The sequence below is a fragment of the Pseudomonas sp. NY15374 genome, assembly GCF_048068255.1.
GTDB lineage: Bacteria > Pseudomonadota > Gammaproteobacteria > Pseudomonadales > Pseudomonadaceae > Aquipseudomonas > Aquipseudomonas machongensis.
On record NZ_JBLUPZ010000004.1, the window covers coordinates 227,940 to 284,795 of the forward strand.

Genomic DNA, 56,856 nt, shown 5'->3' on the forward strand with positions numbered 1-56,856 from the left:
GGACGGCGCGCGCTATGTGGCGCGGGTCAGCGAAGTGCGCGACGACAACGCGCCGTTCGAGAATCGCGCACCCCTGGCCCTGGGAGGCCGCGCGCTGCGCCTGCTGCGTGAGGAAGATGGCCTGGGCGATTTTGCCGCGCTGGGTGTGGTGCGCATCCGGGAAAAGCGTGCCGACCGGGCCCTGGTACTGGACGACAGCTACATCCCGCCGCTGCTGGATGTGGCGGCCAGCAACCCGCTGTCGAATTTTCGCAGTGAGCTGCTGGGGCTGCTGCACCAGCGTGGCGAGGCACTGGCCGGGCGGGTGGTGGCCTCGGCCAATGGCGGCGCCTCGGAAATTGCCGACTTCATGCTGCTGCAATTGGTCAACCGCGCACAGCCGTTGATCGAGCACCTCGGCCAGCTCAGCCCGCTGCACCCCGAGCGGCTGTACAGCGAACTGGTGGCGCTGGCAGGCGAGTTCGCCACCTTCACCCGCGAGGGGCGTCGCCCCGAGAGCTTCCCGGTGTACCAGCACGATGACCTTGCGGCGACCTTCCAGCCGCTGATGGCATCGCTGCGTGAAGCACTGTCGATGCTGATCGACAGCAAGGCGGTGGCCATTCCGATCGTCGAGAAAGCCTACGGCGTGCACGTGGCCATGCTCGCCGATCGCAGCCTGCTGGACAGCGCCAGTTTCATCCTCGTGGTGCGCGCCGATGTGCCGGGCGAGACCTTGCGCAGCCGCTTCGGCCAGCAGAGCAAGATCGGTTCGGTGGAGCACATCCGCGACCTGGTCAATCTGCAGTTGCCAGGCATCGGCCTGCTGCCGTTGCCGGTGGCGCCGCGGCAGATTCCGTTCCATGCAGGTTCCACCTATTTCGAACTCGACCGCGGCAGCGAGCACTGGAAGCAGTTGCAACATTCGGGAGGCTTCGCCTTCTACGTCGCTGGCGAGTTCCCTGGCCTGAACCTGGCCTTCTGGGCCATTCGAGGATAAGCCGCGATGCAGCACGACGATCCGCAGGCCAACGACCGCACCCAGTTCATGCCTCGCCCGGGCGGACGAGGCCCGCAGCCGACGGCGGCACCCCAGGCCGCACCACCGCCGCTGAGCGTACCGGCCGAGCCGCTGGCGCCGGGCCAGGGCAAGGGCCTCAATCCGCTGGAGCAGGCGGCCGGTCCGCTGCTGGCAATGCTTACACGACTGCGCAATACCATCGCCCATCCAGCCCCGGCGAGCCTGCGCGCGCAGCTGCTCGCCTACCTGCGCCAGTTCGAGGAGCGCGCCGAGGCTGGCGGTGTACCGCGCAACGAAGTGCTGCTGGCGCGCTATGCCCTGTGCACCGCCCTCGATGAAGCCGTGCTCAGCACCCCCTGGGGCAGCAGCAGCGACTGGGGCAAGCAGAGCCTCTTGATCACCGTGCACAACGAAGCCTGGGGCGGTGAAAAGGTCTTCCAGTTGCTCGAGCATTGCCTGCAGAGCCCGCGCGAGCGTCTGAACCTGCTGGAGTTGCTGTACCTGTGCATCAGCCTCGGTTTCGAGGGCCGCTACCGGGTGATGAACGGGGGGCGTGCACAGCTCGAGGCGCTGCGTGAGCGTACCGCTGCGACCCTGCGCAGCGCGCGCGGAGAGATCGAGCGCGAATTATCCCCGCACTGGCGCGGCGTCTCGGTCAGCCGCGATCGTCTGACCCAGTTCGTGCCGCCCTGGGTAGGGCTCGCGGTGGCCCTGGCCTTGCTGCTGCTGTTGCTGTTCGGTCTGCGCCTGAAGCTGGCCTCCGATGCAGAACCCGTATTTCGCGGCATCCATGCCCTGGGTGAAATCCCGGTACAGGCCATGGACCGCCCGGTGGTGCAGCCCAAGCCGGTCGAGCGCCCGCGCCTGGCAGGTTTCCTTGCCGATGACATCAAGGCCGGTCGGGTCTCGGTGGAAGATGCGGTCGACCGCTCTGTTGTGACCATTCGTGGCGACGAGCTGTTCGCGTCTGCCAGCGCCAGTATCAAAGGCGATTTCGAGCCGCTGATGCTGCGTATCGCCGAGGCGGTTTCCAAGGTGAAGGGCAACGTGCGCGTCACTGGCCACAGCGATAACCAGCGCATCGCCACGATCCGCTTCCCCTCCAACTGGGCGCTGTCCCAGGCTCGTGCCGAAGAGGTCAAGGCAATGCTTGCCGCGCGCACCGGGCAGCCGCAGCGCTTCAGCGCGCAAGGCCTGAGCGACACCGAGCCGCTGGCCTCCAACGACACCGCACAGGGCCGGGCGAAGAATCGGCGGGTCGAAATCACCGTACTGGCGGAGGGCGTCGAGTGAAGGCGTTTTTCAGTTTTGTCATTCGCTGGGTGATCCCGGTGCTGGGGCTGATCGCCCTCAGCCTGATCATCTGGTTCATCGGGCCGCTGCTGGACGTGCTGGCGCCGCCCGCGCCGCGCTGGATTCTGATCGTCCTGCTGTTCGCGGTGTGGATTGCCTACCGTACCTGGCGCATCGTCCAGGCGCGTCGCCAGGCCGCCAAGGTGATGGAGAGCCTGGCCGCCGAAACCGCGCCGGATCCTGCGAGCCTGGCCACCGCCGAAGAGCTGGCGACCCTGCGCCAACGCATGGACGAGGCCCTGGTGCTGCTGAAGAAAGCGCGCCTGGGCGGTGACGAGCGCCGCAACCTCTACGAGCTGCCGTGGTACGTGATCATCGGCCCGCCGGGCTCCGGCAAGACCACCGCGCTGGTCAACTCGGGGCTGCATTTCCCGCTGGCGGCACAATTGGGCGAGGGCGCCATCCGTGGTGTCGGTGGCACGCGCAACTGCGACTGGTGGTTCACCGACCAGGCGGTGCTGCTCGACACCGCTGGGCGCTATACCACCCAGGACAGCCATGCGCAGGTAGACAAGGCCGCCTGGCTCGGCTTTCTCGACCTGCTCAAGACCCAGCGCTCGCGTCGCCCGATCGACGGGGCGTTCATCGCGATCAGCCTGTCCGATCTGCTGCTGGGCAGCGACGCCGAACGCGCCGCCCATGCCGCGGCGATCCGCACCCGAATCCAGGAGTTGTACAGCCAGCTCGGTGTGCGTTTCCCGATCTACCTGATGCTCACCAAGCTCGACCTGGTGCCGGGCTTCATGGAGTACTTCGACAACCTGAGCAAGGACGAGCGCGCCCAGGTGTGGGGCATGACCTTCGCGCTGGATGACGGGCAGCAGGGCGACGGCCCACTGGCCGGCTTCGACCAGGAGTTCGGTCTGCTCGAACAACGCCTCAACCAGCGTCTGGTCGAGCGCCTGCAGCAGGAGCGCGACCCGGCGCGGCGCGACCTGATCTATGGCTTCGTCCAGCAGTTCGCGGCACTGCGCGGCAATCTCAAGACCTTCCTCGACGGCGTGTTCAAACCCAACGCCTTCGAGGCGCGGGCGCTGCTGCGCGGTGTGTACTTCACCAGCGGCACCCAGGAAGGCAGCCCCATCGATCGCCTGATCGGCAGCATGGCGCAGAGCATGGGCCTGGACCGCGCGCACCTGGCGCGCCAGACCGGCACCGGACGCAGCTACTTCATCGAGAAGCTGTTCAGCGCCGTGGCCTTCGCCGAGCGTGGGCTGGTGGGCAGCAACCCCAAGGTCGAGCAGCGCCGCAAGTGGATCACCCGAGGTGCCCTGGCGCTGAGCGTGGCTCTGGTGCTGGTGGTCGGCACCCTGTGGACCCTGAGCTACCGCGCCAACCAGCAGTACATCGCCGAAGTCGACAGCCGCCTCAAGCCACTGGGCAAGAGCGTGCAGGAACTGAGCCCGGCGCAGCGCGAGGTGATCGAAGTGCTGCCGCTGCTCAACGCCGTGCGCCGCTTGGCGGACGATCCGCCGGCCTGGGCCGAGGGGCTCGGGTTGTACCAGGGCGACATGCTGGAGACCGAGTCCACCAGCGTCTATCGCAAGCTGTTGATCGCGATCTTCGCCCCGCGGCTGGTCACCCGCATCGAGGAGCAACTGTACGCCGGCGGTCCTTCCGACTATCTGTACGAGGGCCTGAAGGCCTATCTGATGCTGGCCGACGGCGAGCATTACGACGCTGACTTCCTCAAGGCCTGGATCAGTCTCGACTGGGAGCGCCATCTGCCGCGCGATCTGGCTCCCGAGCAGCGCCAGGCACTTGAACAGCACCTGGCGGCGCTGTTCGACAAGCGCCCGCCGAATGCGCGCCTCGACCAACGCCTGATCGACGACACCCGCCGCCAGTTGCAGCAGTTGCCGGTGGCGCAACGTGTGTATGACCGGGTCAAGCGACAGAAGCTGCCGGCCGGCGTCAGCGATTTTCGCATCAGCGACGCCGCTGGACGCGATGCCGCGCTGGTATTCCAGCGCAAGAGTGGCAAGCCGCTGACCGAGCCGCTGCCGGGGATCTTCACTGTCGAGGGTTATCGCAAGGCGTTTCTCGCTGCCAGCGTCGCCCACAGCGAAACCCTCGCCGAAGAGCGCTGGGTGCTTGGTCGCGAGCTGAGCGAGGCCAGCGATGCCAAGCGCCTGGCCGACGATGTGCGCCAGCTCTACTACCAGGACTACATCCGCCACTGGGACGCGCTGTTGGCCGACCTGGACTTCGTCCCGATCACCAGTGTCGGGCAGGCCGCCGACGTGCTGCGGGTATTGTCCGGCCCTACCTCGCCGATGAAGAAACTGTTGCAGGCGGTGGCCAAGGAAACCGACCTGCAGCAGCCCACCACCCTCGACAAGGCCCAGGCCAAGGTCGAACAGGCCGGTGTCGATCAACTGCGCCAGCGCCTGGGCGGTCTGCTCGGCGACACGCCGATCCCGGGCACTGAGCAAGGTGCGCGTGAGGTGGACCCTGTGACCGCACACTTCGCCGAACTGGCCGAGCTGGTCGAAGGTGGCGAAGGCCAGCCAAGCTCGATCGACGGTCTGCTCGCCGATCTCAACGCCCTGTACGTACAGGTCAGTGCGATGGTCGGCGCCAGTGGCGAAGCCCTGCTGGGCGAGGCCAAGAACCAGGCTCAGGCTGCCTCGCAGAGGGTTTCGCTTGGCGCCGCGCGGCAGCCGAAAGTGGTGCAGAACCTGGTCGGCTCGGTGGTTGGCTCGACCAACGCCATCGTCATGGGTGGCGTACGCAACCAGCTCAATGCCGCCTGGACCAGCGAGGTGGTCAATGTCTACCGCCAGTCCCTCAGCGGTCGCTACCCGCTGACGGCCGGCAGCCCGCGTGATGCGACCCTGGAAGACTTCGGCCAGTTCTTCGGTGTTGGCGGGGTGATGGACAACTACTTCCGCAAATACCTGCAGCCTTACGTCAACACCTCCACGTCGCCGTGGAGCTGGCAGCCAGGAGCGGCGCAGAAGCTGGGGATCAATGCCGGTGTGCTCAACACCTTCCAGCGCGCAGCGACCATCCGCGATGCCTTCTTCCGTAACAGCAGCGGCCTGACGCCAGGCGTGCGTTTCGAGCTCAAACCGGTGGCGATGGATGCGTCGATCACCCAGTTCATGCTCGACCTCGATGGCCAACAGGTCAGCTATGACCACGGCCCGAGCCGTCCGGTGTCGTTGCAGTGGCCGAACCCGAACAGCATCGGCGTGGTGCGCCTGTCGATCTCGCCTCCTTCGGCCAGTGGCCGCTCGGGGCTCACGCTGGAAGGCCCGTGGGCGTGGTTCCGCCTGCTCGACCAGTCCGACCTGATCGCCGGCACCTCGCCCGAGCGCTTCAGCCTGCGCCTGCGGGTCGACGGTGCCAGCGTGTCCTATGAGCTGCGTGCCAGCAGCGCCTTCAACCCGTTCCGCAGCCGAGTGGTCAGCGGTTTCAGCCTGCCGGAGCGCCTGTGAACGACGTCGGTTTCTACGGAAAGATGGCCTGCCGCGGCGACTTCGTCAGCCGCGACCTGCCACAGAGTTTCATCCAGCCCTGGGACCAGTGGCTGGCCGCAGGTATCCAGGCCAGCCAGCGACAACTGGGCGAGCAGTGGCTGCAGGCGTACCTGGTCAGCCCGCTGTGGCGCTTTGCCCTGGCCGCGGGCGTGTGCGGGCCGCAGGCGATGATCGGGGTGGTGATGCCGAGCATCGATCGCGTCGGGCGGTATTTTCCGCTGACCGTGGCGCAGGCGCTGGAGCCGCAGGTTTCGGTGGCGGTTGCGGTGGTGGGGGCGGATGAGTGGTTCGAGCAGGTCGAAGCGGCTTTGCTCGGCACGCTGGAGGAAGGTGCGCAGCTCGAGGCATTCGAGGATGCGGTGCGGCCCTATCGCGGCACCACCCCGCTGCCACAGGGGATAGCGAGCGCGCCTGCGGTGGGTGGGTTGCAACGTCTGGCCGCGACCACGCCTGAAGGGCGGGAGCGAGCACTGGCCGAGTGCGCCTGCGAAGGCATGAGCCTGTGGTGGGGCAGGGGGTCGGAGCGGATTGCGCCGGGCCTGATGCGCTATCCGGGCCTGCCGCGCAGTGAGGATTTCGCCGGGTTTCTTCTGGGTAGCGAGGCGGCACGCGCATGACCGACCTGCAGTACACCGCGGCCAGCTACAGCCATGTCGGCATGGTACGCAAGATCAACGAGGACGCTTGCCTGGACCTGACCTGGGCGGGCCTGTGGGCGGTGGCCGACGGCATGGGTGGCCATGCGGCGGGCGACTATGTCAGCAGCCTGGCAGTGGACAGCCTGCGCCGCCTGCCGAAGCTCGACTCGCTGGCGGAATTCGCCGACGAAGTGCGTGACGGCCTGGCGTGGGTCAACCTCACGGTCCGCGAGGAAACCGCGCGCCGTGGCGTGGCGATGATGGGCAGTACCGTGGTGGTGCTGGCCGCACGCGGCGACCAGGCCATCGGCCTGTGGGCCGGTGACAGCCGTCTGTACCGCCTGCGCGGCGGGCGCATCGAGCGCCTGTCCCACGATCACAGCTACGTCCAGGAACTGCAGGACAGCGGCCTGCTCAGCGAAGCCGAGGCCCGGGTGCATCCGCGCGGCAACATCGTGACCCGTGCCATCGGTGTCGAGGACCATCTGGAACTGCAGGCCGTGGCCTTGCAGGTGCGCCCTGGCGACACCTACCTGCTGTGCAGCGATGGCTTGACCAAGACCGCCGAAGACCTCGAGATCGGCGAGGTGCTCAACCATGCCGACCCCTATCAAATAGTACGCAGCCTGGTCCACCTGGGCCTGACCCGAGGCGCGCCCGACAACATCACCGCCGTGGTGGTGAAGGCCAATTGAAGAACATCATGGACATGCAGATCCCCGGATTCGACATCGACGGCGAGATTGGCCAAGGCGCCATGGCCAGCGTCTATCTGGCCACCCAGCGCTCATTGCAGCGCAAGGTCGCGCTCAAGGTGATGGCCGCGAGCCTGGCGGCCGATCCGACCTTCTGCGAGCGGTTCCTGCGCGAAGGCCGCACCCTTGCGCGCCTAGCCCATCCGCACATCGCCACCATCCACGATATCGGCAATGTCGGCGAGCTGTACTACATGGCCATGGAGTACCTGCCCAGCGGCACGCTCAAGGAGCGCATCGCCGCCGGGCTGACGCCGGAGCAAGGGTTGGTCTATGTGCGCCAGATGGCCCAGGCGCTGGGTTATGCCCATGCCCAGGGCCTGGTGCACCGCGACGTGAAACCGGCCAACATCCTGTTCCGTGCCGATGGCAACGCCGTGCTGTCGGACTTCGGCATCGCCAAGTCCCTGGACGATCACACCCAGTTCACCCAGGCCGGTTTCGCGGTGGGGACGCCCAGCTACATGAGCCCGGAGCAGGCGCGCGGGCTTGAGATCGACGGGCGCGCCGACCTGTATGCGCTGGGGGTGGTGCTCTACGAAATCCTCGTCGGCAAGCTGCCCTACAGCGGCACCGATGCACTGTCCACGGCGCTGGCGCACCTGACCGAGCCGCTGCCGGAGTTGCCCATCGAGCATGGGCGCTACCAGGAAATCCTGCGCGGCTTGCTGGCCAAGGACCCCAACGAACGCTTCGCCGATGCCGCTGCCTTGTTGGCGGCACTGGATCGCCTGCCGGCCGACGACAACCAGAGCACGGTGATCCGGCCACTGGTCGTGCCCCCGGCGGCCCCCGAGCTCGCAGGGTTGACGCCAGTGTCCATCGAGATTCCCCAGGCACATGCGCAACCCGAGCCCGTCCAGCGTGAGCCAGAGCAAAGCCGCCCGGCGCCTGTCGTTGCGCCGAAGAAAAAGCCCGCGGTGGCGCTGCTCGCGGTGGCCATCGCAGCGGCACTGGGCCTGGCGGCGGGTGGCTACTGGTTGTTCGCCGGTCACGACGAACCCGCCGTCGCCACACCTGTGGTACAGACACCGGCCCCACCCAGCGCGCCACCTCCTGTCGCCAGCACCTCGCAGGACGATCAGCGCCCGCTGCTCATGGCGGGCAAGAAGACCCTGTTCCAGCGCGTGCTGACCAAGCCCGGCGCACGCCTGGCCGACACCCCCGGTGGCGCTGCCGGTGACAGCCTGCCGGCCTTCTCGGTGCTCTACGTTTATCAGCGCAAGGATATCGACGGCAAAGCCTGGGTCCAGGTCGGTGCTGCCAGCGATGGTGCGCGCGAGGGCTGGCTGCCTGCAGAGCAGACCAGCGACTGGAAGCAGAGCCTGGTACTCAAGTTCACCGAACGCTCTGGTCGTGCGCCGGTGATGTTCATGCGTCAGCCCGACGATGTGCAGCAGTTGCTCGACGACAGTTCCCAGGCCCGCGCGCAATTGCTCAAGGCACAGAACGACCCAGCACAGGTACCGCGTGTGCTGGCGCTGGAGCCTGCGGCCAACGCGGTGCCGCAGGACCAGTTCTACCTGATGCCGATCTTCGATTACCGCGAGAGCTTCGACGCCGACGGCCAGCCGGTGCAACTGCTCAACATCGCATCGATCGATCCCGGCAGCAGTGCGGCCGGCAGCACGCCGCAGGCCGCAGGTGTTGCCGGCGCCGGCGACAACAGCTTCCGCACCGGTATCGTGCTGGTGGTGGACACCTCGGTGTCGATGCAACCCTACATCGACCGGGTGCGCCAGGTGGTCAGCGAGTTGCAGCAGCAACTGGCGGCACGCGGTGAGCTGGACAGCGTCAGCTTTGGCCTGGTGGGCTTTCGCAACAGCGTCAAGCGCACGCCGGGCCTGGACTACCTGAGCAAGACCCTGGTCACCCTCGATGAAGGCCGCGACCCTGCGCGCTTTCTCAAGGCCGCGTCGCAGGTCAAGGCCACCACCGTGTCCAGCCATTCGTTCAACGAGGATGCCTTCGCCGGGGTCATGCAGGCGGTCGAGGGCATGGACTGGTCCGGCTACGGCGGGCGCATCGTGTTGCTGGTCAGCGATGCTGGCGCCTTGCGCAAGAGCGATCCCGAGAGCAGTACGCGGATGAACGAAGCCGAGGTGCGTCAGGCGGCGTTGAGCAAACAGATCAAGATCTACGCCCTGCACCTGCGCACCCCCGCCGGGGTAAAGAACCACGGCTCGGCCGAGCAGCAGTACCGCGTGCTCACCGCCGACAGCAACCCGCGTATCGGCGACCTCTACGTGGGGGTGCCGGGCGGCGATGTGAACGCCTTTGGCGCGCGCGTGCAGGAGATCGGTTCGACCTTCGCCGAGCTGGTTCACCAGGTGCGCAACCAGCAGCCGCAGGCCGTGCCGCTGCTCGCTAGTGGCTCCAGCCTCGCCGCCAAGACCCAGGCCGTGGGCTATGCCATGCACATGGACTTCCTCGGCCGCCGCAGCGCCAGCCAGGCGCCGCAACTGGTGAGTGCCTGGACCGCCGACCGTGACCTGACCAACCCGGCGCTGCCGACCTTGCAGGTGTGCGTGATGCTGACCAAGCTGCAGCTCAATGACCTGCAGCAGTCGCTCAAACTGATCGTCGATGCGGCGCGCAAGACACGCAGCTCGCCGGGCGACTTCTTCAATGAAATCGCCAGCGCCAGTGCCTACATGAGCCGCGACCCGGGCGCGCTGAGCAAGGGCGCCAACCTTGCCCAGGGCGGCGTGCTCGGTGAGTACCTCGAAGGCCTGCCGTATCGCAGCAAGTCGCTGAGCATGACCCAGGACCTGTGGTTGTCGCTGTCGGTCGCCGAGCAGGAGGACTTCATCGACGAGCTCGACTCGAAGATTCGCCTCTACGAAACCTTCCACAACGACATGGCCAACTGGGTGCGCTTCGGCAACGCCGAACCGGGCGACGCCCTGTACCGTGTCCCGCTGTCGACGCTGCCGTGATGATCAGCCTGCAGGGGGTGCACAAGACGCGTGGGCGCTACCGCCTGGAGATCGGTGATCTGCGTCTGGGCGCCGGTGAGCGGGTGGCGTTGGTCGGGCCCAGCGGCTGCGGCAAGAGCACGCTGCTCGACCTGTTGGCATTGGTGCTGGCGCCGGATGCGGCGGACGCCTTCACCCTGGAACTTGAGGGCAGCGTGCAGGATGTCGCCGGGCTGTGGCGTGGTCGTCGGCTCGACCGGCTGGCCGCCTTGCGCAGCCGGCACCTGGGCTATGTGCTGCAAGCGGGCGGGCTGCTGGGTTTTCTCGATGTGCGCGGCAATATCCGCCTGCCGCGCCAGTTGCTGGGGCTGGCCGACGACGGTGGCGTCGAGCGCCTGGCGGCCGCGCTGGATGTGAGCGACCAGTTGGACAAGCGTCCGGCGGCGCTTTCGCTGGGCCAGCGCCAGCGGGTCAGTTGTGCCCGCGCCCTGGCCCATGCGCCTTCGCTGTTGCTGGCGGACGAGCCGACCGCAGCGCTCGATCCGATCAATGCCGAGCGGGTGATGCAGCTGCTGCTGCGCCAGGCCGAGGCGCATCGGGTGACCTGCATCATCGCCACCCACGACGAGACCCTGGCCCGCGACGCCGGGCTGCGGGTGCTGCGCATGCACTGTCGACGCGATGCCGAAGGCGGTGTCATCGCGACCCTGGGGCAGGCTGCCTGATGCGCCCGTTGCTGATCGCCGGGTTGGCCTGGCAGGACTACCGCACCGACGCGCGGCTGTCGGCCTGCGCGGTGCTGGCACTGGTGGCGGTGATTGCGCCACTGCTGGTGCTGTTCGGCCTGAAGTTCGGCCTGATCGGCAGCCTGACCGAGCGTCTGCAGCGCGACCCGAGTGTGCGTGAGGTCATTCCCTTGGGTGGGGGACGTTTCACTGCCGATTTCATCGCCGGGCTCGCGGCGCGTCCGGATGTCGCCTTCGCCATCCCGCGCACCCGCCAGATCGCCGCCACCGCCGAGCTGTTGCTACCTGCACAAGGGCGTGGGGTGACGGTCGAGATGTTGCCGACCGCGCCTGGCGATCCGTTGCTCGACGGCGCCGTGGCCCCCGATGCAGCCGACCTGCGCGACGTGGTGCTGAGTTTCACCGCGGCGGAAAAGCTCGGGGCCCGTCCTGGCGATCACTTGCAGGCCAGTTTCAATCGCCAGCGTGCGGGCGAGGTGCAGTGGCGCCAGACCTCGTTGCACGTGCGTGCCGTGCTGCCGCTGGCAGCGTTCGAGCGCGACGCCTTGTTTGCACCGTTGGCCTTGCTGGAGGCCGCCGAGGACTACCGCGACGGGCGTGCGGTACCGGCGCTGGAGTGGGCGGGCGAGCTGCAGGCCGGCAGCGCGGCGCGGGTCTACCCGGCGTTTCGCCTGTATGCCCGCACGCTCGAGGACGTCGAGCCGCTGCGCCAGTTCTTTGCCGAACGTCAGCTGCTGGTGTCGACCCAGGCGGCGCAGATCGCTCAGGTACAGTCGCTCGGGCGCAACCTCGACCTGGTGTTCTGGATCATCGCCGCGTTGGCCGTGGCCGGGGCGGTTGCGGCGGTTGCCGCAGGTGCGGTGGCGGCGGTCGAGCGCAAGCAGCGCGAGCTGGCGGTGTTGCGCCTGCTGGGCTTCGGCACTGCCGCGCTGCTGTTGTTCGTGGTGTTGCAGGCGCTGTACAGCGGCCTGCTCGCCGCCGGGCTGGCGGCCCTGTTGTATGCCCTGGCCGAGCACGGCCTGAACCGACTATTCATGCAGGTGCCCGGCGAATACGCCGCTCACCTGCTGCCCATGCACTATCTCGTCGCGCTGCTCGCCGTGTTGTCGGCCAGCACCGCTGCCGCCGCCCTGGGTGGCTGGCGGGTGGCGCGGATCGACGCCTCGCAAGGAATTCGTGATGTCTGAACTTCGCCTCAAGGTAGCGGCCTTGATCGTCACCACACTGGGCCTTGTGGCCTGCTCTCCCGCCGACGGCGAGGACAAGCCTCAGGCCTCCGCGGTCAACACCGCCACGCCCGACCCCGCCGCCACCAGCAAGCTGGACAACCCCAAGCCCCTGGCCGACGACGTCAGCTTGCCGCTGCCCTGTGGCGGCGAGATTGTCTTCCGGCATGTCTACGTGCTGGCGCAAGGCAGCCTCGATGACCGCGAGGTCAACCTGGGTTACCCCTTCAGCGAAGGCGAGGCGGGTTACAAGCAGTCGTTCATTTCCGGATATCGCCGCGACTTCATCAATGGCCAGTTCAGCCTGCAGGACCTGTCTCCCGCCTGGCAGAAGCAGGTCGGCGCCAGCCTGCCGAAGGTCGAGACGGGAAGCCCGCTCAAACCGATGATGTACTTCATCGGCAAGTACGAGGTGACTGCGCGCCAGTATGCCCAGGTCATGGCCCAGGCTCAGTCGCTGGCCAGCGGCGAGGCCGGGCCTGCCTGCGAACCGGTCACCGAGGCCGCCGGTCGCCTGCCCAAGGTCAAGCTGTCGCGCTTCGAGGCCGAGCGCTTCGCTGCGGTGTACAGCGCCTGGTTGATGAAGCACCACCGCGAGTTGCTGCCGGTCAGTGGCCGGGGCAGCAAGGCCGAAGATGGCGGGACCGGTTTCGTGCGCCTGCCCACCGAAGTGGAATGGGAGTTCGCCGCCCGCGGCGGTTCGGCGGTCAGCCGCCAGGAGCTCGATGGCCGGCTGTTCCCGCGCAAGGTCGAAGGCAGCGACGGTGACGGGCCGTTGGCCGACTGGGCGGTGTTCAACCAGGTTGCTGGTGGCACCGGACAGGCTGCGCGACTGATGCCGATCGGAACCAAGCAACCCAACCCGCTCGGGTTGTTCGATGTGATCGGCAATGCCGCCGAAATGGTCCAGGAGTCGTTCCAGCTGGTGCACGCTGGTCGCCGTCAGGGCGCCTACGGCGGCTTCGTGGTCAAGGGTGGCAATTACCTGGAAGGCGAGACCACGCTGTTCACCGGCATGCGCCGCGAGTATCCGCTGTTCGGTGCCGACGGCACTGAGCAGCGTAACGAGACCACCGGTTTCCGCGTCGCCATCGGTGCCTTGTCGGCGCCGCGTTCGCGCTACCAGGAGCTGTTCGAGCAGTGGCAGAAAGAGGGGCGCCTGGCTGGCCTCACCGACGACATCAATGCCGCCGATGACCCGACCACGCGCCTGGACGGCATCATCGCCGGCGCCAGCGACCCGCGCCTGCAGGCCGAGCTGGGTCTGGTCAACGAAGAGCTCAAGCGCAATGTTTCGCTGATCGCCCGCCAGCGCGAGGAAGCGGCTGGCAACCTGATCCAGTCGGCGGCCCTCGTGGCCGAGACCATCAACAACTACAACATCCGCCTGACCAACCTGCAGAACACCCAGGCCAAGGCCCAGGCCTCGGGCGACCAGGCCAGCGCCAGCATGTATGGCGCCGCCATCGCCAACGGCCGCAGCGCGCTGGACGGCGCGCTGGCGATCTACATCGACAACCTGGCCAGCGGCACGCGCTACACCGACGCGGTGATCCAGGCGCAGTTCCAGCGGGTCAAGCAAGAGCTCGAGCGCAAGCCGGTGCTGGGCAAGAGCCTGGAGACCCGCGCCACCCTGTTCGTCCGCCACGTCGGGGAGTACCGCCAGAACCGGCGGGCCGACCCGGCGACGATCCTCAAGGAGCTGCTGGCATCGGCTGCTCCGCGACCTTGAAGAAACCCTGAAAAAAGACCCCGGCCCGCATGAAGCAGGCCGGATCAGCACAACCCGAGAGAGAACCCGACCATGCGCTTGAATCGCACCTCCCTGATCACCGCTTCCAAGGCCCGTGCCGCCCTGCTGCTGGCTGCCGGTTTCAGCAGCGTCCTGCTGACCGGCTGCGCCGGCTCGCCGGTTTCCAAGATCGGTGCAACGACCAAGGTGGAGTACTACCCCAACTGCTACGAGCCGGTGCAGCACCTGCGCTCCACCGACGGCGACATGACTCGCTCGGTCGCCACCGGCGCACTGCTCGGTGCGGTAGGCGGTGCACTGACCGGCGCCCTGGTGGACGGTGACAACCGTGGTCGCAACGCTGCCATCGGCGCCGCCGGTGGTGCCCTGGTCGGTGGTGCGGCGGGCTACTACACCGAGCGCCAGAAGCAGATCAGCGACGACAAGCAGCGCATCGCTTCCTACGCCGCCGACATCGACAAGAGCGCCGCCGACCTGGACCGCACCACCCAGTACGCCAAGGCGTCCCAGGCCTGCTACCAGCGCGAATTCGCCAGCCTGATCCAGAACCGCAAGGCCAACCGCATCAACGATACCGAAGGCCGCAAGCGCCTGGCCGAGATCGTTGCCGGCCTGAACGAGTCGAACCAGCTGCTCGGCACCGTCAACGGTCGTCTGGGTGAGAACCTGAACAACTACACCCAGGCCTACGAGCAGGACCTCAAGCAGGTGGGTGTGCAACGTTCGGAAGTGGTGGCCGTGGTCCAGCCACCGAAAGCGACCAGCAAGTCTGGCACCAAGAAGGGCCAGGCTGCGGGCAAGACCAACACCAAAGTGCCGACCGAAGCAGTCGCCACCGAGAAGACCCTGCAGAACGCCACCGGCAAGAAAGCCGAAGCCCAGCAGGTGGCCAAGGCGGGCGTGGATCAGGTCAACAGCATGTGCCGCAACCCGGACATGGGTGACTGGGCACCGGTGCCTTGCCCGAACGTTTGATGGGATTGCAGGGGTGCATCGCGCCCCTTTCGCGACGCAAGGCCGCTTCTGCAAAGAGCGGCTTTGCGCTGTGGACAGGCCAGCCTGTAGCTGAGTAAGGACACGTATTCATGAAAGACCTTCTGGTCAACGAATTGGCCAACACCTCGCAGTTTCTGGCGCAGCAGCGCCTGCAGGGGCGTATCGACCAGCAGAAGCTGTTCAAGGCGATCGATGCCGACCCTGGCATCGTCGGTGCGGGTGTCGTGTATATCGATGCCGACTACAACGTGATCGTGCTGCGCGAGTTTCAGCCGATCTGCAGTATCAAGCCCAAGCGCATCATCCTGCGCGAGGCGCCTCGCTACATTGCGCCCCAGCAATTCATGAACCAGTTGCAGACCAACCCGCGTGAGTCGCGCGTGGTCAAGGAGGCGGTAGGCACCACGCTCTCCTGCGCTGGTGCGATCCTGGGTTGGGTCGTCATGTTCAGCGGCACTATCGCCGTCCCCTTCTCCGGCGGTGTGAGCCTCGCGCTTACCGCTGCCGGATACGCAGCAGCAACCGCCAGTACCGCACAGTGCGTTATCGGTGTTGTCAGAACGATCAACGAGGTCAACGACCCGTCAGCCAATGATGCGATGGATCAGGAGGCCTGGTACAGGGCGGCCACACCGTTGCTCGACGGTATATCGCTGCTCGGCGTCGGTAGCTCGGCCCTCACGACTGTACGCTTCCTGCAGGTGCGCAAGGCGGCCACGGGCGCCAACTGGCTCGACCTGACCCGTTCATTGAGCCGTCAGCAGCGTAGCGCTCTCACCCGCGAGTTGCTGTCGATCAAGCATCCTTCGCTCACCGCGAAGCAACTCAAGCTGCAACAGAGCACGGGCGAGCTGATCAAGCGTCACACGCCCACGCAGATCAAGCACGCCACTCAAACACTGATCAAGGATTCGCTTGGCGCTTCCATCGGTTTTGTCGGCAGCGGGACGGTGCAGGACAAGACCAAGAGCATCGCTCTGGGGCTCTATGAGGAGTTCGAGTAATGAGTCGGCACCCTGACCTTCAGAAGTTTCTCGATCGCTACTTCATGGTGTTCCTGGCGGGGTATTTTCTCTCGCTGTACGCCATGGCCGGGACGTTCTCTTTGGTGTGGAGTACCTATTGCCGTGACTGCAGCCGGGAGATCAACTATCCGCTCAGCCTTGGTGTGCTGGTGGTGACGCTGGTCACGGCGCATGCCGCCGTAGTGCGAGGTCGTGACTGGGGGGTATGGGTGGTCGCCGCCCTTTGTATCGGCTCCGTGGTTTTCCTGTTGCCGACCTATGGGTTCAGGCCGCACATGGGGATCTTCCTGAGCATCATAGTCGTCGCGCTGCTGGCATTGCTGGTACTCAACAGCAAGCGCTATCGGGAAATGCGCGTACTGCTGGCAGGGTATCGAGAGAAGAGAAGGCTGGAGCGGCTGAATCGTAATCCCAAGGGGCGTTCGGCCAAGTGAGGGATGCCGAACCCGGCGCTAAAGCGCCGGGCCCGTAAACGCCAAACTCCAGCCTCAACGCTCCGGTCGCAGCACCTTCACATCCCCAGGCTCCGCCGTTTCCCGCAGGTACTCTTCCAGCGAATCGTCCAGCGCCTTGATCCAGCGGGTGTGGTGCGGCACCGAGGCGGTGCCGGTCATCACCGAGCGGTACGAGCGGTCGCGGTAGCCCATGATGTCGTGCTTCTTGTCGTTCTTCCATTTGAGGAAGATGCGGTTCACCGCGTCGATGTCGAAGCGTGGGTAGTCGGTCTGCTCGATGAGGCGGGCGATGTAGCTGCCCTGGAATTCGTACATCGAGGCCGTGGTCTGCAAGGCCTCTTCCTCGGCGCGCCAGTGCTCGCTGTCGGCGCGCATGGCGGCCAGATCGGGCAGGGCGATGCGACCGAGGATCACGTCGCGCACGAACCAGGCCTGGGCGTCGAACAGGTTGAAGCTGTACCACAGGTCCTGCATCCCCAGGTACATCAGCTGCGGGTTGGCCTCCCACACCACGCCCTGGTACAGGCCCAGCGGCCACAGACGGTTGCCGGTGCGCAGGGTCAGGTCGTCGGGCAGGAACGGGAAGTGGTGCTGGTAGCCGGTGCACAGGATGATCGCATCGACGCGCTTGCTCGAGCCGTCGGCAAAGTGCGCGCGGTCGCCGTCGACCCGCTGCAACTGCGGCCGCTCTTCCCAGCCCTTGGGCCACTTGTAGCCCATGGGCTGGGTGCGGTAGGCACTGGTGATCGAGCGCGCGCCGTACTTGTAGCACTGCGAGCCGATGTCTTCGGCGGAGTAGCTGCTGCCGATGATCAGCACGTCCTTGCCGGCGAACTCGAGTGCATCACGGAAATCATGGGCGTGCAGGATGCGTCCGGAGAAGCGCTCGAAGCCTGGGAATGACGGCACCTGGGGTGTGGAGAAATGCCCGCTGGCGACCACCACGTAGTCGAATACCTGTTCGTAGCGCTGGCCATTGGCGTAGTCGTGGGCGGTGAGGGTGAAGGTGCGGCTGGCGCTGTCGAAGCGTACGTCCTTGACCACGGTGTCGAAGCGGATGTACTGGCGTACGTCGGCTTTTTTCACCCGGCCCTGAATGTAGTCCCACAGCACTTCGCGCGGCGGATAGGAGGAAATCGGGCGGCCGAAATGTTCATCGAAGCTGTAGTCGGCGAACTCCAGGCATTCCTTCGGGCCGTTGGACCAGAGGTAGCGGTACATGCTGCCGTGTACCGGTTCGCCGTGCTGGTCCAGGCCGGTGCGCCAGGTGTAGTTCCACATGCCGCCCCAGTCGGCCTGCTTTTCGAAGCAGACGATTTCGGGCATGGCCGCGCCCTTGGCGTGGGCGGATTGGAAGGCACGCAGTTGCGCCAGGCCGGAAGGGCCGGCACCGATGATGGCGACGCGAGTAGTCATGAAAAAGTCCTGTGATCACGGAAGAAAGGCAAGACTTCCCCAGCCCCGAACGGCAACGAGCCGAGGGCGGTGGAAGCGCGGAAACTTCAGGGGTCAGCAGGCAGGCGGAGGCACGGGGCGCTTGCGCTTGTGCGCCAGCAGGACATCGCGGGGCGGGATCGACAGGGTGTGGAAGAGTGTCGAGAGCGGGGAACAGCCGAGGCTGGAGACGGCGGCAGGGAAGGGCCCGGTAGGCTTGCCGATCAGGTTGGCAAGCGGGCCATGCAGCCGACGGATACGTGTGATCTCGTGCATGGGGGCGTGGTTAGCCTCTTTTCGTTATGGGTGCCTTTTTAGCTATAACGCATTGGGGGAAGCGGTTCAAGGTTTGGGATTGTAGCGGCCACGGTGTCAGAAATTTTGTCCTGGTGAAAATCAGGGCCTGCCTGGCGGCAGGCCACTGCCGGCCCGAACGCAAAAAACTGACAGTTCCGGGCAAGTGCGCTCCCACACTTAGTCCACGGCCCTTGGCAATGAAGCCCTACATCAGAAGTTGCCTCTGAGCGTCACTGTGAAGTTGCGCGGCTCACCATAGAAGTTACCCCACGAAACCGCCCCCACACTCTGGTAGTACTTCTTGTCGAAGAGGTTGTTGCCATTGAGCGCCAGCGACCAGTTCTCGTCGATCCGATAGCCGATCCGTCCACTCCAGATGCCATACCCCGGCTGGACGGATTTCACTGCCACGGGCCTGATATTGCCATCCCGGAATGCGACATCACTCTGCGCCGTTACCCCTGCACCCACGCTCCAGCGCTCCAGTGCTCCCGTCAGTTGGTAGTCCGCCGAGGCCCGGAACAGGTGACGCGGGAAGTAGGTGGTGGAAAACGCCGGCTCCTGCGGATTGGCACTGGTGCTGTCCAGGTACTTGGTCTGGGTGTAGGTATAGCCCGCCAGCACCTGCAAGCGCTCGATCACCTCGCCACTGATTTCGGCCTCGAAACCCTGTGCCCGGACCTTGCCCACATCGCTGTAGCAGAAGCCGTCCGAAGACCCTGGGCAGCTGCTGTCGTAGTTGGCCTCCGCGCGATGTTCCTCGACGGTGCGGAACAGGTTGAACGAGGTGTTCACGCGCCCATCCAGCAGTTCGCCCTTGATCCCCAGCTCGTAGCTCGCGCCGGTCTTGGGCTGCAAGGGGCTGCCTGCCTGGTCGGTGTAAGTGCTCTGCGGCTGGAAGATCGCGGCATAGCTGGTGTAGACCGACCAGTTGTCGTTCAGGTCGTAGATGAGCGCGCCGAATGGCGTCACTTCACCGTTCTCCTGGCTGCGGTCGTGCTGCCAGTAATCCCATGCTTGGGTGTAGGAGTCTCGACTGTTGCGGTACCAACTGACGCGCGAACCCAGCACCAGGGTCAACGGCTCGGCCAGCTTCAGGCGAAGCGTGGCGTAGGTGCCGAATTGCCGGGTGTCGGTCTCGGTCGGGAAGGGGCCGCCACGGTAAGCGTTGGGCGCGTAGAAGCCATCGCTGGGCTCGGGGATGTGCGGGTTGGGATTGAACGGATCCTGCGACGCGCCGAGTAGGCCGGTCATGTTGATCAGCGCCCAGTGGTCGCGGGTCCGGGCGCGGCTGGCGTTGGCGCCTACGACCAATTCATGCTGCAGGCCGAAGGCATCGAATTTGCCATCCAGATACGCGTCGAAACCGTAGTCGGTCTGGTCATAGTCGAACAGGCCCGAGTACACCGAGGATGGCGCCGAGGTCGCCCCTGCAGGCACCCCGCCAGGGGTCTCGGAAAGGGCGTACTTGATGTCCTGGTCGTTGTGGGTCCAGGCCCCGGCGAACTTGAACGCCCACTCATCGTTCAACTGGTGCTTGAGGTCGGCGAACACCGTGGTGCGCTGGCTGTCCCAGGTGTTCCACGAAGCGCCCAGGCAGGTCGAGCGACTCAGCTTCAGGTCCTTGCCATCGCTCCCCCTTGGCAGGCCGTGCCAGCAGGGCCGGGCGTCGAGCCGCTCGTAGGCGACGCCTAAGCCCAGGGTGGTATCCGGCGTCAGGTCGTAGTCCAGGGCGCCGTAGAGGATCTGGTCCTTGCGTTTACCCAGGTCGTAGAAGTACTGGCGATCCTGCAACGCTACCACCGCCCGGCCACGCAGCGTGCCCGAGGCGTTGAGCGGGCCACCGGTATCGATCTGGCTGCGGTAGTTGTCCCAGGAGCCCGCCGACAGGCTCAGGCTGGTGGTGGGCGTGCTCTGGCCGCGTTTGCGCACGAAATTGACCCCGCCCGCCGAGCTGCCCGAGCCCTTCATCATGCCCGCCGCGCCCTTGAGCACTTCGACCCGGTCGTAGTAGGCCATGTCGCCCGAGAAGCTGTTGGCCTGTACATACTCGCCGCCCACATCCAGCGGCACGCCGTCGTACTGGTACTGGCCCTGCATCATGAAACCACGCGAATAGAAGTACTTGCCGCCCATGGGCGATTCGTACACCGCGATACCCGGGGTTTTCTCCATCGCCTGGTCGATGGTGTTGATGTTCTGGTCGTCCATGTACTTGCGGGTCAGCACGGTCACCGCCTGGGGTGTCTCGCGCAGCGTGTGTGTGCCCTTGCCGATGGTCACCGCCCGCGCGGCGTAGGTCCCGGTGCCTTCGGAGGTGGCGTCCAGGCGCTGACTGGAGATGGTCGTGGCGTCCAGCTCCAGCGAGCCGTCATTGCGCGGCGACGGGCGCAGCACATAACTGCCATTGCTCTGCGCGACCACCTGCAACCCTGTGCCTTGCAGCAGCAGCGCGAAGCCCTGGGCAACGCTGTAGCGGCCTTGCAGCCCCGGCGAGCGATGGCCGTCGGTCAAGGCGGCATCGAAGGAAAAGGCACTGCCCGAGGCCGATGCAAAGGCGCTGAGTGCCTCCGTCAGGCTGCCGGCAGGAGTCTGGTACTGGCGCAGCTCACTGACTTCGGCTGCATGGGCGAACGCCGCCAGCGTGGTCAGGGCCACACTGCAAAACCCCAGGTGAATGGCTGCGGCCACCGGTTTCAGTCGGCGCGCATACGGGTACGTCATGATGGTCCTCCCCCAATTGATCCGCTCAAACGGCAGATGTCTGAGCAATGGCCGAAGGACGTGAGAAAAAAGTGCAACGCAGATGTGTTTTTTTTCGCGACGCCTCAACTGACCCGAGGCATGACACTGACCCAGTAATCGGTACGCCGCACGATGCGCAGCTCGAAACCGCTGGCCAATGCGGCGAGGGTGAGGTCGATGTCGTGTAGCGGAAAGGCCCCGGAAATCCGCAGCCCGGCAATCGATGGATCACAGCGCAGCCAGCCACGCCGGTAGCGCGACAGTTCTTCCAGCAAGTCGCCCAGCGGCCGGTTGATGGCTATCAGGCTACCCGTTTGCCACGACGCCACCGAAGCGTCGCTGCGCCACGGCTCTCCAAGCCGAGAGCGATCAAACCGCACCTGCTGACCCGCTTCCAGACGCAGGGTTTGTGCGCTGTTCAGCGGACGCACCTGTACGGCCTTTTCCAGCACCGTCACCTCGCAGAAGCGCTCGTCGGCGTCGACCGTGAAGCGGGTGCCCAAAGCCTGCACTTGCCCCTGCGACACCTCTACCAGAAACGGACGCGCCAGGGCGTCAGCGGCCGTTTGCACCAGCACCCGCCCGCTCAGCAGACGCAGTACACGCTGTTCTGCGTCAAAGCGCACATCCAGGGCCGAACGGCTGTCCAGCAGGATCTGGCTGCCATCCTCCAGCACCACCTCACGCTGCTCGCCGACCCCGGTGTGCACGCTGGCCATCAGCGTTGTTCGCAGCTCGCTTCTCCAGCCGCCTATACCCACCACACCGACGCCCGCCAGCACCAGCAACTGACGCAGCACCCGCCTGCGCGACTCCCGCGCCTGACGCAGGGCCGGCGCTGCAATCTGCCGTGGCACCCCCTCGACCATCCGCCGAACCGCCTCAACCTGTTGCCAGGCCTGCTGGTGCAGAGGATCTGCATCGTGCCAGCGCTGCCAGCGCTGCTGCTCGCCCGCATCCTCGAGCCCCGACGACAGCCGCGCATACCACTGCGCCGCACAGCGCAACGCCTCGCGCTGCGCTGTGCTCAACGGCGATGACACGGCGCTCACAGCAGCCCCAGGCGCATCAGGCAGCACTGCTCCATCGCCTTGGCCATGTGGTTGTTCACCGTGCGTACCGAGACGCCCAGGCGCTCGGCGATCTGCGGATACGTCAGCCCCTCGAACTGTGACAGGATGAACGTCTGACGCACCTTGTCGCCCAGGCTGTCTAGCATGCGATCGATTTCCATCAAGGTTTCCAGAACGATCGCCTGGTCTTCCTCGGATGGGTGGTCGCAGGCGGGCAGGGAGGCCAGCGCCTCGAGATAGCTCTGCTCCAGCGCCCGGCGGCGGAACAGGTCGATGACCAGACCTTTGGCGACGGTGCTCAGATACTGGCGCGGCTCGCGGATATCCAGGGCACGACGCGCCTTGATGACCCGCACGAAGGTGTCTTGTACCAGGTCGGCGGCATCGCTGGTGGAGTCCAGACGCTTGCGCAGCCAGCCACGCAGCCAGGCGCTGTGGGTGAGGTAGAGAGCCTCGGTGGCGGAGCGCAGGGCAGAATCGGTGGGGGGCATGGGGGAGGGGAGTTGTTAATGGGAATTAGTGCGATTTGAACTCTTTTGGGCAGGGTTTGGCAATGGGGGGCTTGAGGTGTGCGCTGTGGGCGGGCTGGTGCTAGCGTGGCAACACCACAGTCGCTTCCAGCCCACCGCCATCGCGATTGGAAAGTCGCAACTCACCGCCATGGCTGGCCGCAATCCGCTGGGCAATGCTCAGCCCCAGGCCATACCCACCGGACGCCTGGTTGCGCGAGCCCTCTCCACGCACGAACGGATCGGTCACGGTGTCCAGCAGGCCCACGGCAATACCCGGCCCGCGATCCTCGACATGAATCCGCACCTGCGCCGCATCCGCCTCGAGCCGCAGCGAAACCGCCTTGCCATAACGCAGGGCATTGACCAGCAGGTTCTGCAGGCACCGCTGCATCAGCAAGGCATCGACCTTCACCTTGCCCACTTCACCCTGGATCGGCAGCGGCTCTTCGGCGCTGGCCAGGTCGGCGCACAGGCGCGCCACCAGTCGGTCCAGGTCCACCTCCTGCAGGTTCTGTTGCTCGCCGGCCCGCAAGTAGTCCAGCACCTGGCCAATCATGCCGTCCATCTGCACGATGTTCTGCCGCAGGCGCTCTTTGTGTTCGCCATCCTCCAGCCGCTCCAGGCGCAGGCGCATGCGGGTCAGCGGCGTGCGCAGGTCGTGGGAGACCGCAGCGAGAAAGTAGGCCTTGTCGTTGACCATGGCGATCAACCGCTGCTGCATGGCGTTGAACGCCTGCGCCGCCTGGCGCACTTCCTCGGGGCCTTCCAGCGGCAGGGCGGGTTGCTCCAGGTTGCGGCCCAGGCCGCGGGCAGCATCGGCCAGACGGCGCAGTGGGCGCAGGCACAGGCGCACGGCCACCAGGCACACCAGCAGCACGGCGACGATGCGCAAAGCGTATACCCGCAGCAGGTAGTCGCTGATCAGCACCCAGGCCGACTCGCCACTCCAGCCCTGCAACTCTTCGCCGTCGATCACCAGCCAGTGGCCGTCCTCCATCGGCACGGCGAACTGCAGGTGCGCCTGGGCGGTACGCAGGCCGAACAGGCTGCGCCAGACGATCGGCTGACCAAGCTCATCGGTCAGTTGCACCTTTAGCAGGCGCGCCGGCTGGTCGTGGCCGAGTTCGTAGGCCAGCGCCTGGTGCAGCAGCAGTTCGATGCGGTGCCGCCCGCGTCGGTCATCACGCTGGGCGTTGGGCAGCGATTCGGCGCAGCGCAGGTGATAGCGCGGCGGCACCTGCAACTGGCCGGCGTGACAGCCCGCCTGGGCGATCAGCGGGGCACTGCGCGCAGCGATCAGCCGCACCGGGGCTTCGAACACCTGGGCGAAGCGCACGTCGAACCAGATGCTGCTGGACATCAACTGGATCAGCAGGGTGCCACTGATCATGATCAGCAGCAGTTGGCCGAACAGCGTCCTTGGCCATAGCCGGCGCAACAGGCGCACGTCAGGCGCCTGGCTCGCGGGCGATGCTGAGCAGGTAGCCTTCGTTGCGAATGGTGAGGATCTGCGCGCTGCCATTGACGGCGCGGCGCAGGTGCTGGCGCAGGCGGCTGATGCACATGTCCACCGAGCGGTCGTCGGGCAGGTGGTCACGGCCAAAGGCGCTGCGCGTCAGGTGATCGCGCGATACCACGCGGTTGTTGGCCTCGAGCAGCTCGCGCAGCACGCGGTAATCGGAGCGGGGCAGGGTGAGGGCCTGGCCGTCAGGGTGAGTGAGCAGGCGCTTGATGTGGTCGAGGCTGAACCCTGCGAACTGCTGCGCCTGGCTGGCGGGCTCTTCGCTGGGTGTGTCGAGGCGCTGCGGGCGGCGCAGGACGGCCTTGATGCGGGCAATGAGTTCACGGGGCTCGAAGGGCTTGGACAGGTAGTCGTCGGCGCCCACTTCCAGGCCGATGATACGGTCCAGCGTGCTGCCTTTGGCCGACAGCATGATCACCGCCAGGCCCGGCTGCGCCTGCAACTGTCGACACAGGCTGAGGCCGTCTTCGCCGGGCAGCATCAGGTCGAGCACCACCAGCTCGACCTTGTGCCGCGCCATTTGCTGGCGCATCTGTTCGCCATCGGCGGCAGCCAGCACGTAGTAGCCGGCATCGGTCAGGTAATCGCAGAGAAGTTCGCGGATCTCGTCGTCATCGTCGACAACCAGCAAGGTTGTGCTCATTGCGGGGGACACCTGTCAGGGGCGCTTGAAAGGCGCCCGTTACGTTCCATTACATCCCCGTACAAGCCGGGGATGGAGCCCAGAGGGCACATCCCTAGAATCGTAGCAAAAACCATCTGCGAATACGAAGCCTTCCCAAATGAAACCTCAGAGCATCCCCGACGCCTGCGCCCGCTTCACCCGCGGTGGCAGCCGCCTCTCGCCGCTTGCCTTGTGTATCGCCTTCAGCCTGTCCGCAGGCGCCTTTGCGGCTGACCCCCAGCCCCTGGAACTGGGCGCCACCAACATTGAAGACAGCGCGCTGCCCAGTGCCGACGACGCCGGCCAGCTCGGCTACACCGTCGAGAGCACGCGCAGTTCCACCGGCCTGAACCTGACCCCGCGCCAGACCCCGCAGTCGGTGACCAGCATCACCCGCCAGCAAATGGACGACCGCGATGTGCACAGCATCGAGCAGGCGCTGGATACCGCGCCGGGGATCAGCGTCAGCAAGATGGAAGTGGGCGGGCGTACCGATTTCCGCGCCCGTGGCTATTCGATCAGCAACTGGAAGATCGATGGCCTGCAGTTCCCCGGCGGCTCTGACTTCAGCGGCAGCGGCAACGCGCTGAACCTCGACCTGTACGAGCGCATCGACATCGTCCGTGGTGCCAACGGCCTGCTCGGCGGCACCGGTGACCCGTCGGCGACGGTCAACCTGATCCGCAAGGCGCCGACCCGCACCTTCGGCGGCAGCGCCTATGCCACTTACGGCAGCTGGGACAAACGCCGCCTGGGCGCTGACCTCAACCTGCCGCTCTCCGAAGACGGCCGCCTGCGCTCGCGCTTCGTGGTCACCCAGCAGGATGCCAACTCGTTCCGCGACAACCAGTCCGAGCGCGCCCGTGCAGCGCTGGCCAACTTCGAGTTCGACCTGGACGACGCCACCACCCTCGGCGCCGGTTACCAGTACGAATACAACAAGGTGGTCGGCGGCGGCTGGGGCGCCAACATCCCGATCTGGTATGGCGACGGCAGCAAGACCGACCTGCCGCGCAGCACCAACGTGGTGCCCAGCTGGAGCTTCGGCGAGTACATCACCCGCACCACCTTCGGCTCGCTGCAGCACCGCTTCGACAACGACTGGACCCTGGACCTGAAAGGCTCGCAGAGCACCAGCGATGCCCTCAACCATCGCGGCCTGGCCAAGGTCAACTCGTCCGGGCGCGGCGTCTACGGCGGCTACTGGGACCAGGATGGCAGCGGCGCGGTGCTCAACGGCCTGCACAGCTCCAGCGACACCACCCAGCAATCGGCGCAGATCGACCTGTCTGGCCCGTTCCAGATGTTCGGCCGCACCCACCAGGCGATGGTCGGCTACAACGACAGCCGCACCGTGGCCTGGTCGCCGGAATACACCTGCACCATGGTCAGCGCCAACAGCGTCAGCGCTCCGGCCCTGGGCTGCCAGTTCCGCGCCAACAACGGCCTGCCCCTGAGCAACTGGCTCAACGGCGTGGACAGCGACTACGACATGCTCGCCTCGCAGACCGGCCGCCACAGCAAGACCACCACCCGCCTGCAAGGCATGTACGCCGCTACCCGCCTGAGCATCACCGACCCGCTGTCGGTGATCCTCGGCGTGCGCAGCACTGACTACTCGGCCACCACCCGCAACGTCAGCGGCGTGCGCAGCAACCAGCAGAACAACGGCATCGTCACCCCTTACCTGGGCGCGGTGTATGACCTCAACGACACCTACTCGGTGTACGCCAGCTACACCGACATCTTCAACCCGCAGACCGAAGAGACCGCCAGCGGCACCAAGGTCGAGCCGATCCGCGGCCAGAGCTACGAGACCGGCATCAAGGCCGCCTGGTTCGACGGCCGCCTGAACGCCTCGGCGGCGTACTTCCGCACCAAGCAGGAGAACAAGGCAGTCACCGACGGCGACCTGCTGACCCCGACCGGCGCCACCGCCTACAAGGCAGGTTCCGGCCAGGAAACCGACGGTATCGACCTGGAACTCGCAGGCGCCCTGACCGAGAACTGGAACGTCTACGCCGGCTACACCTACCTGCACTTCCGCCGCCTCGACAGCGACGGGCGCAGCGATCCGTCGCACCTGTTCAAGGCCTCGACCACCTACCGCCTGTCCGGCCCGCTCGACCGCCTGACCCTCGGCACCGGCGTCACCGCGCAGACCAACATCCGCGCCCTGTCCACCCCAGCTGGCCAGCCGACCAACGGTGTCAGCCGTAGCTCGAGTGACGTCAACTGGTCGGGCTATGCGATCTGGAATGCCATGGCCAAGTACCAGCTGACCGATGACACCAGCGTCAGCCTCAATGCCAACAACCTGTTCGACAAGCACTACTACACCCGCTACGGCTTCTACGCCGGGGCGATCTATGGCGATCCGCGCAACCTGTCGCTGACCGTCAGCACGGCGTTCTGATCAAACAAAAGCACCTGTTGCAATCTACATATGGAAATCCGTATATTCGGATTTCCATATGTTCAGGTGCCTCCCATGATCACCCCCACCCAGGTCTTCAAGTCCCTCGCCGACGAGACCCGCGTTCGCGCCACCTTGCTGATCGCTCGCCTTGGCGAACTGTGTGTGTGCGAACTGATGTGCGCCCTCGACGACAGCCAGCCGAAAATCAGCCGCCACCTCGCCCAGTTGCGCAGCGCCGGCCTGTTGCTGGACCTCCGCCAGGGGCAGTGGGTGTACTACCGCCTCAACCCTGAACTGCCCGCCTGGGTCAGCGAGCTGTTGCAAGGCACCGCCCAGGCCAATGCCGCCTGGCTCCAGGACAACATCGCCCGCCTGCAGCACATGGACGATCGCCCCGTCCGTGCCGCTGCCGGCTGCTGAGTGGACGAGTACCTGCCGATGCTGATCGCCGCCTGCGTCTTCGTCTTCACCCTCATCCTGGTCATCTGGCAGCCCAAGGGGCTTGGCGTCGGCTGGAGCGCCAGTTTCGGCGCACTGCTGGCGCTGCTGTTCGGCGCGGTGTCGTTGCACGACATACCCGCCGTCTGGGCGATCATCTGGAATGCCACGGCCACCTTCATCGCCGTCATCATCGTCAGCCTGCTGCTCGACGAGGCCGGCTTCTTCGAGTGGTCCGCCCTGCATGTGGCGCGCTGGGCCCGCGGCAGCGGACGCCGCTTGTTCGCCTTCATCGTGCTGCTGGGCGCCGCAGTGTCTGCTCTGTTCGCCAATGACGGCGCCGCGCTGATCCTCACCCCCATCGTCATGTCGATGCTGCTGGCGCTGCGCTTCTCGCCCGGCGCGACCCTGGCCTTCGTCATGGCCGCAGGCTTCATCGCCGACACCGCCAGCCTGCCGCTGGTGGTGTCGAACCTGGTGAACATCGTCTCCGCTGACTACTTCGGGCTAGGCTTCAGCACCTATGCCTCGGTGATGCTGCCAGTCAACCTGGTGGCCGTGGCTGCTACGCTGCTGGTGCTGTTCCTGTACTTCCGGCGCGACATCCCGGCGCGCTATGCCCTGGATGACCTCAAGGCCCCCGCCCTGGCCATCCGCGACCGCGCGACCTTCCGCGTCGGCTGGGTGGTGTTGTTGGCGCTGCTGGTGGGCCTGTTCGTGCTCGAGCCGCTGGGCATCCCGGTCAGCGCCGTGGCCGCAGCCTGCGCCGCCGTGCTGTTCGCCGTCGCCGCCCGCGGCCACGTAATTTCCACCCGCCGCGTGCTGCGCGAAGCGCCCTGGCAGATTGTGGTGTTCTCGCTGGGCATGTACCTGGTGGTGTACGGCCTGCGCAACGCCGGCATGACCGACGCCCTCGCCACAGTACTCGACCGCCTCGCTGCCCACGGCCTGTGGACAGCCACCCTCGGCACCGGCCTGATCGCGGCGTTGCTGTCGTCGGTGATGAACAACCTGCCCAGCGTGCTGGTCGGCGCCTTGTCGATCCAGGCCAGCGGCGCCGAAGGGCTGGTGCGCGACGCGATGATCTACGCCAACGTCATCGGCTGCGACCTCGGCCCGAAGATCACCCCCATCGGCAGCCTCGCCACGTTGCTCTGGCTGCACGTGCTGGCACGCAAAGGCATGCGCATCACTTGGGGGTACTACTTCAAGGTCGGCATCCTGCTGACCCTGCCGGTGCTGCTGATCACCCTTTCCGCCCTGGCACTGCGCCTGGGCCTTTGATAACCGCCACCCGGCGGGGAGCGAACGATGCGAATCCTGTTCATGTGCACGGCCAACAGCTGTCGCAGCATTCTGTGCGAAGCCCTGTTCAACCACCTCGCCCCGCAAGGCTACGAAGCCGTCAGCGCCGGCAGCTTCCCACGAGGCCAGGTGCTCCCGCGCAGCCTGCAGACCCTGCAGCAAGCCGGCATCGCCATCGATGGCCTGAGCAGCAAAGGCAACGAAGCCTTCGAAGGCAACCCGCCAGACATCGTCATCACCGTCTGCGACAAGGCCGCTGGCGAAGCGTGCCCGGTGTACTTCGGCCCGGCGCTCAAGGCCCACTGGGGGTTGGAAGACCCTTCCGACGTGGTGGGCGACGATGCCACGATCGACGCCGCGTTCCGGGCGACCCTCGCGCATATTCAACGGCGTTTCGAGGCGTTCTTTGCGCTGCGTCCGGATGCACTCGACCGTGATCAGCTCAAGCGCGAGCTGGATCGTATCGGCACGCTCTGAGGAGGGACCATGTCAGACATGCTGCCCAACCTCGACCTGTCGCTGTTCGACGACCTGCCCGGACAGCCACCGGATGCGCCCAGGTAGACAACGCAAGCATGGCTTTGTGATATCAGATTCTCCCGATATTATTGCCGCTCTATTCAGCACCACCATATGACAGGCAGTAGTTAAAGGGATTGATTGGTGGGCAGGATTCATTTCGATGTTGACGCCGTCTATTGCATCTCGCTCGATGCACGGAGTGACAGGCGTGAGTTGTTCAGGAAGAGCATTGGCAAGGTGCTCGACAACCCGGTGATTTTTCATGTCGTCCAGAAGCACGGCGACCCCAAACGCGGCTGCTACGAGTCGCACCAGCAACTCGCCCAGCGCGCACTCGAGGAGGGCCTGGAGCGGGTTCTGATTTTTGAAGATGACGTGATGCCCTACGAGCTGAAAGCCTCGCGGATAGCCTGGGTAAACCGCTTCATGCGTCGCCATCGTTTCGAGGCCTTGCACCTCGGCTACAGCATGGGCCGAACCTGGTTGACCTGGTTCCCGTTCATTGCCCGGGGCCGCGTGGTGGCGCTTCATGCATACGTGCTGTCACGTAAAGGCTGCGCGATCCTGGCCCAGACGCCGTACGACGGCACGCCCGTGGACGTGATGTTCAAGCGACGTATCCGGCAACACTGCGTGTTCCCGATGATGTTTCGCCAGCATGCTGCTGCTGTCACGGGTAGCGATCTTGAGGACGTGGTGAAGAACGAAGACGACTGGTGGGAGCGTAACTGGCGCAAGCACTGGCGTTCGCCGCTGAAGAACTTTTGGCGCACTGTGCTGCGTTTGGATTTCTGACCGGAGGGGGATGGGATCCATGCCGTTGGCGAGCCGCTGTTTGATCTCGAAGCGCTTGCGGCGTGCCGTCCCCATCCCGACCACCGGATAGCTGCCAAGGGCGGTCAGGCCTTCGCGGCTGAAGAGCTTGTACTCGCGCTCCCTGGGCTTTGTCCTTCGTCGGCTTGTGCTCCTAAGCCACTTGTCTGGTGCCCGGAATTACGTCACTGTAAAGACCATTGTCATTACAGTGAGCAAGCCACCATGGCATCCATCAATGTTCGTATCGACGACGATCTCAAAATCCGAGCCTATCGTGAGCTTGAGCGGTTGGGTGTTACACCCTCCGAGCTTATGCGCCAAGCATTGCAGTACGTCGCCGAGCGCGGGCAGCTGCCTTTTAAACCTGTCCTCATGACCGATGAGGATGAGGCGCTGCTAGCGACCGTTCGCGAGCGCCTTGCCGACCCTCAGCGAGTGAAGGTTTCTCTGGATGACCTATAGCCTTGAGTTCGATGCGCGAGCGCTAAAGGAATGGCAAAAGCTGGGGGATACGGTCCGGCAGCCACTCAAGAAAAACTCGTCTCGGTTTTACTGAATCCGAGGATCGAAGCGAACCGGCTGCATAGCTTGCCGGACTGCTACAAGATCAAGCTGCGCAGCCGCGGCTACCGATTGGTCTACGAGGTGATCGATCAGGAGGTTATCGTTTTTGTGGTAGCTGTGGATAAGCGCTAGCGAGAACAGGTTTATCGCAAGGCGGCAGAGCGAGTGGTAGGTAAAACGTCATAACGAAGAAATTGCCAAAGGGCGGGTTGTGGTGGCGTTGGGGGGATTCGTTGGTATGCAGCGGGTCTGGATGCGGCACCAGGAGTCGAAAATATTTATAACTATATGAATTCAAATGATTTTATTTTTAGGTCTGAGGTCTCCTATCTCTAAATTTATCCTTATGAATTCACCCAGTTGTTTACAGGCGATGGGAGAACTAAATGAATGATGTTGCCCTACGTATGGCAGTCTATCGTGCTTACCTGTTAGGGGTAGCTTTGATGAGGGTATGCAAAAGTCACCGACCGAAGCGGCCTTTACGATGAATAGACTGCAATTGACCCAAGAAGGTCAGCGACTCGAATAAAAGATTCTCTCTACTGAGTCGGTGTGGTTTTACTTCAAGACGGCCTAGTGATCAGTGATCGATACCATCCGCGACAAAGTTTCAGAAGCCATCACCACTCCACCTAGCGCTATGCGCCCGATTGTGCGGCTAGCTGCTTATGGCGTAGGATTCACAGGTTTTCACCGGAGTCAGTAAATTGATAGGCTGATGCGTGTACTACTGATAGCGCCGCGCTTTTTGGCCCAAGACGAGTTACCGTCACTAGAAACGGCTCAAACGGTGATATTGCAATCTATCGGTTCGGAAGGATTTCTTTAACGGCCGATTTACACAACAGTGAGCATGGAATGGCATTTATTATTGAAGCAGTCGCGACGGATCATACTTGGGTGCCTCTAACACTTAGCGCCGATCCATATGGAAATAATGTGTTCAGCCTTGTCGTGGGGCAAAATGCGACGGGCAAAAGTCGTCTGCTGAGAAAAATTGCGAGTCATTATATATTTGACAATGAACAGTTGTCAGATAGGGAACGTTATCAGGACAGAAATAATTCTAAGTCATGGAGCAATTACAGTACGTCGTCACCCTCCGAGGAGCTAATCCTCTCGCCGTATTCTGAAGAAACACCCAGTATAGTAATCGCTGTATCTACAGGTCGCCATGATCGTTTTCCCAAACCGCGCGAGACCATGTCGCTTTTCGAGCGCTATCATTATATTGCTCCTTCCGAGCATGGCAACCTATCTTCCCTAACACGTAGCCTGGCATCTATTATCAGTGGGCTTGAAGCCCATAGCTGGAAATTTTCCAGCATGGCTAATATTTTTGAGTATTTAGATTTTGAGCCTCTCTTAGAGTTTAATGTCACTCTTGATCCAAAGTTTAAGCAATACTGGAGGAAGCAAGAGGCCGAAGAGCAAGCAGTAATTAATTTGGATGAAAATAGTTATTCGTCAAGCAAAAAGATCAGCAAAAATCAATATTTAATAGATCGATTATATCCAATACTAAAGTATATAAATAATCGTAAAAGCATTAATTATGAGATTCATCTGACTCATGGTAGTCGGACGCACCATGCTTTTGATCTGCGTGAGTTGGCTTATGCATTGGAACACGGTGCTGTCCGTGTTACCGATCTCACCTTGAGCGTCAAGTCTACAAAAAGTCGGCTAAAGCTTTCTCAAGCGAGCTCCGGACAGCAGTGCATGCTAGTGATGATTTTGGGTATCGCTGGTTCTATACAGGATGATGCGCTCATCTGCATTGATGAGCCCGAAATTAGCCTTCACCCACAATGGCAAAGCGATATTATCGGCCACCTACAAAAAGCGTTTGAGCAATTTAAAGGCTGCCACTTCGTAATCGCTACCCATTCGCCTCAAATTGTTGCTGGTCTCACCAGCGATAATGGGTACGTTCTGAGCTTAGAAGACAAAATTATCTACAAGTCGCATGAGTATGCTAATCGCTCTGCTGACTTTCAGTTGGCCCAAGTGTTCAACACCCCAGGATTCAATAACGAGTATTTGATTAGAATAGCTTTGACGCTCCTCACAAAACTCTCCCGCCGCGCCACCTTAACCAATGAAGATGAGCAGCAAGTCATAATGCTGTTGCAGGTTCGGGAAAGGCTTTCTTCACGAGACCCGGTGCGCCACCTCATTGATCAAGTTCAGATGTTGAGGTAGGAAATGCGGCCAGTCGTTTTCGTTGGAGATAACCTTAACTACGTTAACCGCTATGATGGTGTATCGCATACGGAGTGGAATCAGACCGACGGTCCGATTGTCGAACTGCGGAGGACAATACGTACCCATTACCTAGCAGAGCAAAAATATCGGTGCGCCTACTGCCGCATGGAAAAAAAAGAGAATCATGGGCTTACCTGGGATGTAGAGCATATCATTCCCAAGGCAGTTTACCCGCGCTTCCTCTATGAGCCTCTAAACCTCGCGATGGTATGCAAGGAGTGTAATACCGCTAAGCTAGATAAAAATGTGCTGCATCGCGCTCTTAGTCCTCGTGCTTCCCTACCGATCAACTCCGATGCGTACACAATAGTTCACCCTCATCACGATAAATATTCTGAGCATTTTGAAATTATAATTGTCGCCGGAAAAATCACCCACCGGCCCAAAAATAATCATAAAGCCAAAGAGACGTTTATCATGTGTGACTTAGTGCGATTCTCCTATGCATTCGGCGAATGGGAGGACTTCAATTACGCAATTGTGAAAACCTTCAGTGAGTTTGTCGAAGCATGTCCTCCCAACGCCACTCCGGGTCAGATTTCTGCATTTATGGGAACGCTGAGGTTTACGGTAAACGCGGACTTTTGATGATCTGGTGAATTCGCGTCCGCTCAGTGCTTTTCGTTCTCGGGTTGCCGGTCACAAACCGATGAGACGGTGATCTGAGATCACTGTCTCAAAAAATTCTCCGCCTGCTGATGAGTTTTAGCCCTTTGCACCCAACGTTTGAGTCGACAGCTCATAGTATACAGTGGACTATTATTCGTTTGATGGCTCAATGTTATTTAGTAATATCAGCATGTGGCTCGAATTATTCGAAACTCTGGAGCCGATAGGGATTTTTCCGCTGGCGGCAAAGCTCGCTTTTCTAATGGGACGAAAGTAGTAATTCCAGGTAGGCGCATTACCGAAACAAGCACATCCTCTTGTTCTATGATCTCAATGGAAGTGTTGTCCTGGACATTCGCAAGGATCTCTCTAGGCTCAGTGCGGAGAATAAACCACCAGTGATCACCTCTTCCAGGCCTCCGGGCGAAATCTCGAGCCTCACTCATACGATCGGAGACAGCGACGTTATAAAAATTCTTACCGAGCTGCTCAAGTCCAATTTTAAGAAGCATCCGAGCCACTGCTAGTGGTTCTGAGACTTCGGCTATAAGATGGAATTGGGAAATCCGGCCTTGTCCCACAAAAGCCTTTAGTTGATCGTTCTGCGGCTCGAGTTTAATTACTCCAGGAGTTATGGAGGCTTCTAGTTGCCCCAGCTCAGTATCCATACGAACGGAACGTCCCTTCTTTGAGGGTATTCCCCTCATCATACGATAGGCGCTGAACGGGAAGCTTTGCAGTGCTTTAGACTCAACTTTTTGTCCAAAGTATTGATTGCAGCTATCGCAGGTGACGCCTGGTCTACCCGTCGGTGCATTCTTTCCACCTAACGACTCAGGGACGATATGTGCTAAGGACGAAGCCTCATGGCTTTTACAGAAAATGCACGAGAGGGAGATTGACATTTTCCTCCTTAAAGAATTTAGATATCCGCCTAATTAGATTTTACGAGCCAACACCGTAAAGGTTTCAGCTAACGGACAGATCATAGTATAAATCAAACCTATAAATTTTATCAAAGTCCGTAGCGAGCGTTGGCCTCTGTGGATTTTTGTGATCAGGCCATAGTGCGTGTGAATTGATTTGACTTCAAGTAGGCAAGATTGTTTAGTTGGAAGATTTGTGTTCTAAAGTTATTGTGATGTCGCAGTAAATTCGGCGTACGGCTCAATTCAAAACCACTTGCCATCCTCAAACCCGAATCTATACTGAAAGTTGGGATAAATCAGGCTCGCCTTCGTGCTGTTCTGGCCAGTCGCATGCTCAGACCATCCAGGAGATTTTTGCCCTTTGCCTTTCGCTCTCACTAAGCCTAACGCTCACACCTTAAATCTTGTTAATTTGATGAATGCAACTATACTGATGTCGATATTTTAGGTTAGGTTTTTTTCTAGTTTTATCAAAAATCGGTGTCAGTTATGATGTGATGATCAATGTTTTGGAGCATATATGACAGTATTTGTGGCAGGGGTTCATGGGGTGGGTAAGAGCTTTCTCTGTCAGCGATATGCGGATGAGTTTTCAGTTGCGTATGAGAGTGCGAGTGGGCTAATACGTAAAGAACGAGCTCTCGCGGATTGGAGTGTAGATAAAAAAGTTAAAGATGTTGATGAAAATCAGCTCGCATTAAAGTCTGCTGTCAAACGAATTATTAAGGGAGGGCAACCTTTAATTCTGGATGGGCATTTTGTTCTAATCAATGCTGCTTCAGATTTTGTTAAGTTGGAATCTTCTGTTTTTCAGGATATAGAAATTACAGGTGTGGTGGTCTTGGAGGCTGATGTTAATACTATACAGTCACGCCTAGCAGCTAGAGATTCTGCGAAAAGTGTAGTTGATATTGGCGTATTCCTAGAGCATGAAAGAGCGCAAGCGCGGAAAGTTTGTCAAGAGCTTAGTGTTCCCTTCCAAGTTTTGCAGCAGCCTGATTTTCTCGAGTTTTCAGCAGTGGTCACCAGTCTTTTGACGTCTAGCTCACGGTGACTGACTTAGATTGGCATTGCATCTGTTCTTCTCTATGTTTCAAAGCCGAGCTTTGCCCTCAGCAGTAGCTTTCCAAGATTTTCCTTTATTTCAAATATGGATTGTGGCGGATGCTCTCTAAAAATACCAATTTCTTGCAATTCAGATAAACTGACAGGTGGGTCAATATACCCTGCTAGCAAGTAATTGATAACTTTTATCGGATTTTCTTTGGATGCTTGCCAGCTTTCAAGCTCTTGTTCGCTGTAGACAGACCGTCCGCCGGACAAAGTCATCAGTTCTTTTGTTGAGTTTGCATTTGCAAGTTCTTCAAAAATCCCAACGGCAGTAATTGACTGAGACGGTTCGTGTTTTGATTTGCTTTTGTAAAAAAATAGCAGTGATCCAGGTTCGCCGAGCTTTGATTTGGCCCGGCAGAGATAAACTTTTCTTATAGTATTGCCGGGGCGGTTCGGCCCGCCGATCAGCCCAGAACCCTCGAATAGGTCACCTTGAGGATCATACTTTAAATCTGGGTATAACGTATCGTGGTAGCTCTCTTTAATAGGTATGCCAAACGCTCTCACGCCAGAGTCTGATACGAAGCGCGGATAGTTAATCTTGGCCATAGTGAAAAGGTCCTGCCCAGGCTCGCGAGATAGCCTGTTTTGGGAAAATCGCTTTTCGTAGATGAGTTCGCCATCTTGTTTTGTTGCAGTATTTTGAAAGCCGTAATATTCGAGTAGATCAATAAGCGAGTTTTGAGTTCTGTATGTGGTAACGTACACCAGGTCGTAGGCGTTTTTCTGAGCAAACCAAAATACTTTTTTTAGTAATAATTCCCCAAGCTTGACACCCCTGCTTTCGGGGCGGACCTTGAATGTACAAATTTTTAGTATTTTATTGGCAGGTAATTTTGCATCCGTGTTGCCTGAGGTTTCATCTTTCCTCACGACTAGGCCTGCTATGCTTTTAGTGCTGTAGTCTGAAACAATCCAGCATTGCCTATGTTCCCGAACACATTTTTCTTTCCACCATTGATCGAAAGGGGCGTAGTCTTCTCTCAAGCTGTCAAATATTTTATCGCTTAAAGGTATTGTATTTGCTGAAACTTCCTCCACAAAGCGTACAGGGCTTTCTTTTGGCTCAAACGTAGTTTGCAGCAGATCTACGGCGTCGGCAATATGAAGGACACGCCTGCCTAATTCTGATGAGTGACGTCTTGCTCTTTCATGCAGACCTCTATCCTGAGTTACCAGGAAGTCTGCGGCGCCAATATGCAATGAATGTAATAGAGTAACATCTACTACATCATTTGGCTTTCTGATTTTTCCGAACTCATCGCCAAGTGTGCTTGCATCAAACCCACGAACTCTTTCGATATGGCTGAATTTTTCAAGCTTACTTGCCGAGATACTGCGGCGTTCGATGTTTTTGTCGCGCGCTATATCATCCTTTGCGGCTGCATGAATGAATACGCCAACCTTGTTCTTTGTTGCTAACTGTATAAATGTCGAAAATACAGGTTGAACAGTTTTGTTGTCTTCTAGGCCGATTACAATATTAGTATCAATTAGATATATTTGTCTGTTCATCCATGAGGGCCCTGCGCATTTCCTGCTTGGCATAAATAAAGGACTGAGGAGGGGTGAAGTTAAACCGCTCTCTGAGTTCTTTAAGATTCATTGGGGTCTGAAATGTTCGTGCATTTGTTAGCTCGAGTGCAAAACCCTCTGTCAAACCTTCAAAGTACACTTCAAAATCATGCTTCTTAATTAATGCGGATTTTGAGTATTTCTTCCATATGTTTTGAATAGGAAGTTTAATGATGTCGGAAATTTCTGCGCACCCAACAATAGCCATCACGGGGGATGTTGAGTAAATATAGATTTTCGTCCCTTTCGCGGTGGATAGAGGGAATCGTCTACGAAGCTCTACGGTTTTTTTGCCTTTTAAAATTTTTTCCGAGTATTGTGGGTGGATACTTATAATTAGATCTTTGGTCGCTGTTGGCGTTGGCTCGTCGCTGCTGAATATCGGTAATATCAACTGCCTGTTAGAGTGTTCTTCTATATCAAGCTCTCCGCGTAGGCGAGCGGATACGTCGCTGTCAGCACTGAATGCCGCCTCAATTCGTAAAGATGCGCCGAGAGTTTCAACGTACTTTTTTAAGGAGGAGATTTGTACGTCGCCCCGTGCTTCGATTTTTGAAATGGCCGCCTGACCAATTCCTAACTTCTCTGCCATTTGGAGCTGAGTGTATCCGACAGCCTCTCTCAGACTTCTCAACGACTGGCCTACAACCCTACCGGCATCATGCTCTTTGCCGTATACGGCAGCGATCACTTTAGTTTTTTGAGACATATCAACCTCCATACGCGGAGTGGACCTTACCAACAGTCGACATTCCCTTCAAGGAATATATTCGATCGCTCCGCACAAAGCTTCGTCAGGCTTCGCTTCGTCTGCCGTGGCGAAAGATCTACACCTTTGCGCGGTACCTTGACGACCGTTGGTCGCCACTGACGACTCGCCTGAGAACGTCGCATCGGGTCATTTGCAATCCTGACGGTGAGGATCAGATGCATCTACAGATGGAAGGACCATGATGCTTTCAGGCGTCTAGCCAGTAGCCGCATAGTGAGAAGATAGTAGTACCGCGTCGCCTCACTTCGTCCAGTGACACAATGCTCTAGAAACCAAATTAGATGCTTTCGCCGCCAAGTCCAAGGCGTTTCTCGCTGCCAGCGGTTTGCAATCTCAGCCTGGATGATTTTCGCCTGTCGCAAATGGCGTTGTTGTGTGGAGTGCGATCCGGTCAGCACCGCAGCCAAGAACAGCTCCATATCGAATACCTTATTCATCTGCGACCTCCTATGTAGGCAGCGACCACGTCGATCCGCCCGTGCCCCAGCTCGCAGCTGATTTGCCACCGGGCCTCACGATCAAGGTTCCTATCTACCTGGCAACATTGGCCGCCGTTGATTGGCGCGGGGTGTTGGGTGATCTGCTCGTAGCGCTCACATGCGTACGCCGCTCGTAGCTCATGGAAGCCCTTGAGGTTGTGCGCATGCAGGATATCCCGCGCAGAGCGGATGCTTTCTTGCAGAAGATTCAGGTAGCTTTCATCTGGTGCAATCAGGTTTCGGCTACCTGAAGGTGACACTTTCGATGCGAATCCAAGAGCATCACGAATATGATCATCCACTGCTATCCAACGTGGCGCCGAAGCGCCGGCGCGGCCACCTTTGGTGCCTTCCTGGATGTTGATTTTGCCGCAGGCTTCAGCCTGACGGCTAAGTCGTGGCAGGTCAGCCAATATGGCTTCACGCAAGCGCATGCCAGTGGCTCGCGCCAACAGGACAATCGCGGCGGTCCGTTGTTGATGATTTCGGCAAAGCGCATTGACGATCTCTTTAACCTGATCGCGTTCTTGGCCCTGCGGTAATGAGTGGCGAATCCCGGTGCGTTGCATTCCCAACGCCTTGCTCGGACTGGGTAATTTCACACAATGATCACCGCGCAGCGCCGCCATTGTCCTGTTAACGCTGGATAGGCGGTTTTGTGCGGTGCTGATGGCGAGGCTACCGCACTCAACCGCATCGCGCAGATATGCCGCATAGTCCGCCAACACCTTCCGATCAATCTGCCGCGCATCATTGATACTTGGCCCTAGTTCGGAGCGGCACCACTTCACGAATGCCTGCCATCGATCACAGTGCGCTTTGACCGTGCCGTAGTGGCCATCGCCAAACATGTCTTTCAGCGCCTGCGGTCCTGCGTAGCTCAATTGCCTGCCGTAGCCGAAATTGCGGCCATTGCGTTTGCCGACCAATGCCATGTCGAATCACCTCATCGTTCGCTCTCCGATCCTCGCCCCACGTCATCCCGCCAAGAATGTTGAGTGTTATCAGGGATCAAGGCCCCTGCGACCTGTGGGGAATGTCCTCTTCGCGGGACTGGCGGCTCCTTACGTCCGGGAGCGAGGGCATCTCATGATCTGGCCTCCTGAACACCGTTACCGGTGGGCGGGTGGAGGCAGCACTGGCTGACGAGGCCAGCGCCTGAAGATCCTGAGCCGGGTGAACGCAGCAATGCGATGACCGGGGCATGCCTGACTGTCAGTCAGGTGTAGTCCATTCCTTGGTCTGCGGCACCATCATCTGCATGGCTGTTGCTGGTGACATAGGCGTTTGTCACGCCGATTGTCACGAGGGGGAATGCCGCAAAGCCTTGTGCGATCAGGGCTGCAGCAGTGGTAGAAGTGCCCGTCTCTTTCCAGAAGAAAGAGACGGGCACAGGTTGGCGCAAATTTTCGGCCAAGCGGATAGGTTGCTGCAGGGCAGCGAGGTACGGAGTATCTGGCGCACGAGCGCTATATGTGTAAGAGCATTCATCACATGGGTAGTGACCGGGCGAGCTGCCGAATGCTAATCGCCCTTGGGGAGAACCACCGCGAGAGCGGCGTGGCCTTGAAGGTTCGGGCCACCTGGGGTGCTGTCATCGACAGCGCTTGCAACTCCCGGTCTACGCCTGTGGACAATATTCGTCAAGCAAAGCGATTTCAGGTATTTAGCGCCTGTGGATAAAACTATCCCCCGGTGGACATCAGTGGTTTTCCACAGACGTACTCTGTGCAGCAGTTTTATTCTAAGGTATGGTCCATTCAAACGGGGCGGCTATGCAGCCCCGTTTGAATGGACCCGCGCGGAGGAGCTTCATGCGGTGCTGTGGGTAACTTCACAGCGAGTTGAGGTGGTGGTGCGGCGGGTTACTCGGTCCTCTTGGCACTGTGAAGGCGCGTGACGTTCTCGCCCGTCTGCTTGGCAAACTCATGCGGCGTCACATGGTCCTCGCGGTTCGCCTCTAGAAACCGACTCCACCAGGTCATGATCATCCGGCGCTCTTCGAGGAACTCGGCCTTGTGGGTATAGGCGGCGCGCACGTTGTTGCGCTCCTTGTGGCTCATCTGCCGCTCGATAGCCGTCTCCGACCACAACCCGGACTCGACCAGCGCGCTGCACGCCATGGCTCGGAACCCGTGGCCGCAGATATCCACCTTGGTGTCGTAGCCCATCGTCCTGAGCGCGGCATTCACCGTGTTCTCGGACATCGGTTTCCACGGTTTGGCATCCCCCGCGAACACCAGCTCGAACTTGCCGGTGATCGCGTGGATCTGCTCAAGCAAGGCCACTGCCTGCGGCGATAAGGGTACAACGTGGATATCCCCGGCCATTTTTGTACCCCTTGTGGAAAAGGGTACTCCGTCCAGCGCCGGGCGGGTGTCGGGGATCTCCCAGATGCCACGCTTGAGGTCAAACTCGTTCCAACGGGCGAAGCGCAGTTCACTGGAGCGCACGAACACGTGCAGCGATAGCATCACCGTGAGGCGCGTGAGCGGGCGACCTTTGTAGCCGTCGATACGCGCCTGTAGCTCAGGCAACCGCGATAAGGGTAGTGCGGGTCGATGTGTAACCCGTGGCGTTTTGATCGAGCCATCGAGATCGTGAGCCGGGTTCGCCGTGATCAGTCGCAGTCGTTTGGCTTCGCGCATGATGCTTTGCAGGTAGTTCTTGATCCTGAGCGCCACGTCGATGGTGCCGCGCTTCGTCACAGCCTCCAGTGGCTGCATGAGGTCGTGGGTGTCCAACTCAACGATTGCCCTGGCACCTAACAAAGGGAATACGTGAGTCTTCAACCGGCTGAGCACAGTCTTAGCATGGCCCGGCGCCCACTTCGGCACCATCCCGGCATACCAATCGAGCGCAACGCTTTCGAAGGTGCGGCCATTGATCACGGCTTGCACCTTGGCCTGCTGCTTGGACTGAATAGGGTCAATGCCGTTGGCGAGTTGCTGTTTGAGGTCGAAGCGCTTGCGGCGAGCGTCAGCCAGCCCGACCACTGGATAATTGCCGAGTGAGGTCAGGCCCTCGCGGCCATCGGGCTTCACGTACCTGAGCCGCCAGCCTTTGCGACCGTTGGGCTTCACGAGCAGGTAAAGGCCATCGCCGTCAAAAAGCTTGTACTCACGTTCGCGAGCCTTTGCAGTGCGGCAGGCGTTGTCGGTGAGGGGAGCCGTTGTGCGAGCCATAAGGGTACTTTCCAATATCGAATTGGTAGGTATCCTTAAATGTACCCTTATTAGCGCTGGCTACCCTCGGAATCCGACGGAACGCCAAAACGAAAAACCCGCCAGAAGGCGGGTTTTTCGGGGGTTCCAGAGATTTTGAAAGCTTTCTATGGAACCTTGAATGGTGCCGGCACCAGGAATCGAACCCGGGACCTACTGATTACAAGAACCCTGCTCACAGCTTTTAAATCAACGTGTTACGCCGCTTTCCGGTACGTGCTGGGCAAGCGGAAAGTCAGAAGCCTTGCAGTCTCTGGCTTTGTTGGTACGTGGAAATCGTCCACAAAAAAGCCCCACATCCAGCCGGAGTGGGGCTCATAGGAAGTTACGGCCCGGCGCACGCCGCCACCGGGGTGGGACTCAGCCCAGGGTAGTGCTGCCTACCGCGTGTTCGTTTACTGGGTTGCTTTCCACGTGGGGCACAAGCTGGAAGCGAGTGATGGGTTCCGGCGAAGTGCGAACCAGCTCTAACCCTTCGCGGTGCCCAGCTTTCTTACCGTGGTGCCAGAAGTCTTCGCCGTCCAGGCCGCCGGCTTCATCGCCTTGCTCGTAGTAGATCCCTTTGCGCAGCTCGCCAAGCTTGTCATCGTTGAACAAAACATCGTAATGGCCTTGCGGGTCATAGCTCATCGGTAATGCTCCTTGCGTGTGTGATGGCCCAGTGTAATCACACCACGGGCAAGCTGTCGCTCTTGTCGGTTTGAGCACCGTGCAAGGTATTCACTCGGCAGATGGGGAGACGCGCGGGAGGCTAAAGTCGTAGATGTCGAGCATGGCTTCGTCTCGGTGGCCGCTGGCGTCTTGCTTCTGCTTGCGGTCGCCAGGCGTGTCGGTGATGCCGCGCCGTTTGAGGTCGTGCAATGCGAAGCGCTGCTCCTCGGTGATGACGCCGTCCTTGATCGCCCTGGTGATGAAGCGCTGCCAGGTGCTGTCCAGGCTGCTCTTCTGCAACTGGCCGCCATGGGCCGCCACGATAACGAAGCGGCGCTCGGCCAATGTTGGAATAGGGTAGGACTGGCTGGCCCATATACGACGCCTGTACGATTTGGCGCCCTCCCAGGCAGCGCGGAGCCTGGGCGTCCAGCACACCACGTTGTCCCGGCTGCCCTTACGCCTGTTCGTCTGTACACCGTCCTCCAGCTCGTTCGCATCGGTGAGTGTGACAGCCTCGATGCCGCGTAGGCGGCATAGGTATGCCAGCTCCATCACATAACCCAGGTAGGCCGGGCAGGCCCCAGGTTGCCCCCGCGTGAGCTGCCCCATTTCGTGCGCCCGAGCAATCAGTTCGCCCATGACCTTGGGGTTTGGCAGGCGGCGCTGCTTGCGCTCGGCCGGCGCTTCGATGCCCAGGGCGACATTGATCTCCAGGTAGCCGCGGTTGCGGCCCCACTGCATGACCCGCCGCAGGTATCGAAGTACGTGCGCGGCCTTCGATGGAGTGCCCTCGTCGGCGATCCGGTCGACCAGGCGTTGTACCAGGGCCGAGGTAAACTTGCGGACGGAAAGTTCGCCGAGCGGCTTCTGCAGCTTGGTCGGGATGGCCAGCAGCACGTCGCGGGAGTACTCGTAATCGTCACGGGTTTTCTTTGCGAGCCGCTTGCACTGCGCGCTGGCGTGGAACTCTTTGCATAGGTGATTGAGGCTTTCCCGATCGATGCCGTTTCTCTCCTCCATGATCCGATGCAGATCGCCCAGCGTTGCGGTACGGCCGGCGATGTTCATCCGCTTGCGGTTACCGCCCTCGTCACGCCAGGACGTGTACCAGACACCCTCCCAGCGATGGTCAAAAAAAACGGCCGCCGGAATGGCGGCCTGATCAATGTGGGCGGGTATGTGCGGGTTGTGTTTACGGGTCCGCCTCATAGGATCTCGCTGTCGTATTTCTCGGTGACCGGCGTCTTGCCGCCGGCTTGGTTGACCAGGTCAATGGTAGTCCAGGGGCCATGGCGCCCCCAGAACCAACGGATGCCCTGCTTTCGCAGGGCTTGCTCCACTCCAGACCGGCGGGTGTACCCCGTGAGGCGCTGCAGGTCCTGGAACGTCAGGACCGCGCCAGGCTGGTGCTGATCAATCATACGGCCGGCGTCCCATGGTCTACGACTAGAACTCCGCCGCGGGGATTCTGGCGGCCCTGGTAAGGCATCAGGACTATGTTCACGCTGAAACCTCTAGTTGCAGCCCTGTACGGTGTAGTGAGCCCATACAGGCCCATTGGGCAAGTCGGAGCTTGCCTCCGTGGTAGCGGATGACTGGACTGCTGATCACATGACCTCCCGCTGTGAAACGCTAAGGCCTACCGCAACTGGGCGAACCCAAATCGGCATGCTGCTTAACATGAAGGTTTCGCCCTGGGCGGCCAGGAGCAGGGTGGTACCCATTACATGCGCGATGGCTTCCGCCGCTGCCGGCGGCACTGCGTTGCCGATGCGCTCGCGCCAGGCCTGATCGCTCAGGCCGTCGAGTTCTAGCTGTTCCTCGGGCTCGACCAGGCTTTGTAGCGCGGCCAGCTCAAGGGTGGTGAAAGGGCGATGCCAGGTGCCATCGAGCGATTCGATAACGCAGGTGAGCCGGTCATTTGCCTCGGGCAGGCGAGGGTCTGCGATGCTCCAGCGCCCATTGTCATGCATGGCACTGGCTGAAACAGCGCCGGCCTGGCCATCCCAGGGCACCACGCCGTAATGCCCGCCGGTAAGGTAGGCATCGCCCTTGCTGCGGCGCATACCCGAGCGCGGGTCAGCGATCGACAGTGCACCGCTGGCCACCTGCTGCGACCCGGTGACGGTGCCAGCGGTCTGGTTCATGGCGACCACGTTGAGTTTGCGGCTCGAGGCACCCGGGTGCCAGTTGTGATAGCGCGGGTCCTGTACGGCAAAGGCGCCTTGGCCCGTGGTGCTTCCGGCAATCACCGTATTGGCGGTACCAGCGAATGGCGTCACCTGGTATTTGCCGAAGCCTTCACCGCCTCGGCGCGGGTCCGCCACGCTGAAGGTACCTTGCCCTGGGCTCTTCACCCCGATCACCGCCCCACTGGTGTCCTGCCAGCGCCGCACGCCGTACTGCTGGTATTGCAGGGCGCCGGCCTTGGCCCGCGGATCGGCGACCGAGAACTTGCCATTGGTCGGCCCGCTACGGGCTGCAACGGTGCCCGCGGCCTCCTGCCAGTCGTGCACGCCCAGGAAACCGTCGCGGAATTGCGGGACGATGATCAGGTCGCGCAGGTAGCCGTCCTCGATTACCAGGTCGTTCAGGCTTCGCCAGTCCTTGCCGGCCTCGACCAGGGCCAGACGAACCCAAGTCTTCCATTGCAGGGCCGGTACCCGGTGCATCGGGCCGGCCTGTTCGATGTCGCCGGCCAGCGGCATGCGCCCGAGGATGTTGCCAACGGCGCGGAGGTTCTTTTTCTCCGGCTCGTAGAGGAAGGGCGGCACCTTTTCGACATGGCGTGCCACCAGCAGGAAGCGCTTGCGGCTCTGGGCCAGGCCACCGATAACACCACAGTCGTGGGTGGTTTCGGCAACCGCATAGCCGAAGTGGCTGAGCAGTGCGCCGATCTGGTCCAGCAGGTGCCGGCCGCGGCTGGCCAAGCGCGGGACGTTCTCGAACACCAGCAGCGGTACCGGATCGTCTTTCCATGCCTCGCCGAACAGCCAGATGCAGCGCAGCGTCAGCTCGTTCAAAGCCTGGTATTTCGGGGTCAGGCTCATGGTTTCCGACAGCAGGCCGCTCGCCCCCTTACATGGGGAACTGATGAAGACGGCATCCGGCCGACGGCCACCTGCTGCACGCCGGATATCCTCCGGTGTAGCCTCGCGCCAACCTGTTGGCGGCTCTTTGCCGTGAAAGCGAATGTACTGGTCGCGGGTGAACAGATCGATGAGGGTGCCCTTGACGCCCGACAGGCGCTCAAAGTCGGCCAGGCCGGCCGGGTCAACGTCCACCCCGCCGATGCACTCCCACTCTGCCTGCATGTTGCCGACGATGGGTTTGGCCCGGTTGAAGCCCTTGGCACCGCCGCCCAGGCCGCAACAGAAGTGGAAGTGGTAGAGCTTGCGCTTAGCGAGCATTGCGACGGCCCCCTTGTGCCCGTTTGGCCTCGACATTGGCCATGTAGGCTGACCAGTACGCAGATTGGCGCTGTTGGCGGAGCTGGCTGCAGCGCTGATGATTCCCGTGGGAGCGGGCCTTGTTGCAGATGTCGCAGTGGTTTGGCAGGTCCAGCGAGTGGCTGGCCAGGCGCGGACGGGTCTGCTGGGTCATGCGCTCACCTCCGAAACGGCTACATCTTCGAAGCAGGGCAGATCGACCTCGGCCCCAACAACCCGAATTCCGCACCATCCAAACCCATCACCCTCGGATCTGCCCCCCCAACCTTCGCTATCGTGGAGCTTCTGGGTGGTCTTTTCGCAGAGCCAGCGGTCTGCATCACCGAAGTCGGCACCACGGTCCTCAAGGATCTCGCACATCACTTCAAGGCCGGCCAGGCGAATCACGGCGCGGATGACATCCCCGCCCTCTTCGTCCTGACGGTCTTCGGCACTGGTCCAGAAGCTGTTGATCTGTTGGGCGCGCTCGGCGGTCAAGCGATTGAGGTCAACTTCCAGTACTACCTCGAAGTCCTTCCAGGTGTCCTTCACCTTGAAGCGCTTGATGTTGGTTGTGGTAGCCTGCTCCGCGCCGGCTTCTGGGGTCTCTACTCGCATGTTGTTTCTCCTAGGGGTTGGTGGGTGCCGGGGAGCTGCAACTCCCTGGCACCACTTTTTACTGCTGTGGATCTCAGTTCCGGCGGGCCATGTGGACGAACACGCCTTCGAACCTCTCGTCGTCCTCCACGCTGGCCTGCCAAGCAATCACGCTATGGATCTGCGCCCTGGTGCAGTCGTCGACCAGGATCTCGCGTTGACCGCTGTTCACCCGCACCTCCAGGATCTCGTTGAGCCCGTCTTCGGCGTAGGCGCCTGCGTTGATGATTGGGTAGTCCTGGCCGGCAGCGACCTGCCGATCCCTTTCCTGCTGTATTTGGCTGCGGCCATCAGCGGACGCGTTGCCGATCAACACTCGAATCAACATGTGGGTTCCTCGGTCAGGCCTGGAAAATCCAGCACTTGACGATGGGTTGCTTGGTGATGCTGAAGTTGCCGCTCTTCGCCTGGTGAGCCCGCACCGCGCTGTCGACGGCTTTGTTGACCTCGATGAGCTTGTGGGAGCGGGAGTCCTTGAGGCGGTCACGCAGCTCGTTGATGTCGGCGAGCTTCTGGCGGTGCTCGGCTGCGCATTTGACGAAGTCGTTGAGGTTGATTGCGATGACGTGGTCTTTCTTGCTGTGGTTCACGACAGGACCGTCGGCGTCGAGCCCTTCCAGGAACTCGTAGACCTCCCAGAATTCAGCCACCACGGGATGGTCAGAGCTGATCGAGGCCTGGCGCTCGATGGCCATGCGCACCAGCTGGGCGCGGGTGTGGTCGATTTGGTGGTCGCTGAGGTCCACAACCAGACGCAGGCAGTCCAGCAGGGCAAGCATCTGGGCGTGGTTGTAGATGATCCGCTCAACGCGGATGTACCCGCTGAGCTGGCTGCCGCAGTGGTGGCATTGGTTCTCGTCGCCCTGGAACGGCGTGCCGCAGGCGAAGCAATGCGAGTGCAGGGCGCGGAGCTTCGCCTCGTACACCGGCAGGCGCACGGCGAACAGCTCCAGGATCTCGGCCTCTTTGCGGACCGCGCGCAGCAGGAAGTTGCTCAGCAGCGCGCCGTCCAGCCCGTTCAGGCGGTCGGCTGCGGCGCGGCTCTCCACCGTGACCTGTGGTCGCACGAAGTGAAGCTTCACGATTCGCGTCATGATCGCTTCTGACGCCACCACCGGGGCGTTCTGGCTGATCGCGATAGTCCCGCGGAATGGTGGCTCGTAGGTTTCGTTGCCGGCGGTCTTCACACCCTTGGTGGCCAGCGTGCCACCGCCGAAGTAGTCCTTCAGCTCGTCCCACTCGAAAGTTTTGGCGTGGCTCTTGTCGTCGCCGCTGCGGTCGGATTCGAGCAGCACCACCGGCATACCAGAGACCTGGCCCATTAGGCGGCTGCGGCCAGCCTTGGTGGACTTCGCCGGGTCGAAGCCCTCGTAGCCCTCGCGGCCGAACAGTTTCCACAGCAGGGTGAGCAGGGTCGTCTTGCCGGCGCCGGCCTCGCCTGTGGCTTCCAGGAAGGGGAACGACTGATAGCGAAAGCGGATCTGCTCAGCGAACAGCGAGCCGAACCAGAAGGTGGTGGCGACGATGCCCTGGGCGCCAAAGCACGTCCACAGCAGCGAGGTCCATTGCTCGTTGTAGCGCTTGTCGTCCTTCTGCAGGGCCATCTTCACGCCCTTCTGCAGGCTCTTGAGCTTGAGCTTGCCCATTTCGAAGAACTCTTCCTCGTTCACGCCGACCACCTGGCCGTCGCGCACGGCGACTTCGTTGAAGACGTAGCAGCCGTATTCCCGGCTGTAGCCGATGTAATCAATGGTCTGCACGGTTTTGATGCCGAAGAGCTGGTCTTTCATGATCTTGTCCAACTGTTGTCCACTTCCGGTGAACACGGCCCCGGCACCCATGCCGAGAAGGCGTTTCTTGAATTCGCTGGCGGTAGCCACCTGGCTGCCGGTGAAGGTGTTCTTTACCGCAGCCCCGTCGTGGGGGAAGTCGACGCGGAAGAAGTACCAGGACTCGTCGGTGATCTCGTTGCGCTGGTAGTACAAGGCCCGGGGGTAGCAGTTCGCGATCTCGACCACGCAGCCGGACATGCGCAGCGCCTTGGCGCGGCGAGCTTTGTCGTTGAGCTGCTGGTCCTCTTGGGTCTCGCTGGAGTCCAGGGCCTGCATGGCGCTGTTGAACTTGGAAATGTCCAGTCGCCACCAGTAGAGGCGGGAGTCGAAGCCGAAGTGGAACTCTTCACGCTCCCGCCACTGGTACATCAACAGCGCCTTCTCTACGGCGCTCTCGGCAATGAGCAGCGCGCCGTGGTGTTTGGCCTCGTCCAGCTCATCCTTGATGCGTGCCGCCCGGGCTTCTTCGTCATCCATGAAGGCCCAGCGCTGGTGCAGGTCGTTCCAGTCGACTTTGCGGGCATCTGGCTGCGGGATCTGCGCGGCCTCGCAGGTGAAGCCGAGCGCGCGGGCACGCTCGACCCAGGTCTTGGTGTACCTGTGTGCCCCAGGCTCGTTGTCGAGCGCCCAGACCAGCTTCGGCGTCTTGCCTTCGCAGGTGGCGATCAGCGCCTTGAGCGATTCCTCGGGGTAGGCGTTCGATGACAGGGCTGCCACGGCCGCGATCCCGTTATGCAGCAGGGCGATGGCGTCGAAGATGCCTTCTACGATCCACAGCTCCTTGACCTCCTGCAGGTCGAGGCACGGCGGGCACCACCAATAGCCCTTGTAGCTCTTGCCTGGCTGGAAGCGCGCCTTCTTCTTGCCGAACCGGTGCGGCTGATCGATGAGGCGTTCCCAATAGCCGCCATGTTCGAGCGCGAAGCGCACGGTGGCCGAGCCGATGCCCAACTCGCTGTCGTGGTAGCTCTCCTGGGTGTACCAGCCCTTGATGAGTTCAAGGCGGAAGCCGCGGGCGAAGGTCAGGTATGCAATAGCGCTCGCCGCCGGTTCTTCCTTGGTCGCTGGAGCGCGCTTGCTCCAGTCGTCGAATAGGTCCGGGTACAGTTCCTTGACCGGGGCCATATAGCGGCACTTCTGCTCGCGGCCGCAGCGGATGAACCAGGGGTTGTCGTATCGCGAGAACAGGCGCCGTTGATTGCACTGAGGGCAGGTGCCCTTGCGCATGTATTCGGTGCCGGCCATGTGCTGCAGGCCGTAGTCGCCCTCCAGCCGCTGGAGTACATCTGCGCGCAGCTGGTGTTCCATGGTTTGTGGGTTCACAGCTGACGCTCCACCGATAGTGGGCCAAGCTGCGACTCAAGGGCCTTGCTTGTCCGGCAGATGCCACGCAGGTATGGGAGGTCCTGGAGAACTTTGCGGCCGCGCTCGCCTGTGGGTACATCGCGATAGCGATCGGAGTACCAGACCTCAGCCATGGCGTGGGCATACTGCCCGGCAAGCCACAGCTGGTACTGCTTTGCCTGCTGCTCGTCGAGCGTGATTTGGATGGTGATGTTGCTCATTTCGGCCACCAGTGGAATGCAGTTTCCCCTTACCCACGCAGAACGGGGCATCGGGAAGGGGCTGGATCGGGTTACTTGGAGGTGTCGCGGTGTTGCAGCATGCGGCGCGGCAGGTAGCGTGCCGGCACCTGGTAGCGGTGCTGGGTGATGGTGTCCAGAAGGATCAGTCGTGGGCGGAAGATCCCGCTGGTGGCGCAGATGCCTACCAGCTGCAGGCGCTTGGTGGTCTTGCTCTCGAACTCCGCCACGGCCAGCTCGGCGATCCGCTGTACCAGGTGTGCAGGGACTTCCAGCGACTGCACCAGGTACCGCCGGCAGTTCTCGAGCACCAGGTGGTCACCGGACAGGTGAAGGCCTTCTCGGCGGAACAGGTACGCCACCGCAGCCTGCTGCATGGCCGCGCGGTAGTCGGTTTCAACGGTCGAGATCGATGCGATAGCGTTCATGCGTTCACAGCCTCCATATCCAGTTGGTCCAGCAGATCCGGGTGGTCGTCGCCAGTGGCAGACTTCATCGCTTGACGGCGCAGGGCCACGGTCGCAACAGGCAGGCGAACCGACGGGTTCGGCATGCCGCTCGGGCTCATTTCATGGGTCATTTCGAACTGGGCACGAACGGACCAGCCGCAGGCCTCGTTCACGCACTGCAAGTACGCAACGCGCAGAAAAATGTGTGTTCCTTCGCTGGTACGGATGCGCATGCGGCCGCCGCAGTGAGGGCAAACGAGCTTGTAGGTGCTCAATGCACACCCCCTTTGCTGTGCAGCTGGATCGTCGCCATGACCTCCGCTTGGCGTGCTGCCAGATACCGGGTATGGGCTTGCATGATCGCCTTCGCCTCGTCTGGCTCGATAACGCCGTCATCCAAGGCCTTGTCGATGATCTGATCGACCACGCCACGCTTGGCCGCGGTGTTCACCGCCCGGGCGTAGAGATCGATGTTGTCCAGCTGCTCCGGCCGGACAAGCGGCACGAACATGCCGCCATACAGGTGGGAAATGAACTCTGGGAGGAAGGTCGTTCCCGTGTCCCGCTCCAACTGGTGGATCTGGTCATAGCTCAGCGGGCGGCTGCCGGCGTTCTCGTAGACATGGTTGTCGAACCGCTTCAACTCGTAGCCCAGGCGTGCTGCTGCGCTCTCGCGGCCGCCAGGGAAGGCGCAGATCACGGCGCTCACTACCTGGCGAAGGGTTTCTAGAACTGGACGCTTCATGTTCTGGTGTCTTCCTTGGGCCAGGGGGGCTAGTTTTCGATCTCGCCGGCTTTGATGCCGAGTAGAACCGCAGCACGGTGCGCCTCCCCCCGTCGGCCTTTCTTGCGGCCATTGAGCAGGTCGCTCACCAGGTTCTTGTTGAGGTTGTGCTTACGCGAAAACTCCGCGATGGAGATGCCAGCTCTGTCGAGCTTTTCGCGTGCTTGATCCAATGTGAGGGGGGCGGGCATAGTGTTCATCTGTGTTCAAACGTGTTCATGTACGGATGATTATGCACCCTGTCGTGTGCATGTCAAAGGAATTTGTGTGCAATCGTGTGCAATTGGTGAGCGCCTGCGCGAGGAGCGTGAGCGATTTGGGTGGAATCAGGAGGAGCTCGGCCAGTTGGGCGGAGTGAATCGGAACTCCCAAGGCAAATACGAAAAAGGCGAGCGAACCCCCGACGCCTCCTATCTTTCCGCGATTGCTGCGGCGGGAGTGGATGTGCTTTACGTGGTCACGGGGACACGTACCCCTCAGCCGATCGATAGCTTCACTGTGGAGGAAACGGTGTTTGTTCAGATGCTGCGAAGCATGAGCGAGAGCGACAGAGCGATCCTGGGTCGGACGGCGCAGGCATTTGCGAACGTGAAGTCGAAGTAGTTTGAAGTGAGTTTCTTCGAGTTGCAGAAGTAGGGGTGAAGTAAGCCGGCCCATGGTGGGACGGTGTTTCATAGGACGAAAAAAGGACGCTGTTAGATGGCATTGACACCGTGTAAGTCTTGTAAACACAAGGTGGATACAAGCGCTAAGGTTTGTCCAAACTGTGGTGTAGCAAACCCAGGCGTGACAGCCATGCAGTATGTGATTGGGTTTGTATTCCTGGCGGGGATCATTTTCTTTGGCGTCAAGATGTGCTCGGGTGGAAGCGATAAGAAGCCTGAGGCTGCAGCAGCGGCGGCTGTGGATGACGCAACTTGCAAGCAGGACCTTCAGTGTTGGGGGGACAAGTTTTCTATTTCTGCCTCGGTCTACTGCAAGGACCCTGTGGCAAAACTCGGTAAGTACAGCTCGCGTTGGACTGATGGGACGTTTGAAACGAAATTCAGTCGATTCCGCTGGCTAAACAAAGATTCTGGAACACTTACATTCATCGGCGACAAGATTGAGTTCCAGAATGGGTTTGGCGCGTTTCAAAAGCATATCTACGAATGTGATTTCAATCCTAAGAGCAATCAGGTTTTGGCTGTGAGAGCCGAGCCAGGACAACTGCCGCAGTAGATCGGACTTTGAGAAGGGGTTGCGCTTTCCAGATTGTGCGTAGCTTAGGGAGTGGCCGCCTGGCGGCTGCTCTCGAAAGCAGCTTCCGGGTGCATTGTGCTGTGCCGAGGGCATGGCGCCAGTCATATGTACACGGAGTACCGTACGATGGAAAACCTTACCCAGCTGGAGCGCCTCTTCCTTGAGCTGTTGCGCGAACTGAATGACCAGAAGCGTGACGATCTATTGAGGATCATGGAGGCGCTTCGGCAGTCTGCAGAGTAAGGCAGAGACCAGGAACCCGGCGTGCGCCGGGTTCTTTGTTGATGCTATTAGGATTGCTGCTGCATGCGCTTCCATTCGCGGTCAGCTGACCGCCGGGCATTCTTCTCGTTCACGTACACGCGGCGCAGGCGCCTTGGCTTGGTCTGGTCGCCGGCAGTGACTGACTTTTCTTGCCCTGTGTCCTTATCGCGGTAGAACGCGATGACACCCGTGTACTTGATCTTGCCGCGGACGCCGTCCTCGAGCAGGCCTTCGACCGTGTCCTCTGGCAGCTTGCTTTCCAGCTCCAGGCTCATGGTGTAGCCGGCGTCAGCCGTCAGGCTGTGCTGGACGTTCCCGCCGTACCAGATGATCTCATCGATATCCGACTTCACCCCCTGGAGCGTATATGTCAGCTCTGGGATCAGGTCCGGCCGCCCCTTGGCCAGCGTATAGCTGAGCGTGGCGGCGCCTCTCTGCAGCCGGTTCAACTCTGCCCGGGCGGCACGCAGGGCGGACTGCCGGTCGCTGTAGGTGTGGCGCAGGTCCTTGAGGTTCTCGCCGCCACCGGCAATGGCTTCCTGCTTCTTGGCGCTGTTGACGTCGTAGTAATAGGCCCGCACACCGTCATAGCTGTCGCGGTCGGCCTGCAGGAACCGGTGTTGGTCGCCGTCGGCGCGGGTGAGCGTGATGTGGGGCAGGTCCAGGCCGCTGGCGGTCTTGCCGCCGCCGGCCGGCATGCACACCAGGCATCCGGCTTTGACGGTGGCCACCGCGTCGAAGTCCTCGCCCAGGCGTGTCAGCAGGTTCGCGTCGGACTCATTGGCCTGGTCGAGCTGGGGGATGGGCAGCCCGTCCAGGGCGCCGGAGATCGCCGAGGTGAGACCATTGCCCTGGGCGATGTCGCCCAGGACCTCGCCCAGCGTAGTGGCGCTCCAGCTGCGTTCGCGCTTGGTCTTCAAGCCCTTGCGCAGATCCGCCGACCTGGCCCGGATGCTGAGCACGTCCGGCGCGCCGCTATGTTCGGTCTCGTCGACGATGTAGCTACCCTTGTCCACCAGGCCGGTGTCGCTCCAACCCAGCCACAGGCGCACCACAGCGCCGCGCGGGGGGATCACCAGCAGCCCGTCGTGGTCGCTCAGGGTCAGGTCCAACTGGTCCGCTTCGAGGCCGCGGTTGTCGGTGAGCTGCAGGCTCATCAGGCGCGGGCTGATCAGTTGAGCGATATCGCTGCCGTTGACGGTGATGCGAAACGCCGGCACCGGATACGCGGCATCGCGCTGTAGCCCGTCGTAAGTGTTCCGTAGGAAGCCGGTGACCTTGGCGATGGCGGCTTCGATCACAGCAGCTGCCTCAGGATGTTCACACCGCCCGCGATGCCGGCGCCGAGCATGTCGATGCGGCCGTCATCGATGCGCTTGAGGTTAAGGGTGAAGTCGATGCGCCGCGCGGCACCGTCCCGGAAGAACAGCGTGCGATTGTCGCTGAGGCTTTCGATTACCCACAGTCCTAGCAGGCGACCGGTGCCCTCGACCAGGGGCCAGGCTTTGCCGGTGTCCGCCATGTGCCGCAGGGCATCGAGTGCCGAAGGGGTGCCGGCCAGCTCAGGTAGCAGCAGGCCGGGGAGGGTGATGGAGTCCTCGCCACGGCCGAGGAACTGCCGTGAAGGTTGGGCGCCGATGCGATTGCTGGCGGCATGGCGCCACTCGGTTTGCCGTTGCATCTCCTGGTAAGCCAGGGTGTGTAGGCTGAAAACGAACATGCCCAGGGCGAGCATCATGGCGGGTTACTCCTGGTCGGTGAGGCGGCTGCGCTGGCGGGCGGCTTTCTCGCTGTCGATACGGGCCAGCTCGGCGCGGACCGCCCGGCCGATGGCCTGCGCGTCCATGCCAGGGGTGGTATGGATGTTGATTTCGTAGGTGTCGTGGCTGTCGTAGCTCGCGGCCGGTGCCGCGCCCAGTGGTGCCCGGTCATCCATGGTGATGGGCGTGCCACCAGCGGCAAGCGGGCCACCGCCATTGAATTGCGGTAGCGTGCCCTTGAGCGCGAAGGTGCCGGCGTCCGTCAGCTGTTGGCCCATGCGGTTGACCGCCTCCAGCGGGGCCTTGGCGCCATCATCTAGGCCCATGGCAAGGCCCGCGGTGGTAAACCCGCCCAGCTCGGCGAACACGCGGGAGGGGCTGTGAATCCCGAGCTTCTCCTTGAACCAGCCGATGGTGGAGTCGCCCAGGGCGGACACGGCGTCCTTGATCTGGCCCAGACCAGACATCAGCCCATTGACCAGGCCGTTGACGATCATGTTGCCGAACTCGGTGAAGCGGCTGGGCATGTCGACGCCGAGGTAGTTCAGCACCGCAGCGAAGGCCTGGTAGATAAGACCGATGGGACTGAAGTTCGCCAGCACGGTGAGGATGCCGCCGATGCCGGCGCCGAAGCCTGCGCGGATCTCCGTCCATGCGTTGGCGAAATACGCCTTCACCTGGTCCCAGTTCTGGTAGATCAGGTAGGCTGCGCCGGCCAGGGCCGCGACCACGGCCGCAATAGCCAGGGCTACCGGGTTCGTTGCCAGGCCCCAGAGCGCAATGCTCACGGCGCGAATGGCGGTCAGCAGCCCGCCTTTCAGCACGCCGACCAACCGACCAACCACTGAGAACATGCCGGAGCTCTTCACGCCGAACAGCGCCATGCCATAGCGCACCATGGCGAACGGGCCGAGTAAGCTGGCCATGGTGATGGCCAGGCCGCCGAAGCCTGCGGCGAGCACCGCTACAGCAGCCACAACCTTCACCAGGCCGCCAGCCAGTGCTGGATTCTCCCGTGCCCAGGCGCCAACGCTGGCCGCAGCTTCGCCCAGGGTGTTGATCAGTTCTTTCAGCTCGGGGGCTACAGCTGCGCCGAACTCCGCCATAGCGTTTGTGAAGCTGCCCTCGGCCGCCTCCATAACGTTGGTTAGGGTATTGAGCTGCTCGTTGACGCGTGTGCGCAGGTCGGCCTGGTCCTTGAGTTTCTGCTGTACCTCCTGATAGCCGGCCAGACCCTTTTCCATCATCTTGTTCAGGACGGTCATGGTCTCGGCGTCGTCGCCGAACAGCTTGATGATCGTGGCGGTGCGGTCCTCGTCGTTCAGCACCTTGAGCTTGTCGATCTGCTTGTAGAGGTTCTCCAGCCCGGCAAAGTTGCCGTCCTCGGTGGTGAAGCTGAGCTTGATGTTCTGTTTCGCCAACATCTCGTTGGCGCCGTCGACCTTGTCCCTTTTCAGACCTGCCTGGAAGATCTTGCGATACGCGTTGCCGGCTGCACCACCTTCCATGCCGGCTTGGGTCATCATGACCAGCAGCGGGGCAAGTTCGTTTGCAGCATCGATGCCTGATTTCTTGATGACATCCATGGCAGGGGCAATCTTGTTGAAACCCTGCAGCATGTCCTCACTCTTAACGCCCAGGTAGTACCCACGCTGGATCGTGTCCATCAGCGCGAGCATGTCTTTTTCGGACGTTCTTGTGGCGTCCTGCATGTTGGCGGCGAACTCTGCCGCTTCCTCTACAGGCATCTTCATTTGCACGCCCAGATAGGCAGCAGCCTCCCCGGAACCACCTAGGATGCTCTGCGCACTAATGCCCTGCCGGCGCAGCATGGTCATCATGTTCTGGAAGTCGGCAGTAGTGCCGGGCAGGCGGTCGCCGAGGCTGGTGGCCAGGTCGCTGATCTTCTTGAAGTCCTCGGCGACCTTGCCGTTGCCGTCCATCATCGAGACCTTCAGCTGTGTCGCCGAATCCTCGTTGGGGGCGAAGGCGCCCAGGACGGCCTTCACCGGCTGCGCTGCAGCATAGCCAGTCGCCAGGCCGGCGGCGCCCGTTCCAGCCATCTTGGCAGCCAGGCCCTGGGTCCGTTCGAGGGCTGAACGGGCTTTGGCCAGCTTGGCTTGTCGGCTGGCCAGCTCCTCCATACGCCTGCTCTGGGCGCTGATAGCTTCGTTCGTCGATGTGATCTGTTCGCGCAGCTTGCGCTCATGGCTGCCCAGGTCGCGGGTGCTGATGCCCGCGCTGTACAGCTTGCCGCGCAACTGCTGGAGCTTCTCGGCCTGCTGCTGATGTTCCGTCTTGAGCCGCTGTGCCTCGCGCACTGCTGTGCGCATGTTGCTGGCCATGGCCTTGGTGGGCGCCCCGGTGGCGGCCATCTCCTGGGCGATGGCGCGGACCTTCGCCCGGGCAGCCTCCAGCGCCTGGGTGGTTTCTTGGGTCTGGGTGAGCTGGGTACGCCAGGCGCTGACGTCCTTCTGCTGGGCGTTCAGCTCCTTGAGGCGGTCACGGGCCGCCTTGAGCTGCCGGCCAGCCTCGAGACTGGCCTTGTCGATCTGCTTGAGCGGCGCGGT

53 protein-coding genes and 1 pseudogene (2 of these 54 running past the window's edge) are annotated in these 56,856 nt (G+C 61.6%); 24 read left to right on the forward strand and 30 right to left on the reverse strand.

Annotation, left to right across the window (positions count from 1 at the left end):
* The 12 genes from tssK to ACNFHO_RS11910 form a co-directional block, all read left to right on the forward strand.
* Positions 1-979, forward strand: partial view of a type VI secretion system baseplate subunit TssK gene (tssK, locus tag ACNFHO_RS11855; protein WP_054891233.1) — the 3' portion only. The gene continues 356 nt to the left of window position 1, outside the view; the window shows 979 of its 1,335 coding nt (coding positions 357-1,335); the start codon falls outside the window, past its left edge; its stop codon occupies positions 977-979.
* A 6-nt stretch (positions 980-985) separates the two neighbouring features.
* Positions 986-2,293, forward strand: a complete 1,308-nt coding sequence (locus ACNFHO_RS11860) for a DotU family type VI secretion system protein (RefSeq protein ID WP_063541553.1) — start codon at positions 986-988, stop codon at positions 2,291-2,293.
* Complete coding sequence (gene tssM, locus ACNFHO_RS11865) at positions 2,290-5,796, forward strand: type VI secretion system membrane subunit TssM (RefSeq protein ID WP_197890360.1); 3,507 nt, start codon at positions 2,290-2,292, stop codon at positions 5,794-5,796. The genes ACNFHO_RS11860 and tssM overlap by 4 nt, the downstream gene beginning before the upstream one ends.
* Positions 5,793-6,455, forward strand: coding sequence for a type VI secretion system-associated protein TagF (tagF, locus tag ACNFHO_RS11870; protein ID WP_112899385.1), 663 nt, complete (start codon positions 5,793-5,795; stop codon positions 6,453-6,455). Before tssM ends, tagF begins: the two co-directional genes overlap by 4 nt.
* Positions 6,452-7,171: a PP2C family protein-serine/threonine phosphatase gene (locus ACNFHO_RS11875; RefSeq protein WP_063541549.1), complete on the forward strand. Its 720-nt coding sequence runs from the start codon at positions 6,452-6,454 to the stop codon at positions 7,169-7,171. The genes tagF and ACNFHO_RS11875 overlap by 4 nt, the downstream gene beginning before the upstream one ends.
* Before the next feature lie 8 nt (positions 7,172-7,179).
* Entirely contained in the window at positions 7,180-10,170 is a 2,991-nt protein-coding gene (locus ACNFHO_RS11880; RefSeq protein WP_416766388.1) for a protein kinase domain-containing protein, read from the forward strand.
* A complete protein-coding gene (locus ACNFHO_RS11885; protein ID WP_151926141.1) occupies positions 10,170-10,874 on the forward strand; it encodes an ABC transporter ATP-binding protein in 705 nt (234 codons plus the stop codon). Before ACNFHO_RS11880 ends, ACNFHO_RS11885 begins: the two co-directional genes overlap by 1 nt.
* Positions 10,874-12,082 carry an FtsX-like permease family protein gene (locus ACNFHO_RS11890; RefSeq protein ID WP_063541545.1) on the forward strand — a complete coding sequence of 403 codons (1,209 nt, stop codon included), beginning with the start codon at positions 10,874-10,876 and terminating at the stop codon, positions 12,080-12,082. Before ACNFHO_RS11885 ends, ACNFHO_RS11890 begins: the two co-directional genes overlap by 1 nt.
* On the forward strand, positions 12,075-13,853 hold the full coding sequence (locus ACNFHO_RS11895; RefSeq protein ID WP_416766391.1) for a formylglycine-generating enzyme family protein: 1,779 nt from the start codon (positions 12,075-12,077) through the stop codon (positions 13,851-13,853). Before ACNFHO_RS11890 ends, ACNFHO_RS11895 begins: the two co-directional genes overlap by 8 nt.
* 72 nt (positions 13,854-13,925) lie before the next feature.
* The gene (gene tagQ, locus ACNFHO_RS11900) at positions 13,926-14,849 is read left to right on the forward strand and encodes a type VI secretion system-associated lipoprotein TagQ (protein ID WP_063541541.1); all 924 of its coding nucleotides are present in this window, start codon (positions 13,926-13,928) and stop codon (positions 14,847-14,849) included.
* Positions 14,850-14,959: 110 nt separating this feature from the next.
* Positions 14,960-15,874, forward strand: coding sequence for an NAD synthetase (locus tag ACNFHO_RS11905; protein WP_414154439.1), 915 nt, complete (start codon positions 14,960-14,962; stop codon positions 15,872-15,874).
* Positions 15,874-16,329: a hypothetical protein gene (locus tag ACNFHO_RS11910; RefSeq protein ID WP_416766393.1), complete on the forward strand. Its 456-nt coding sequence runs from the start codon at positions 15,874-15,876 to the stop codon at positions 16,327-16,329. The genes ACNFHO_RS11905 and ACNFHO_RS11910 overlap by 1 nt, the downstream gene beginning before the upstream one ends.
* Before the next feature lie 54 nt (positions 16,330-16,383).
* Here ACNFHO_RS11910 and ACNFHO_RS11915 read toward each other — a convergent pair whose 3' ends face one another.
* The 7 genes from ACNFHO_RS11915 to ACNFHO_RS11945 all read right to left on the reverse strand — a co-directional run bounded on the left by ACNFHO_RS11915 (position 16,384) and on the right by ACNFHO_RS11945 (position 24,576).
* Positions 16,384-17,766 (reverse strand): flavin-containing monooxygenase, encoded by a 1,383-nt coding sequence (locus ACNFHO_RS11915; RefSeq protein ID WP_416766395.1) that lies wholly within the window; start codon positions 17,764-17,766, stop codon positions 16,384-16,386.
* A gap of 93 nt (positions 17,767-17,859) precedes the next feature.
* On the reverse strand, positions 17,860-18,060 hold the full coding sequence (locus tag ACNFHO_RS11920) for a hypothetical protein (protein WP_323453494.1): 201 nt from the start codon (positions 18,058-18,060) through the stop codon (positions 17,860-17,862).
* A gap of 231 nt (positions 18,061-18,291) precedes the next feature.
* Entirely contained in the window at positions 18,292-20,805 is a 2,514-nt protein-coding gene (locus ACNFHO_RS11925) for a TonB-dependent siderophore receptor (RefSeq protein WP_416766397.1), read from the reverse strand.
* 104 nt (positions 20,806-20,909) lie between these two features.
* Positions 20,910-21,878 (reverse strand): FecR domain-containing protein, encoded by a 969-nt coding sequence (locus ACNFHO_RS11930; protein ID WP_416766399.1) that lies wholly within the window; start codon positions 21,876-21,878, stop codon positions 20,910-20,912.
* Positions 21,875-22,390 carry a sigma-70 family RNA polymerase sigma factor gene (locus ACNFHO_RS11935; RefSeq protein ID WP_151925965.1) on the reverse strand — a complete coding sequence of 172 codons (516 nt, stop codon included), beginning with the start codon at positions 22,388-22,390 and terminating at the stop codon, positions 21,875-21,877. Before ACNFHO_RS11935 ends, ACNFHO_RS11930 begins: the two co-directional genes overlap by 4 nt.
* A gap of 100 nt (positions 22,391-22,490) precedes the next feature.
* Positions 22,491-23,858 carry an ATP-binding protein gene (locus ACNFHO_RS11940; protein ID WP_416766401.1) on the reverse strand — a complete coding sequence of 456 codons (1,368 nt, stop codon included), beginning with the start codon at positions 23,856-23,858 and terminating at the stop codon, positions 22,491-22,493.
* A gap of 1 nt (position 23,859) precedes the next feature.
* Entirely contained in the window at positions 23,860-24,576 is a 717-nt protein-coding gene (locus ACNFHO_RS11945) for a response regulator (RefSeq protein ID WP_416766402.1), read from the reverse strand.
* A gap of 139 nt (positions 24,577-24,715) precedes the next feature.
* Here ACNFHO_RS11945 and ACNFHO_RS11950 point away from each other — a divergent pair, with 139 nt between their 5' ends.
* The 9 genes and pseudogenes from ACNFHO_RS11950 to ACNFHO_RS11990 all read left to right on the forward strand — a co-directional run bounded on the left by ACNFHO_RS11950 (position 24,716) and on the right by ACNFHO_RS11990 (position 33,520).
* Positions 24,716-27,013 (forward strand): TonB-dependent siderophore receptor, encoded by a 2,298-nt coding sequence (locus ACNFHO_RS11950; RefSeq protein WP_416766403.1) that lies wholly within the window; start codon positions 24,716-24,718, stop codon positions 27,011-27,013.
* A 75-nt stretch (positions 27,014-27,088) separates the two neighbouring features.
* Entirely contained in the window at positions 27,089-27,436 is a 348-nt protein-coding gene (locus tag ACNFHO_RS11955) for a metalloregulator ArsR/SmtB family transcription factor (protein ID WP_416766405.1), read from the forward strand.
* Positions 27,437-27,454: 18 nt separating this feature from the next.
* Complete coding sequence (locus tag ACNFHO_RS11960; RefSeq protein WP_416766516.1) at positions 27,455-28,738, forward strand: arsenic transporter; 1,284 nt, start codon at positions 27,455-27,457, stop codon at positions 28,736-28,738.
* Between the two features lie 27 nt (positions 28,739-28,765).
* On the forward strand, positions 28,766-29,236 hold the full coding sequence (locus ACNFHO_RS11965) for an arsenate reductase ArsC (protein WP_416766407.1): 471 nt from the start codon (positions 28,766-28,768) through the stop codon (positions 29,234-29,236).
* 186 nt (positions 29,237-29,422) lie between these two features.
* On the forward strand, positions 29,423-30,076 hold the full coding sequence (locus tag ACNFHO_RS11970; protein WP_416766408.1) for a glycosyltransferase family 25 protein: 654 nt from the start codon (positions 29,423-29,425) through the stop codon (positions 30,074-30,076).
* A gap of 243 nt (positions 30,077-30,319) precedes the next feature.
* A complete protein-coding gene (locus ACNFHO_RS11975) occupies positions 30,320-30,559 on the forward strand; it encodes a type II toxin-antitoxin system RelB/DinJ family antitoxin (protein WP_060478286.1) in 240 nt (79 codons plus the stop codon).
* A pseudogene (locus ACNFHO_RS11980) lies at positions 30,549-30,793 on the forward strand (type II toxin-antitoxin system RelE family toxin). The gene ACNFHO_RS11975 and the pseudogene ACNFHO_RS11980 overlap by 11 nt, the downstream one beginning before the upstream one ends.
* A 729-nt stretch (positions 30,794-31,522) precedes the next feature.
* Positions 31,523-32,869, forward strand: coding sequence for an AAA family ATPase (locus tag ACNFHO_RS11985; protein ID WP_416766410.1), 1,347 nt, complete (start codon positions 31,523-31,525; stop codon positions 32,867-32,869).
* 3 nt (positions 32,870-32,872) lie between these two features.
* Complete coding sequence (locus ACNFHO_RS11990) at positions 32,873-33,520, forward strand: HNH endonuclease (RefSeq protein ID WP_416766412.1); 648 nt, start codon at positions 32,873-32,875, stop codon at positions 33,518-33,520.
* 206 nt (positions 33,521-33,726) lie between these two features.
* On the opposite strand, the gene ACNFHO_RS11995 is transcribed toward ACNFHO_RS11990, so the two are convergent.
* Positions 33,727-34,446: an HNH endonuclease gene (locus tag ACNFHO_RS11995; RefSeq protein WP_416766414.1), complete on the reverse strand. Its 720-nt coding sequence runs from the start codon at positions 34,444-34,446 to the stop codon at positions 33,727-33,729.
* A gap of 544 nt (positions 34,447-34,990) precedes the next feature.
* Here ACNFHO_RS11995 and ACNFHO_RS12000 point away from each other — a divergent pair.
* Complete coding sequence (locus ACNFHO_RS12000; protein WP_416766415.1) at positions 34,991-35,524, forward strand: ATP-binding protein; 534 nt, start codon at positions 34,991-34,993, stop codon at positions 35,522-35,524.
* 32 nt (positions 35,525-35,556) lie between these two features.
* Here the strand turns inward: ACNFHO_RS12000 and ACNFHO_RS12005 are convergent, their stop codons facing one another.
* The 19 genes from ACNFHO_RS12005 to ACNFHO_RS12095 form a co-directional block, all read right to left on the reverse strand.
* Positions 35,557-37,098, reverse strand: coding sequence for a hypothetical protein (locus ACNFHO_RS12005; RefSeq protein ID WP_416766417.1), 1,542 nt, complete (start codon positions 37,096-37,098; stop codon positions 35,557-35,559).
* Entirely contained in the window at positions 37,073-37,867 is a 795-nt protein-coding gene (locus ACNFHO_RS12010) for a helix-turn-helix domain-containing protein (protein ID WP_090344380.1), read from the reverse strand. Before ACNFHO_RS12010 ends, ACNFHO_RS12005 begins: the two co-directional genes overlap by 26 nt.
* Positions 37,868-38,091: 224 nt before the next feature.
* On the reverse strand, positions 38,092-38,367 hold the full coding sequence (locus ACNFHO_RS12015) for a hypothetical protein (protein WP_416766419.1): 276 nt from the start codon (positions 38,365-38,367) through the stop codon (positions 38,092-38,094).
* Positions 38,364-39,344 (reverse strand): integrase domain-containing protein, encoded by a 981-nt coding sequence (locus tag ACNFHO_RS12020; protein WP_416766421.1) that lies wholly within the window; start codon positions 39,342-39,344, stop codon positions 38,364-38,366. Before ACNFHO_RS12020 ends, ACNFHO_RS12015 begins: the two co-directional genes overlap by 4 nt.
* Before the next feature lie 284 nt (positions 39,345-39,628).
* Complete coding sequence (locus ACNFHO_RS12025) at positions 39,629-39,826, reverse strand: hypothetical protein (protein WP_416766422.1); 198 nt, start codon at positions 39,824-39,826, stop codon at positions 39,629-39,631.
* A 448-nt stretch (positions 39,827-40,274) separates the two neighbouring features.
* Positions 40,275-41,594 (reverse strand): tyrosine-type recombinase/integrase, encoded by a 1,320-nt coding sequence (locus ACNFHO_RS12030; protein WP_416766424.1) that lies wholly within the window; start codon positions 41,592-41,594, stop codon positions 40,275-40,277.
* A gap of 399 nt (positions 41,595-41,993) precedes the next feature.
* On the reverse strand, positions 41,994-42,263 hold the full coding sequence (locus tag ACNFHO_RS12035; protein WP_416766425.1) for a hypothetical protein: 270 nt from the start codon (positions 42,261-42,263) through the stop codon (positions 41,994-41,996).
* Between the two features lie 90 nt (positions 42,264-42,353).
* Positions 42,354-43,496, reverse strand: a complete 1,143-nt coding sequence (locus ACNFHO_RS12040; protein WP_416766427.1) for a site-specific integrase — start codon at positions 43,494-43,496, stop codon at positions 42,354-42,356.
* Positions 43,493-43,708 (reverse strand): DUF4224 domain-containing protein, encoded by a 216-nt coding sequence (locus ACNFHO_RS12045; protein ID WP_054895352.1) that lies wholly within the window; start codon positions 43,706-43,708, stop codon positions 43,493-43,495. Before ACNFHO_RS12045 ends, ACNFHO_RS12040 begins: the two co-directional genes overlap by 4 nt.
* 186 nt (positions 43,709-43,894) lie before the next feature.
* Positions 43,895-45,697, reverse strand: coding sequence for a DNA cytosine methyltransferase (locus tag ACNFHO_RS12050; protein ID WP_416766429.1), 1,803 nt, complete (start codon positions 45,695-45,697; stop codon positions 43,895-43,897).
* Complete coding sequence (locus tag ACNFHO_RS12055; protein WP_054895354.1) at positions 45,687-45,890, reverse strand: hypothetical protein; 204 nt, start codon at positions 45,888-45,890, stop codon at positions 45,687-45,689. Before ACNFHO_RS12055 ends, ACNFHO_RS12050 begins: the two co-directional genes overlap by 11 nt.
* Positions 45,887-46,333, reverse strand: a complete 447-nt coding sequence (locus ACNFHO_RS12060) for a DUF2528 family protein (RefSeq protein WP_416766430.1) — start codon at positions 46,331-46,333, stop codon at positions 45,887-45,889. The genes ACNFHO_RS12055 and ACNFHO_RS12060 overlap by 4 nt, the downstream gene beginning before the upstream one ends.
* 73 nt (positions 46,334-46,406) lie before the next feature.
* Positions 46,407-46,700: a hypothetical protein gene (locus tag ACNFHO_RS12065; RefSeq protein ID WP_416766432.1), complete on the reverse strand. Its 294-nt coding sequence runs from the start codon at positions 46,698-46,700 to the stop codon at positions 46,407-46,409.
* Positions 46,701-46,713: 13 nt separating this feature from the next.
* Entirely contained in the window at positions 46,714-49,512 is a 2,799-nt protein-coding gene (locus tag ACNFHO_RS12070) for a toprim domain-containing protein (RefSeq protein WP_416766518.1), read from the reverse strand.
* Positions 49,513-49,523: 11 nt separating this feature from the next.
* Positions 49,524-49,769, reverse strand: a complete 246-nt coding sequence (locus tag ACNFHO_RS12075) for a hypothetical protein (RefSeq protein WP_054895358.1) — start codon at positions 49,767-49,769, stop codon at positions 49,524-49,526.
* 71 nt (positions 49,770-49,840) lie between these two features.
* A complete protein-coding gene (locus ACNFHO_RS12080; protein ID WP_416766434.1) occupies positions 49,841-50,215 on the reverse strand; it encodes a hypothetical protein in 375 nt (124 codons plus the stop codon).
* A complete protein-coding gene (locus ACNFHO_RS12085) occupies positions 50,212-50,511 on the reverse strand; it encodes an ogr/Delta-like zinc finger family protein (protein ID WP_054895360.1) in 300 nt (99 codons plus the stop codon). Before ACNFHO_RS12085 ends, ACNFHO_RS12080 begins: the two co-directional genes overlap by 4 nt.
* Complete coding sequence (locus ACNFHO_RS12090) at positions 50,508-50,981, reverse strand: YmfL family putative regulatory protein (protein ID WP_064302668.1); 474 nt, start codon at positions 50,979-50,981, stop codon at positions 50,508-50,510. Before ACNFHO_RS12090 ends, ACNFHO_RS12085 begins: the two co-directional genes overlap by 4 nt.
* A gap of 29 nt (positions 50,982-51,010) precedes the next feature.
* Positions 51,011-51,211, reverse strand: a complete 201-nt coding sequence (locus tag ACNFHO_RS12095) for a DNA-binding protein (RefSeq protein WP_416766436.1) — start codon at positions 51,209-51,211, stop codon at positions 51,011-51,013.
* A 76-nt stretch (positions 51,212-51,287) separates the two neighbouring features.
* Between ACNFHO_RS12095 and ACNFHO_RS12100 the strand changes: the two genes are divergently transcribed.
* Both ACNFHO_RS12100 and ACNFHO_RS12105 read left to right on the forward strand, forming a co-directional pair.
* Entirely contained in the window at positions 51,288-51,623 is a 336-nt protein-coding gene (locus tag ACNFHO_RS12100) for a helix-turn-helix domain-containing protein (protein ID WP_416766438.1), read from the forward strand.
* Positions 51,624-51,815: 192 nt separating this feature from the next.
* Positions 51,816-52,241: a hypothetical protein gene (locus ACNFHO_RS12105; RefSeq protein WP_416766439.1), complete on the forward strand. Its 426-nt coding sequence runs from the start codon at positions 51,816-51,818 to the stop codon at positions 52,239-52,241.
* A 311-nt stretch (positions 52,242-52,552) separates the two neighbouring features.
* Here the strand turns inward: ACNFHO_RS12105 and ACNFHO_RS12110 are convergent, their stop codons facing one another.
* The 3 genes in view from ACNFHO_RS12110 to ACNFHO_RS12120 are tightly spaced (at most 6 nt apart) and all read right to left on the reverse strand, a layout consistent with a single transcriptional unit that may run on beyond the window.
* Complete coding sequence (locus ACNFHO_RS12110; RefSeq protein WP_416766440.1) at positions 52,553-53,827, reverse strand: phage late control D family protein; 1,275 nt, start codon at positions 53,825-53,827, stop codon at positions 52,553-52,555.
* The gene (locus tag ACNFHO_RS12115; RefSeq protein ID WP_220689860.1) at positions 53,824-54,264 is read right to left on the reverse strand and encodes a phage tail protein; all 441 of its coding nucleotides are present in this window, start codon (positions 54,262-54,264) and stop codon (positions 53,824-53,826) included. Before ACNFHO_RS12115 ends, ACNFHO_RS12110 begins: the two co-directional genes overlap by 4 nt.
* Positions 54,265-54,270: 6 nt before the next feature.
* Positions 54,271-56,856, reverse strand: partial view of a phage tail tape measure protein gene (locus ACNFHO_RS12120; protein ID WP_416766443.1) — the 3' portion only. It continues 51 nt past the right edge of the window; 2,586 of the gene's 2,637 nt are visible here — the last part of the coding sequence; its start codon lies off the right edge, out of view; the stop codon is at positions 54,271-54,273.

Excerpts from the sequence above, each read along its gene's own strand:
- ACNFHO_RS11935 (WP_151925965.1), bottom strand. The coding sequence starts at position 22,390 with ATGCCCCCCACCGATTCTGCCCTGCGCTCCGCCACCGAGGCTCTCTAC.
- ACNFHO_RS12035 (WP_416766425.1), bottom strand. The coding sequence starts at position 42,263 with ATGAGCTATGACCCGCAAGGCCATTACGATGTTTTGTTCAACGATGAC.
- ACNFHO_RS11910 (WP_416766393.1), top strand. The coding sequence starts at position 15,874 with ATGAGTCGGCACCCTGACCTTCAGAAGTTTCTCGATCGCTACTTCATG.
- ACNFHO_RS11950 (WP_416766403.1), top strand. The coding sequence starts at position 24,716 with ATGAAACCTCAGAGCATCCCCGACGCCTGCGCCCGCTTCACCCGCGGT.
- ACNFHO_RS12095 (WP_416766436.1), bottom strand. The coding sequence starts at position 51,211 with ATGCCCGCCCCCCTCACATTGGATCAAGCACGCGAAAAGCTCGACAGA.
- ACNFHO_RS11995 (WP_416766414.1), bottom strand. The coding sequence starts at position 34,446 with ATGTCAATCTCCCTCTCGTGCATTTTCTGTAAAAGCCATGAGGCTTCG.
- ACNFHO_RS12015 (WP_416766419.1), bottom strand. The coding sequence starts at position 38,367 with ATGAATAAGGTATTCGATATGGAGCTGTTCTTGGCTGCGGTGCTGACC.
- ACNFHO_RS11965 (WP_416766407.1), top strand. The coding sequence starts at position 28,766 with ATGCGAATCCTGTTCATGTGCACGGCCAACAGCTGTCGCAGCATTCTG.
- tagQ (WP_063541541.1), top strand. The coding sequence starts at position 13,926 with ATGCGCTTGAATCGCACCTCCCTGATCACCGCTTCCAAGGCCCGTGCC.
- ACNFHO_RS12105 (WP_416766439.1), top strand. The coding sequence starts at position 51,816 with ATGCAGTATGTGATTGGGTTTGTATTCCTGGCGGGGATCATTTTCTTT.
- ACNFHO_RS11880 (WP_416766388.1), top strand. The coding sequence starts at position 7,180 with ATGGACATGCAGATCCCCGGATTCGACATCGACGGCGAGATTGGCCAA.
- ACNFHO_RS12030 (WP_416766424.1), bottom strand. The coding sequence starts at position 41,594 with ATGGCTCGCACAACGGCTCCCCTCACCGACAACGCCTGCCGCACTGCA.
- ACNFHO_RS12065 (WP_416766432.1), bottom strand. The coding sequence starts at position 46,700 with ATGTTGATTCGAGTGTTGATCGGCAACGCGTCCGCTGATGGCCGCAGC.
- ACNFHO_RS12115 (WP_220689860.1), bottom strand. The coding sequence starts at position 54,264 with ATGATGCTCGCCCTGGGCATGTTCGTTTTCAGCCTACACACCCTGGCT.
- ACNFHO_RS12070 (WP_416766518.1), bottom strand. The coding sequence starts at position 49,512 with ATGGAACACCAGCTGCGCGCAGATGTACTCCAGCGGCTGGAGGGCGAC.
- ACNFHO_RS12080 (WP_416766434.1), bottom strand. The coding sequence starts at position 50,215 with ATGAACGCTATCGCATCGATCTCGACCGTTGAAACCGACTACCGCGCG.
- ACNFHO_RS11920 (WP_323453494.1), bottom strand. The coding sequence starts at position 18,060 with ATGCACGAGATCACACGTATCCGTCGGCTGCATGGCCCGCTTGCCAAC.
- ACNFHO_RS11885 (WP_151926141.1), top strand. The coding sequence starts at position 10,170 with ATGATCAGCCTGCAGGGGGTGCACAAGACGCGTGGGCGCTACCGCCTG.
- ACNFHO_RS12055 (WP_054895354.1), bottom strand. The coding sequence starts at position 45,890 with ATGACCCAGCAGACCCGTCCGCGCCTGGCCAGCCACTCGCTGGACCTG.
- ACNFHO_RS11905 (WP_414154439.1), top strand. The coding sequence starts at position 14,960 with ATGAAAGACCTTCTGGTCAACGAATTGGCCAACACCTCGCAGTTTCTG.
- ACNFHO_RS12050 (WP_416766429.1), bottom strand. The coding sequence starts at position 45,697 with ATGCTCGCTAAGCGCAAGCTCTACCACTTCCACTTCTGTTGCGGCCTG.
- ACNFHO_RS12005 (WP_416766417.1), bottom strand. The coding sequence starts at position 37,098 with ATGAACAGACAAATATATCTAATTGATACTAATATTGTAATCGGCCTA.
- ACNFHO_RS11860 (WP_063541553.1), top strand. The coding sequence starts at position 986 with ATGCAGCACGACGATCCGCAGGCCAACGACCGCACCCAGTTCATGCCT.
- ACNFHO_RS11890 (WP_063541545.1), top strand. The coding sequence starts at position 10,874 with ATGCGCCCGTTGCTGATCGCCGGGTTGGCCTGGCAGGACTACCGCACC.
- ACNFHO_RS11945 (WP_416766402.1), bottom strand. The coding sequence starts at position 24,576 with ATGAGCACAACCTTGCTGGTTGTCGACGATGACGACGAGATCCGCGAA.
- ACNFHO_RS12075 (WP_054895358.1), bottom strand. The coding sequence starts at position 49,769 with ATGAGCAACATCACCATCCAAATCACGCTCGACGAGCAGCAGGCAAAG.
- ACNFHO_RS11915 (WP_416766395.1), bottom strand. The coding sequence starts at position 17,766 with ATGACTACTCGCGTCGCCATCATCGGTGCCGGCCCTTCCGGCCTGGCG.
- ACNFHO_RS11990 (WP_416766412.1), top strand. The coding sequence starts at position 32,873 with ATGCGGCCAGTCGTTTTCGTTGGAGATAACCTTAACTACGTTAACCGC.
- ACNFHO_RS11955 (WP_416766405.1), top strand. The coding sequence starts at position 27,089 with ATGATCACCCCCACCCAGGTCTTCAAGTCCCTCGCCGACGAGACCCGC.
- ACNFHO_RS12090 (WP_064302668.1), bottom strand. The coding sequence starts at position 50,981 with ATGAAGCGTCCAGTTCTAGAAACCCTTCGCCAGGTAGTGAGCGCCGTG.
- ACNFHO_RS12045 (WP_054895352.1), bottom strand. The coding sequence starts at position 43,708 with ATGATTGATCAGCACCAGCCTGGCGCGGTCCTGACGTTCCAGGACCTG.
- ACNFHO_RS11960 (WP_416766516.1), top strand. The coding sequence starts at position 27,455 with ATGCTGATCGCCGCCTGCGTCTTCGTCTTCACCCTCATCCTGGTCATC.
- ACNFHO_RS12010 (WP_090344380.1), bottom strand. The coding sequence starts at position 37,867 with ATGTCTCAAAAAACTAAAGTGATCGCTGCCGTATACGGCAAAGAGCAT.
- ACNFHO_RS11925 (WP_416766397.1), bottom strand. The coding sequence starts at position 20,805 with ATGACGTACCCGTATGCGCGCCGACTGAAACCGGTGGCCGCAGCCATT.
- ACNFHO_RS12000 (WP_416766415.1), top strand. The coding sequence starts at position 34,991 with ATGACAGTATTTGTGGCAGGGGTTCATGGGGTGGGTAAGAGCTTTCTC.
- ACNFHO_RS11895 (WP_416766391.1), top strand. The coding sequence starts at position 12,075 with ATGTCTGAACTTCGCCTCAAGGTAGCGGCCTTGATCGTCACCACACTG.
- ACNFHO_RS11875 (WP_063541549.1), top strand. The coding sequence starts at position 6,452 with ATGACCGACCTGCAGTACACCGCGGCCAGCTACAGCCATGTCGGCATG.
- ACNFHO_RS12040 (WP_416766427.1), bottom strand. The coding sequence starts at position 43,496 with ATGAGGCGGACCCGTAAACACAACCCGCACATACCCGCCCACATTGAT.
- ACNFHO_RS11975 (WP_060478286.1), top strand. The coding sequence starts at position 30,320 with ATGGCATCCATCAATGTTCGTATCGACGACGATCTCAAAATCCGAGCC.
- ACNFHO_RS12060 (WP_416766430.1), bottom strand. The coding sequence starts at position 46,333 with ATGCGAGTAGAGACCCCAGAAGCCGGCGCGGAGCAGGCTACCACAACC.
- ACNFHO_RS12020 (WP_416766421.1), bottom strand. The coding sequence starts at position 39,344 with ATGGCATTGGTCGGCAAACGCAATGGCCGCAATTTCGGCTACGGCAGG.
- ACNFHO_RS11985 (WP_416766410.1), top strand. The coding sequence starts at position 31,523 with ATGGCATTTATTATTGAAGCAGTCGCGACGGATCATACTTGGGTGCCT.